We start from the raw sequence: 54,859 nt of genomic DNA, 5'->3' as shown, positions 1-54,859 counted from the left end.
AGTACGGCCTCAACGCCAGCGTCTTCGCGGGCAGCAGCGCCGAGGCCAACGCCATCGCCGACCAGCTGCGCGCCGGAACCGTCAACATCAACGAGGGCTACGCGGCGGCCTGGGCGTCGACCGCGGCGCCGATGGGCGGGATGGGCATCTCCGGTGTCGGGCGACGGCACGGCACCGAGGGACTGCTCAAGTACACCGAATCGCAGACCGTCGCCGAACAGCGGTTCCTGGGGATCGACCGGGCGCCGTTCGTGCCGCAGAACATCTATCGGGCGATCACCCCGACGGCTGTTCGGGCGCTCAAGTACCTGCCGGGACGGTAGTCGCCGGTCACGCCTACCGCCGCACAGTACGAAGACGGCCGGATCGGACAAGGCGTCCGATCCGGCCGTGTTGTTCCGGAAAGCCCGACACGCCTTAGGCGCGTACGCCCAGCCGGGCCAGGATGTCGGCGTCGATGGCGCCGAGTTCGGAGTCGATCGAGGCGTGAGCGGACCGGCGCTGGGCGGGGGGCATCGTTTCGGCGGCATCGACGGCGATCGCCAGATTGTCCAGGCGCGTGTTGATCGCGTCGACGAACGCACCGGTGTCGGCTGAGGCATCCTTGCCCGGAACCTGCTTGAGTGCCGCCCGGGCCGATTCGATGCGGGCGGCCAGCGGGGCGCCGTGGCCGGAGTACCGGGCCAGCAGCTCGGGGGCCACCCCCGCGCGGGTGGCCTTGAACTGGTTGAGCTGCTCACGGGCGGCGATCGCACCGCGGTAGGCCAACGGTGCCACCACCGGCGACACGAGCCGGGCGACGGTCAGGTAGCGCTTGATGTTGGCAGGTGTCACCTTGCGGGACTTCTCGGCGGCCTTCTGTTTGGCCGCGATCGTCTTCGACTCGGCCTTGGCGGCCTTGGTCTGTGCCTTCGCGGCGTGTTTGACGTTCTTGCGCTCGGCCTTCAGGTCCTTCTTGCGGAACTTGTGCTCGTCCTTGAGATGCTTCTTCTGCGCCTTACGTTGCTCGGAGTGCTGGGCCTTCGCCTCGAGTCTGGCCTTGCGCTTGAGTGCTTTGGCGTCCGCCCGCCGCTGCGCGCGGGTCTTTCCATCCGACGAGAACAATCCCATCACGGGCCTTTCAGCTGTCATGTCGCGGTGATCGGGGTCCGGGCGTGCCGGCGGACCGTGGAACCGGGAGACACGCCCCGGCCCCGCCTAGATACAAGCATTACATAGGGTCGACGTGAACCCATGGCACGCCGACAAATGGCGTGCACACCGGCGGACGAAGGGAGTGCTCGATGCGCACGGTGCTTCATGCGAGGGATCTCGCGGGCTGCGAGCATCGGCTGGCCCTCGATTCCGCGCACACCGAAGCCGCGGCGGACGTGGGTGGCCAGACGGCCGACACACCGTCGGTCGCCCGGCGCAAGGCGGCCGCCGCCGACCATCGTGGGCGGGTTCGCGACATGCTGCGTGACCTGCACGGGGGCGACCTGACCGGCGCGGAGACGTTCCGCGTCATCGACTCGGACGCCTCCCGCGTCGAACGTGTCGCCGCGACCCGCCGGGCCTGCGCCGACGAGGTGAGATGGATCTGGAACGCAACGCTGCCCACCGACCGCGAGCGGGGACGGCGCGGCGACAGCGAACTGCTCGTGCGGGTGCGATACCTCGACGGGGCGTGGGTGCAGGACGGGCCGCGCCCGGATCCCGACCGGCCCGGACACCCGGGCGAGGAGAACGCCGGGTACATCCCTGTCATCGTCGTCAACCACCGGGTCACCTACCCCGCGACGCGCAACAGGCCGCCCGGCGACGACCCGGCCGATTCGGTATCCGGGCTCGTCACGAGCCCACTGGGCAGATGGTCGCCCGGTCCCGACCGGACGCGATCCTCGCGCGGCAACCGACGTGACCAACTGCGGCTGGCGCAGCTGGTCACCATGCTGATGGATCTTGGGCTCGCGCCGACGCCGGTGATCGCACCTGTAAGCGTCGAGCGATCCGACGACCCCGACAGCACTGATCGCGGTACTGATTGCGGGGGCACCGATCAGGGCGGCGTCGACCCCGGCGGCCGTGGTTCCGGTGGCTCCCTGCCGGCCGGCGTGATCGGGCTGGACGCGGACTGCATCGTCGTGCACGACATGGCGCCGGTGCTCGCCGACTATGCCGAGGTGTTCGCGCGCCGACGGGCGGTCGCCGACGGACTCGTGCGCACCCGGGCACACCGTATCTCCGAATGCCGCGGCTGTATCTGGTGGCCGCACTGTGAGACCGAGCTGGTCGCCCGCCGCGACGTCAGCCTCGTCGTGCGTGGCGCGCAGGCCGCCGCGCTCGCCGTCGCCGGCATCGCCACCGTCGAACAACTGGCCGCGTACGTCGGTGAACCACCCGCAGACTGGGCCGGTGGCGACTTCGACGATGCGGTGGTCACCGCGGCCGCCTGGCTGGCCGACGTTCCGCTGATCCGCCGCGTCCGGACGCCGCGCATCCATCGCGCCGACGTCGAGGTGGACGTCGACATGGAGAGCTTCGGGGAAAGTGGCGCCTACCTGTGGGGCACCCTGTTGACCGATACCACCGACCCGGGCGTACCCGTGCTGTACCGGCCGTTCGTCACCTGGACGCCGCTGCCCACCGCAGATGAGGCCCGCTCGTTCGCCGAGTTCTGGATCTGGCTGTGTGAGCAGCGGCAACAGGCGCGCGCCGACGGCAAGACGTTCGCCGCGTACTGCTATTCGCAGCAGGCCGAGAATCGCTGGCTACTCGGATCGGCCGATCGCTTCGGCGGTATGCCGGGCATCCCCACCCGCGCGGAGGTCGAGGCGTTCATCGGCTCCCAGGAGTGGGTCGACGTGTTCGAGGCGGTCGGCGACAACTTCATCAGTCCCGGGGGCAAGGGCCTCAAGCGCGTCGCGCCGGTCGCCGGGCACCGCTGGCGTGATCCCGAGGCAGGTGGCGAGGCGTCGATGGACTGGTACGCCGAAGCGGTGGGCCTGGCCGGCGGCCGTCCCGATCCGGGTCAGCGCACCCGGCTGCTGGAGTACAACGAGGACGACGTCGTCGCCACCAAGGTACTGCGTGAGTGGATGACCGGACCCCAGGTCGCCGACATCCCCCACGTCGACGACCTGCGGCCGGCGGGGCCACCGCCCGATCGGCTACGTCCGGGCCAGTGATTTCAGCGAGTCGAGGAACGAGCCGCTGCCCGCCAACGCCACCGCCCCGAGCATCAGCAGCATGCCCGGGCCGATGCCGATGAGGATGCTGCGCAGATCGGATTCCGACGCGGTCTGAACCGTGGGAATCGCGGCGGGCGGGGTGTCGGGGGCCGACGCGGCCGGTCCCGATCCTGCGGACGGTCCGCCACCCGCCCCGTTGCCGCTGTTGCCGGCGGCAGGGTCGGCAGGTGCCCCGGCCGCGACAGCATCGCCACCGGAACCACCGGAACCACCGCCGTCACCCGGGCCGCCGCCCGAACCACCGCCGCCCGCGGACGCTGCGCCGTTGCCCGAGTCGGAATTCGCCTGTTGTGAATTCCGCGAGGGAGGAGCGGACGGTACGGGCTGGTCGGTGCCGGATGTCTCGGGACTGTCGGCGGACTCGTCGGTACCCGGGTCGCCGGAGTTGTCTGAACCGGATTCTCTGGTCGCGGGCCCGGCCGTGATCTGATTCCGGATCGGCGGCTCGACCATGCCCTGGGTGATCGTCTCCTGCTCGGACGTCTCCTGCTCGGACGTCTCCTGCTCGGACGTCTCCTGCTCGGACGTCTCCTGCTCGGACGTCGTCGTCTCGGTCGTCGTCGTCTCGGTCGTCGTCGGTTCGGTTTCGGTCTGGCCGGATGTCGTGGTTTCGGTGGTTTCGGTGGGCTCGGTGGGCTCGGTGGGCTCGGTGGGCTCGGTGGGCTCGGTCGGTTCGGTGGTCACCGTGGGCGTCGTGGTTCCGCCGTCGCAGTGGCGCGGCCGGTTATGGCAGTGACCGGGTCCACCCGGTCCGTTGCCGTTGCCGGGTCCTTGGCCGTTGCCGGGTCCTTGGCCGTTGCCGTTGCCGGGTCCGTTGCCGGGTCCTTGGCCGTTGCCGTTGCCGGGTCCGTTGCCGGGTCCTTGGCCGTTGCCGTTGCCGGGTCCGTTGCCGGGTCCTTGGCCGTTGCCGTTGCCGGGTCCGTTGCCGTTGTTGCCGCCCCCGTTGCCGTCAGAGGCGTGTGTCCCGCCGTTGCCGGACCCGCTGCCCCTGTTCTCGGACCTGCTGTCGCTGTTCTGGGACCGGCCGTCGTTCTGGGATCCGCTGCTGTGTCCGCTGCCGGATCTCGGCGAGTCGTCGCCCCGGCTGTCCGGGTCGGCCACGCTCAGGCCGGCGCCGAGAAGGAGCAGGCCGATGGAGATGAGACCGAGAAGTGCGGCGCCGATCCGGCGCAGGCGGCGTGGTCGTCGCGGCTGACTTACGCGGTGGGTCAAGATATTCTCCAGGTTGTGGCGGTCCTGACCAGGTTGGTGACACCGCCCATTGTCACATTGCGCACTGCGGCCGGGACTCCTTCGGCGTGTGAAACCAGTCGGCAATTGCCCGTAGGAGGAGTGACTGGGTGCGGTGCGTTACCGCATCTCAGTGTGAAACGCCTCACAATTTTGCTGAGGTGTGTCATCTGACCGGGGGACACTCGTGTAAACCTCTATTGGGTCACCCCAATGTTACGCAGCGTTGCAAAGGGGATGCGTGGGGGGCTTTAATGTTTACGACAGCAAGCTTTTTTCCGGGGAGATGAATTTGAGTTCACGAGGTACGGAAAAGCCAGAGGGTGCAGCAGCCCGTCGCTATGACGGGACCGCGGAGCCCGCACGGCCGCGTCAGGACGTAGTGGATCCGGGGTTGTTCGCGCGTCGGCTCGAGGAGTTGTTCCGCACGGTACCGGGGCCCAACGGCCGCGCCTACAGCGCCAAGGCCATCGCCGCCCGCTCCACCGAGCGCGGGTTCCGGCTGGGCGAATCCTATTTGAGTCAGCTGCGTTCGGGTAAGGCCAAGTCGCCGTCGTTCCGGACCGTCGAGGGTATCGCGGCGGCGTTCGGCGTCGACGTGCACTACTTCTTGGAGGACCGGGCCGCGCAGCGTACCCGCGACGAGATCGATCTGATGCGTCTGCAGGCCGACACCAACGTCCAGCTCGCCGCATTCCGGCTGGCCGGCCTGTCCAGCGACTCGGTCACCGTGGTCAACGAACTGATCAAGGTGCTCCGCGAGCAGCAGGGACTGCCCAAGGATCCGCCGGATCTGTTGTCGACGGGGGCTCAGGACCAGATCTCCGACGCGCAACGCCTGCGTGTCGTCGGCGGCCAGCAGAGCCAAGACTGACCGCGCCAAGATCGGTAGTGCGGCATATTTCCGGCTCGGCTCATGCGTCGTGACCGGAAATCGCCCGATGGTCATGGCCGACGCGATGAACGCGCCTTGCGCGCGTTATGTCGGCGTGCGTTGAAGGGTCTCGATCTCGATCTTCCCCTCAACGCAGCTCAGCTGTGCGAGCGCTACGGTACGCGCCGGGGCCGCGACATCAAGCTGATCGCCTATCCCTTGCCGACGGCCATGCCGAACGGTGTGTGGCTCGCGGCCGAGGACGCCGACTACTTCTTCTATCAGGCCAACACGTCGACGATGCATCAGAATCAGATCATCATTCATGAGTTCGGTCACCTGATCGCCGGTCATCAGCTGCTCGGCGATCAGTCGGCCCTCCTCACCGGCGGGCTGCCGGATGCGCAGGATTCGGATGCGGCGTTGCGGCGGACCTGCTACTCCGATGATCGAGAATGGGAAGCCGAGATGCTCGCGTCGATGATTGTGACCTGGGCGGCCGAGGCCGGCGACAGGGTCGGGGCCACCGAATCCGATAACGAACTGCGTGGACTGCAGCGGCTCCTGGGCGGCCACGGCGGCTGGCTGTAGGTTTGTGCGGTGGTTTCAGTCGGGATTTTCAACACCATCGCCCTTGTGGTTTTCTCCGTCGTATTTTGTTGGCGTCTGGATCAGATCAGAAAATACGGCGGTGGATTTCAGGCCATTGCGTTGACCGTGTCCATCGCGGCCCTGGTCATCGCCTTCGTCACGGCGAACGGCGACGTTGTCGAGGCGATCGATACGCTGACCTTCACCGGAGCCGCGCGCGTCGTCTTCTACGCGATGCTCTCGCTGGGTGTTGCGGCGCTGATCATGGTGTTCTTCTTCCCGACGCCGGGGGACACGCGCACACGCAGGATCGGTTTCGAGGCCGTGCCCCTGGTGCTGTCGCTGATCGGCCTGCAGGTCACGATGCTCATCACACCGCTGAATCTGCGGACCAAGGACCTCGCCCAATGGAACGCGCAGAATATCGCGTTCGGTCTGTTCTTTCTGATCGCCAGCTTCTATCTCGGATACGGTTTTATCTCGTGCATTCGGAGTATCCGGCAGTTTCTCCGGACGGCCGACGGCTATCTGAAGGTGTCGTTGACGATGCTGGTGTTCGGCCTGGCGTTGTTGGCGCTCAGCTCGGTGGCTCAGATCCTGTTCGTCGTGTTCGGGATGACCTCGTTGGCGCAGGTGCCGTGGCTGATGCGATTCAGCCAGGTCACCGCGGTCGTGGGCGTGGTGCTGTTCCTGATGGGGATCTGCTATCCGATGCTGTACGGCCGGTGGCAGGCGTATCGGTCCGAGCGCCGGCGCACCCGTGACGACGCCGAGTTGGTTCCGCTGTGGAAGCTGGTCACCGGTGCGGTGCCCGAGGTGGTGCTACCCGCACCCGGCAAGCAGTCGGCGACCGAGCGTTATCACCGGCGGATCGTCGAAACGCGCGATGCGCTCACCCAGCTGAGCCCCTACCTGTCGGAGGATTTCGAGATCGCCGACGACGACACCCGCGTCACGATGGTGTATGACGCCGTCGACTCCTACATCCACTACGGCCGGACGACCGGCGACGTCCGGGACATGCTGCCCGCCGAGGGCGAGGGAATCGATGCCGACGCGGTGCCGCTCGTGCGGCTGTCGCGGATCATCGCGATCGATCAGCAGGCATCTATCGATCAGCAGGCATCGATGGGGCCGACGGGCTGACCGGCGCCCGCAGGATGCGGAAGATGTAGGCCACGCCGATGCCGACGATCGCCACCGTAGCCGACAGCGTGGCGATGACGGTGACCGTGGACGCGCCGGTCAGTCCCTCGATGAGCAGCCATACGCCGAAGGCGAAGAACAGCACGGCGGCACCCGCCGCGATGGTGCGTTCGGGCAGATGTTTCCCGAGCAGCGCTCCCACGGCGATCGCGAGCGCGTCCGCGGCGACCATGCCGAGCGTGGAGCCGATCCAGATGCCCAGCCAGTCGTTGTCGGTGGCTAGGGTGATGGTGGCGAGCATCGTCTTGTCGCCGAGCTCGGCCAGGAAGAAGGACGACATCACGGCGAGGAACACCGAGGCGCCCACGCGCGTGGCCCGCTGGGATTCGTCGTCATCGAGGCTGTCGCCCCGGATGGTCCACAGCCCGAACACGATCATCGCCAGGCCGGCGAGGATCGACAGCAGGTCGGTGGGGATCGACATACCCAGAAAGTGGCCGAAGAACACCGACACCGCGTGTACGGCGGTGGTGGCGACGGTGATGGCCAGGAGCACCACCCACCAGCGGTAGCGCAGGGCGTAGGTCATCGCCATCAGCTGTGACTTGTCGCCGAGTTCGGCAACGAAGATCACGCCGAAGCTCAGGAGCAGGGCAGCAATCACGATGTCCAGGTTAGCCAGACCTAACCTGGCGGCGCAACAGATGGAATGGCCGAATCACCGCAGGTAGGAGGCATGAATCCTAAAGTTCGGGTGTCCTGACTTCCGAGTTACGGTAGGGCTTACGGTAATTGGCCGTCGTTGTACCTGGTCAGGCGGCCAACAGCATTGCCAGTACCGCCGTGTCCGGGTCCGAGCCGGGGTCGATGCCCACCTGATTGCGCAGCGTCACCACGGTGCCGTCGGCCTCGGCCTCCGCCCAGCCGGCTCGATGTTCCAGCCCCAGCTCGGGCAGCCCCGGCAGCAGCACGCACCCCGACGCCACATCCGAGCACTCCGGCAACGACGGCCGTGTGTGCGACGGCGGATGCAGCATCAGCAGTGCCGGTGGATTGTGCAGAAACCGGCCCGCCTCCAGGAACTTCTCGTCGATGACATTGCCCACCGCCAGCATCATCCCGACCGCATCCGGCTCGGCGTCGGCGGGACGGTCCTCCACCACACCGAAAATCGTGGTCGTGCTGAGAAGACCGGGCCGGCACGCGATGCGCACCGACGCCACCAGCGTTTGCGTCCACTCCAGCGTCGACGCGGGCCAGCGACCCGAGATCAGGATTCCGTTCAACTGCCCAGCCTCATGAAAAGGCGTGAGGCCTATGGGAATAGAAGACATCGCACAACTCCTTCCACACGAACCGTCACACCAGAATCGTCTTGTCCCAGTCCGGCCACAAGCCAAACACGCAGTGTTTACAGAATGGTGCCGTCGGCAGGTCGGGCCCGACCTGCCGACGGCACCATTCTGAGAAGGAAGGCACACTGGTCGGGTGCAGAAAAGCCAGCCCCTACGTCCGATGGAGATCGCCTCGGTGGCGATCTTCGGTGGCGTCACCGTCGCCGCGGTGGTGATCGCGGCCGTCATCCCGGTGGCCACCGCTGTCGGACTGCTCGCGCCAGTCCCACTCGCGGTGGTCGCCGCCCGGACCCGCCCGCGCGCGTTGATCGCGGCCGGTGTCGCCACCACCGGCGTCACATTCGCGATGGCCGGGACGGGCGCGGCGTCGGGTGTGTTCATCTCGGCGATCATCGCGGGCATCGTCGGCGACACCAAACGCCGCGGCCGCGGACTGCCGACGGTCGCGCTGCTCACGCTCATCGCCTCACCGCTGATCGCCGGCCTGACGGTGGTGCTGCTGTGGATTCTCACACCGCTGCGTGAGCTGATGCTCACGGCCATGCAGAACAGCCTCGACGGTCTGGGCAACTGGGTCGGCAGGATCCCCGGCCTGCAGGGAACCGAGGACTTCGTCAACGGCCTCACCCGCAACGCCGTCGACTACTGGTGGGCCTGGATCTGGATTTCGGGCACCCTGGGAACCGCGGTGTCCATTGTCGTCGCCTGGTGGGTGCTGGGTGCGGTCATCGACCGGCTCGCCGACGTCCCGGCCGAGGACACCCTGGACCAGGGGCCCGCGTCGGCGACGGGCGGGGATATCGCGCCGTTGCCGCTGGTGGTCTCCGGGATCGACTTCGCCTACCGCGAGAACGGCCCGCTCGTGCTGTCCGGCGTCGACCTGCGGTTGGACCCGGGGGAGTTCGTGGCCATCGTCGGCGCCAACGGATCCGGCAAATCGACGCTGGTCAAGATCATCGCCGGCCGGCCGCCCACAAGCGGTTCCGTGCACCGGCCCGGACTGCCGGGGCTGGGCCGCCACGGTGGGACGGCGATGGTGTTGCAGCGGCCCGAGTCGCAGATGCTCGGCTCCCGCGTCGCCGACGACCTCGTCTGGGGACTGCCCGCCGACACCGACGTCGACGTCGAGGGACTGCTCGCCGAGGTCGGGCTCGCCGGTTTCGGTCAGCGGGAGACATCGGATCTGTCGGGCGGCCAGCAGCAGCGCCTCGCGGTTGCCGCGGCGCTCGCACGGCGGCCGCGGCTGCTCATCGCCGACGAGGTCACCTCGATGGTCGATCCCGGCGGCCGCGACGACATTCTCGAACTGCTCGCCGGATTGCCCGACCGATACGGCATGACCGTCGTCCTCATCACCCATCGCGGTGCCGAGGCGGCGGCCGCCGACAGAGTGGTCCACCTGGATCAGGGCAGGGTCGTCGCGCCCCCCCCGGAGTGGATTCCGCGCGATGCCGCATCGCCCGGCCACGACCTCGGGCAGGCGTCGCACCCCGACACCGGACCGTACACCGGGTGGACGCGCCCGATGCTCGCGCTCGATCGGGTCAGCTACACCTATCTGCCCGGCTCGCCGTGGCAGGTGCACGCCCTGAACGAGGTGTCGTTGCGGGTCGATGCCGGTGACGGGCTGCTGATCGTCGGCGGCAACGGCTCCGGCAAGACGACCCTGGCCTGGCTGATGGCGGGCCTGCTCGAACCGGGGTCCGGCACCTGCGAACTCGACGGAGAACCCATCGGCAAACACGTGGGCGAGGTCGGACTCGGCTTCCAGCACGCCCGGCTGCAACTGCAGCGAGCCAACGTGGGCGACGAGATCATGGCGGCGGGCGGACTCGACGTCGGCACCACCGAGGTGGGCCGGGTGCTCGACCTCGTCGGGCTGCCGCGGGCGATGGCCGCCCGGCACACCGACTCGCTCAGCGGCGGCCAGATGCGCCGGGTGGTGCTGGCCGGTCTCATCGCCCGCAAACCGAAGGTGCTGATCCTCGACGAACCGCTCGCCGGTCTCGACCCGTACGCGCGGGAGGAGATCGTGTCGCTGCTCGAACATCTGCGCCGGGGCGGGCAGACGATCGTCATCATCTCGCACGACTATGACGGCCTGGCGCGGGTCTGCAACCGCCGGGTCGTGCTGGCCTCCGGCTCGCTGCAACCCGAACATGCCGGACCGGACACGAGAGGACTCCGACAGTGACCACAAGCCGAGAGCGGTCTTCGACCGGGAGTCGAGAGCGGTCTTCGACCGGGAGTCGAGAGCGGTCTTCGACCGGGAGCCAAAGGGGTTGTCGAGCATGACGATGCGGACCGTTCCGTTACGCCGGGTACCCGGCGACTCGATCGTGCACCGACTGTGGGCGGGCACCAAACTGATCGTCGTGCTGGCGCTGGGCATCCTCACCTGGGTGCTGCCGTCGTGGCCCGCCCTGGGGCTGGTGGCGGCCGTCGTGGTGATCACCGCACTGATCGCGAGCATCCCGCTCGGCGCGATCCCCCGGCCGCCGTGGTGGTTCTGGGGGCTGATCGCGATCGGCGCGGCGATGAACTCGACCGTTGCCGGATGGGCCGGCCTTATCGTGTTTCTGCGCGCGACCGCCCTCGGTCTGGTTCTGGTGGCCAGTTCGGTGCTGGTGATCTGGACGACGCCGATGGCCGAGATCGCGCCCGCGCTGGCCAAGCTGATGAGCCCGTTGCGCAGGCTGCGGATGCCGGTCGATGAGTGGGCGGTGGCGATCGCGCTGTGCCTGCGCGGCCTGCCGCTGCTCATCGAGGAGATGCGCATCCTGCGGGCGGTGCACCGGCTGCGGCCCAAGGCTCCGCCCGACGCAGATCATCCCTCCGCTCAGATGGGCATCCTCGACATGATCACCAGCGCGATGTCGTCGGCGTTGCGGCGCAGTTCGGAGATGGCCGAGGCGATCACCGCCCGCGGCGGCACCGGCCGACTCACCGCCTATGAGTCGAGGCCGGGCCGCCTGGATGCGGCGATCCTGGTGATCGTGTTCCTTGCGTGCGTCGGCGCCGTCGTCGCGACGATCCTGCTCTAATGTGGCGGGTTGAGTTTGTGAGCCCTTGACCCCCTGTCTTCCTCCCTCCTTCACGCGGGCTCGTTCCTCGCCCGGCTCAGTCGGTCGTCCAGACAGGGGACGGGCCCACAAACTCAACCCGCCTGGGCGACCAAACATGTGGTCGTCTTGGCATAGGTCGCTTGCGGCACCGATGCGGCGGGCCGTTCCGGCTACGAGTGGTCGGCGGCATCGGCCACGCAGAACTGGTTGCCGTTGGGGTCGGCGAGCGTCGTCCACGACAACCCGGGCATCTCCCGTTCGGCGATGAGCGTGGCCCCGGCGGCGATGAGCCGCCGCACCTCGGTCTCGCGGTCGGCGGTGGTGACATCGAGGTGGATTCGGTTCTTGCCCGGTGTCGGATCCTCCACCTGCTGGAAGGCGAGCATCGGTTGCCCGTCGCCGAGGGCCACGGTGACGAACCAGCCCTCGTTCTCGGCGACGATGCTGCCGCCGGTCTGTTCGGCCCACCAGCGGGCGAGGGGGAGGGCGTCGGCGGTGTCGATGGTGATCATGGCGAGTGACAGTGTCATGTCCAGAACCTAAGCCGAAACCAGGACACCCAGAGACCTATATCGAAAGAAACTGCCGGTCACCCAACGGTGACCGGCAGTTCCCAAGGCAAGCGGCTGCAAAGCACGAGGCTATTGCCACGACGACCACATGTTCGGTCGCCCAGGCGAGCCTCAACAGTTCAGGCCCGACGCATTAAACACTCACGATCAGACCGTTGCCCTGTGAGCGGGCACGGTCGAAGCGCTCGGCGGCGTCCGCCCAGTTGACGATGTTCCACCAGGCCTTGACGTAGTCGGGCTTGACGTTCTGGTAGTCGAGGTAGAAAGCGTGCTCCCACATGTCGAGCATGACGATCGGGATGATCGCGGCCGGGATGTTGCCGCTCTGGTCGGTGAGCTGCAGGACGACCAGGTTTCCACCGATCGTGTCGTAGCCGAGGATCGCCCAGCCGGAGCCCTGCAGGGTGGTGGCGGCGGCGGTGAAGTGGGCGTGGAACTTGTCGAAGCTGCCGAACTGGTCGTCGATGGCGGCGGCCAGTTCACCTTCGGGCTTGTCGCCACCGTTGGGCGAGAGGTTCTTCCAGAAGATGGAGTGGTTGGTGTGGCCGCCGAGGTGGAAGGCGAGGGTGGCCGACAGTCCGTAGGCCTTGCCGGCGATGGTGCCGTCTTCGCGGGCTTCGGCGAGCTTGGCGAGGGTGTCGTTGGCACCCTTCACGTAGGTGGCATGGTGCTTGCTGTGGTGCAGTTCCATGATACGACCGGAGATGTGGGGCTCCAGGGCGCCGTAGTCATAGTCCAGTTCCGGCAAGGTGTATTCAGCCACGATGGTCCTCTCTGACGGGGTTTGTTGAGCTGCTCCCACGCCGGGTCGGCGTAGTGGCCCAGCACGTAACCGTGCTTGCGGGTTACTTCACACTTACTCAGTGCGTGAGGTGTAAGCAATATTCCCAGGGCCAATCTACTCGTATGGGTGATGACATACGGCCCGGCGATCGGCGAAGAGCTGGATCACAGCAGAGCAGGATCACAGAAGAGCAAGGGCGACCACGACGGCGAGGAGCGCGATGATCGTCAGGCCGGTGACGCGACAGCGGTTGCCGATGCTGTCGATCACCACGGGAAGGTCGACGGTTCGTGGTGCGTGCGGGGATGCGGTCTCGTAGACACCGGACGCGGCCCGCGCGGGTCGGGTCCGGCGTGGCTGGGGGTGACGCGTCGTCGCGTGCGTGGCCATGGCCTCTCCGTCCCAAATCTCTGGCGTCGGCCTGCGTGCCGACCATGCTTGCTTGTGCGCCGCTCGTACTCGGCGGGGTGATCAGGTTCCGAATATAGGTTTCCGAACACCGGGGGCTGTGCAACGCGATCGCATCGTGACTGCAATCACAGTCGCGATTCAAACACGAGTGGCAATGGTCACACAAGTCCGGGTTCCGGACTCGCGCGTAGAGTTGTCCCCATGTCGTGGCTCGATCAGGTATTTCCCGGCACATCGTCGAAGCGGACGATGATCGACCGGTCCCAGGCGCTGCCCGGCCGCACCACCCCGGTCGCCGTGCCGGCCTCCCACGTGGTGCTCGGTCACCCGCTGCGCGGGGAGGACCCGGAGTCGTCGGCCGGTATCGGCAGGTTTCCCGGTTATCAGGCGGTGGTACTCGCCGGCGGCTGTTTCTGGGGCGTCGAGGAGATCTTCTGGCAGGTGCCGGGCGTGTACACCACCGCCGTCGGCTATGCCGGTGGCTACACCCCCAACCCGAGTTACGAGGAGGTGTGCACGGCCCGCACCGGGCACACCGAGTCGACTCTCGTGGTTTTCGATCCGGGTGTAGTCGACCTCGAGGGGATCCTGCGGGTGTTCTGGGAGTCGCACGACCCGACCCAGGAGATGCGACAGGGCAACGATGTCGGTACCCAGTACCGTTCGGCCGTCTTCACGGTGACGGACGCGGACGCGGACCTGGTGCGGCAGAGCGCCCGGCGGTTCGCCCAGGTTGTCGCCGACGCGGGTCTGGGTCCGATCACCACCGAGATCGCGCCGCTCGCCGAGGCCGGGGGCGAGCGGAGCGACGGGAAATGCCGGGACGGCCGGTTCTATTACGCCGAGGACTATCACCAGCAATACCTGGCGAAAAACCCGAACGGTTATCGCTGTCATGCGTCGACCGGCCTGAAGTATCCCGCGTGAGCGATCGGATCGGTCTGCGGCAGTGGAATCGGACACTGCTGCAGCGTCAGCATCTGCTGGCTCGCGTCGATGACGACGCCGTCGAGGTGCTGGACCGGGTCGTGGGGATGCAGTCGCAGGACCCCAGGGCCGCGTTCTTCGGCCTGCACGCCCGGCTGGAGAACTTCGTCCCGGCCGAACTCGACACTCTGATGACCGATCGCGAGACGGTGCGGATGGCGTTGCTGCGCAGCACGGTCTGCCTGCTCGACACCGAGGACGCGCGGTGGATCAGGCCGGTGGTGCAGCCCGCGCTCGACGCCGAACTCACCGGAACCCACGCCAGGCGGCTGGTCGCGGCCACCCCGCAGGCAATCGTCGAGGCGGCCGGCGAGATCTTGGCCGACGGCCCGATCCGTGGCGATGACCTGGGTAAACGCCTGGCGCAGCGGTTTCCGGAGGAGGCGCCGGTGATCCTCACCAGGGTGGTGCGGTGTGCTCTGCCGCTGGTGCAGGTGCCCCCGCGCGGGCTCTGGGCGGGGAGCGGTTCGCCCACCTACAGCCTGTTCGACGACTGGGCGGGTGCCGGTGCTCCCGCTCTCACCGGCGACGAGGCGCGCTGCGAGCTGGTGCGACTGTATCTGCGGGGGTTCGGTCCGGCGACGGTCGCGGCGATCCAGATGTGGTCGGGGATCAGCGGGCTCAAGCCGCTGGTGGAAAAGATGGAGGCGGACTGGGAGTTGGCGAAGCTGACCGGCCCGGACGGCGAAACGCTTTACGATCTGGACGGATTGGGCCTGGCCGCCGCCGACGAGCCCGCCCCGGTCCGGTTGCTGGCGCCCTATGACCATGTCGTCGCGGCCGCGGCGGACCGCCGGCGGGTGGCCGGGGAGGACGCGCTGAAGGCGATCGGGACCCCGAACGGCCAGATGCGCGGGTTGATCCTCATCGACGGCTGGTTGTCGGGCACGTGGACCGCGGCCGGTGGCCGGGAGCCGTCGGTGGAACTGTTCGGCGAGCCCACCCGGTCGCAGCGCGCCGGACTCGACATCGAGGTGCAGCGGCTGCGGGAGTTCATCCGGGGCCGGCCGGCGGACACCCTAGACTCGGCCGAATGGGCAGCGGACTGATGTCGCGGATGGCGACCGTGTTGGGGATCGGCAAGACCGACGTCGTGGCGGTGGTCCGGGTGGACGGGCCGATCGGTGACGAGTTCGGGCAGCGGGGCGTGTCGGCGGAGGGTATGGAATCGGTGCTGCGCCGGGCCTTCGACAGCGACAACCTCAGGGCCGTCGCCGTGGTGATCAATTCGCCCGGGGGTTCGCCGGCGCAGTCGGAGTACATCGCCGAACGCATCCGGCAGCTGTCGGCGGAGAAGGGCGTCAAGGTCTTCGCGTTCTGTGAGGACATGGCGGCTTCCGGCGGCTATTGGATCGCGTGCGCCGCCGACGAGATCTTCGCCGCCCGGACCTCCCTCGTAGGGTCGATCGGCGTGGTGTCCTCGGGCTTCGGGCTGCAGGATCTGATGTCGCGGCTCGGGATCGAGCGCAGGCTGTACACCGCGGGCAAGAACAAGGCGCGGATGGACATGTTCTCACCGGAGTCCGACGAGGACATCGCATGGGTGTCGGGGTTGCAGGGCAGGCTGCACGAGGAGTTCAAGGCGTGGGTATCCCAGCGCCGCGGCACACGGCTTCGCGGGTCCGGCGACGTGCTGTACAGCGGGGATATCTGGATCGGCACACAGGCGGTGGAATTGGGCATCGTCGACGGGATCGGGGTGGTGCGGTCGGTGATCGCCGAACGCTATCCCGATGCCGAGATCGTGCCGATCGACGCCCCCAAACCGCTGCTGGCCAGGCTCGCGGGCGGCCAGGTCTCGGTGGCGTCGTTGACGCGGAGTGTGGTCACCGGTGCCGTGCAAGCGGTCGAAACGCTACCCGCGACACGGTTCCGCTAACACCGTTCCCCAAGTTATCCACAGATCTGTCAACAACTGTGGATCGGCCATGCGTTCAATTTCGTGAACTTTCTGACGGCCCGTCGGCGATTATCGGTGATCTGCATCACATATTGGCACGATTGTGCAGTTGTTATCCACAATTCCACAGCGTTATCCACAGGTTGATAAGCGCTTTCTGCATAACAGCGCGTGCTGTGCATCCCGGGTCTGTGCATAAAATTATGATGCTTTGCATAGCGGTGTCGACCTGGCCTGACCAGCGAATCCCGGGTGTCGGCGGGAGCCGGGGCGCGGCCCATGGCGGAGGGATGGATCGGCACCGGTGCCGATCCATCCACAGGGTGGCCGACCGTGCGTACACAGCCCGCACAGATACCGCCCCGCCGGTACCCACGGCTATGACACCATGGACTTTGTGAGCATGTTCGACATCCCCGAGATCGCGGTCACGCAATTGCCGGACGACTTCACCGGTCAGTCCGATCGATTGATGCTGGACGTGCGCGAATACGATGAGTGGGACGCAGGCCACGTGTGCGGCGCGCTCCACATCCCGCTCACCGAGGTCGCCGCCCGCCTCGACGAGATCGACCCCGACGCCGAACTGTTCGTCATCTGCCATTCCGGCGGCAGGTCGCAGCGGGTGCTGGAGTACCTGGTCCGCAACGGCTACGAGGGCAGCGGGGTCGCCGGTGGCATGCTGTCGTGGGTGCAGAACGGGAAGCCTGTCGAGTCGGGCCGATGATCGATCTGTGCCCCAGGTGCCGCATCCAGGCGCCGCATAAACCAGGACGCCTCGTCTGCCCGCGGTGCGGTGGGCCGCTGCGCGTCGTCGACGCCCGGGGCGAGGCTTCCGGTGGCGCCCGCCCCGGTCCTGTGTCCCAGTCCGGTCCTGTGTCCCAGTCCGGCCCGGCCGTCCGGCCCGCCGCGTCCAGGCAGTCGAACGCGCCCCGCATGTATCGCAGCCCGCACGTGCGTTGGGTCGCCCGCCGCCCACCCGAGACATTTCCGCCGCCCCGGCCGGCGCCGCTGCCGGATGCGCGGCCGATTCCGCGGTATACCTATCTGCCGGCCTGGGGTCTGTACGACCGGCCGGCGGTGAACGAGGACAGCTCCGATCCGGCCCGCGGCCGCGGCGGCGCACTGGTGGCGACGCTGCGCGCCACAGCCATCGCGCTGGCCGTCACCGCCGGTGCGCACCTGGTGCGCTATGTGCTGCTCGCGATCAACCGGAGCACGCCCATCGCCTCCTGGCTCGACACCCTGTCGATCGTCCTGGTGTGGGCGGCCGGGGTGATCGCGCTCGGCTTCTTCGCCGCCGCCGCGGTGGCCGTGGTCGGCTGGCTGCGCCACGCACGGGCGCACGCCTACCGCCGGCATCACCGGCTCGACCCGCGCAAACCCTGGCAGATCGCGGTGTATGCGGCGGTCCCGCTGGTCAACCTCGTCGGTGCGCCCGTCCTGTTCCGTGAACTGATCACCCAGCGCGACGACATCGACCAGGCGCGCGCCGGGGAGGTCGCCCGGCGTACCGCGGCGGCGTGGGTCGTCGTCAACATCGCCGCCGTCGCCGCGCTGTGCACCCGGTTTGTGGCGAGCCGGTCCGAATCCCTGCAGACCGGCGCCGACGGTCTGTGGCTGACCATCATCAGCGCGTTGCTGTCCGCCGGTTTCGTGTGGTGGGCGCTGCCCCGGCTGATCGGCGCCCTCGACGGCGAGCGGCGTGAGACCGCGCCGGATCGCCGATGGGTGCAGGTGGGGCAACAATGATCACGGCGGGTTCGGGTCACACGGCGATCGGGTGTCGATGAGTAGCAGTGGTGTCGTCGGTCGCGTCTCCCGGTCGGGTAAGCCCGCGGTGGTCGCCCATCGCGGTTCATCGCGCGAAGCCCCCGAACACACCTTGGCGGCCTACGAACTCGCCCTCGCGCAGGGGGCCGACGGTCTCGAATGCGATGTCCGGATGACCAGCGACCATCAGCTGGTCTGCGTCCACGACCGCACCGTCGACCGCACCTCCGACGGCACCGGGGTCGTCAGCGAGATGTCACTGGCGCAGCTGCGCGAGTTCGACTTCGGCAGTTGGCATCCCGAGGGCAAACCGGCCCAGGTGCTCACGCTCCGCGAACTCCTCTCGCTCACCCTCGACTGGCGGCGGCCGGTGCGGCTGTTCATCGAGACCAAACATCCCGTCCGCTACGGCAGCCTTGTGGAGCAGACGATCCTGGAGACGTTGCAGGAGTTCGGTGTGGCCACCCCGCCGTCGGCGGACCACAGCCGCGCGGTCATCATCTCGTTCTCCTCGGCCGGGGTGTGGCGCATTCGTCGCAATGCCCCGATGCTGCCGACCATCCTGCTCGGCGAAACCTCCCGCGTCCTGCGCGGCAGTGCCGCCACCGCGGTCGGCGCGACCGGCATCGGGCCGTCCATCGACACGCTGCGCCTGCATCCCGAACTGGTCGACCGGGCGGCGGCTGCCGGGCGGGTCACCTACTGCTGGACCGTCGACGAGCTCGCCGACGTCGAGCTGTGCGCCGAACTCGGCGTCCGCTGGGTCGCCACCAACAGGCCGGCCCAGGTGCGCGACTGGCTGGTCGGCGTTTAGGGCGCCCTGGCTGCAAGCACCCTTTCCGCTGGTTGACGTGTGAGGAGCGTTGGCGACGGGCCTCGAAACCCCGTAGGCCGACAGCGGCGTCTCGCCACTGCCGCCCCCGACCCGGGGACCGGACACGCTCGGCGCGCGCACCGTCTGCCAAGGTAGAGCCATGGCGAAGAAGAGCAAGCGCGGAAGCGGACCACGTCCGGGGAGCAATCGGGCCGAGCGGGTGGCCGCCCGCAAGGCGCGGCAGGAGGCGGAGCCGGCACCGCCGGCCCGTCCGTTCGAGGGCCTGGCCGCCGAATGCGATCTGGTCGCGCTGCGGGCGTTCGTCGCCTCGGCGTCCGCGGCCCTGCAACTCGCGAGCACCCCGGCCGATGGCCGCAGTGTGCTGCTCGGCACCGTTCTGCCCGGCGCGGTTCCCGGTCTGGTGCGTGAAACCGATGGTGCGCCACAGGCTTTCGTCGCCACCCAGACCGATCCGGAGCCGGCCGATGTGGCGATCGCGCTGGCCTCGGCGCTCACCTGGGCGGCGACGGCCGAGGTCGGCGCCGACTATGCGCCGGTCGAGTCTCCCGCACCGCTGACCGAGCTGCTGGTGGCCGACGCCGTCCTCGACATCACGGTGCACAACGATTTCGGGTGGTGGCTCAACCCTGGCGCGGCGGTTCCGCCGGAGGTGGGGCAGATGCTCCAGCGCGCCAACGACACCATCCTGCCGACGGCGCGGCTGACCAATAGCAGTGGCATCGGCGCTCCATGGTGGGTCGACGCCGGTGACCGCGCGCATCTGCGTTGGGTGCGACCCGAACCGGAGGACGAGCTGATGAGCGCGCTGGCGCGGGTGCACGCGGCCGGGCATCTGACTCTGGGCGAGGGCTCGCGGTTCGCCGGCTCGTTCCGCACGCACGGACTGCTGGTGCCGGTCTTCGACCTCGACGCCGAACGTCACCCCGACGAGTGGACGGAGGGCCTCAACGCCTTCGACGCGCATCTGGTGCAGGCACTGGCCGAGACCGCCGAGCTGACCCCGGCGCAGCGACGTTCACGCGACGGTATCCGGGGTCGTCAGGTCACGTTGCGCTGACCGGGGCCGGCGGAGAACGACACAGACGGCGAACGAACGGACGACAGCGGGGCGACCACAGGTTGTGGTCGCCCCGCTGTGCGCGTGGTGAGGGTCGGGACGCGACGCCGCACGTGGGTGCGTGCTGAGCCGGCTGCGTCGAGCGTGCCCGGATCACCGATCGTTGGCGCGGGTCAGATCGCTCCGCCGGCGGCGGCAGGTGCGGTCGCATCGACGCTTTCGGCGGCTCCGAACTCGCGCTCGACGAAATTCTCCAGGTCGAACAGGTTGCCGTTGGCGCGTTCGGCGATGGTCTGCAGGGTGGTCATGGTGGCGACCTCCTCGACCTGCTCCTTGAGGAACCACTGCATGAACTGCTCGCCGAGGTAGTCGCCGTTGTCGCGGGCGGCGCGGGCCAGATCGACGATCTGCTGGGTGACCCGCTTCTCCTGGGCCAGGGCCAGGTCGATGGGTGCCTTGTAGTTGTCGAACTCAGAACGCGGCGCTTCGATGCCGGGGAGGTCGATGCTCATGTCGCGGTCGAGGAAGTACTGCAGGATCATCATCGCGTGATTGCGCTCTTCGACGGCCTGCCGGTAGAAGTGGCGGGCCAGTTGCGGCATGTCGATGTTGTCGTAGTAGACGGCGACCGCGATGTATTGCTGCGAGGCGGAGAATTCGTTGGCGATCTGCTCGTTCAGGAGGTCGTGGAACTTGGTGCGTACGGTGTTGTCGATCAGCTCAGTCATGGTGGCCATTTTAGGACCAAAGAATCTATTTACGCATCCAAAGTCAGCCTAACAATAGTGAGGCCAGCCTTTCCCCCGGCCGCATTTAATTAGGTTAGCCTCAGTTATCGTCTGACCAGCGATATGTACCTATTCGATTGCGCCACCGTTGTTTTCGATGAGCGAATCCGGAATCGGCTTTCCCGCACGCAGGTAGCCGAAGAACTCCTCTGTGTTCGAACCCACCATGAGTGAATCGCCGTCGCCGGTATATTGGGAGCCCGCGTTGGGGGTGGTCGTGGTAGTTGGATCGCCGCGCAGCGCGACGGCGAGCCCGACGAGATTCCAGATGTGATCGTTCTTGTCGACGGTCAGTGAATCGACGGCGCCGTTCACGAACGGCACGAGCCGGAACGGATTGAGCACCACCCCGGGACTGGTGGCTTTGGACATCAGTGCGGAGAGGAACTTTCGCTGATTGACCACACGTTCGAGGTCGGCGTTGGGGAACGCGCGGGTTCGCACCAGTCCGAGTGCCTGTGTGCCGTTGAGGTCGTGGCAGCCCTTCTTCAGCCGCAATCCGGCCTTGGGGTCGTTCAACGACTGATCGATGCAGATGTTGACGTCGCCGACGGCGTCGACGAGGTCGGCGAATCCGCCGAAGCCCACCTCGCCGTAGTGGTCCAGCCGCAGCCCGGTGAGCTGCTCGACCGTCCGCGCCAGCAGCTTGGGCCCGCCGAAGTTGAATGCGGCGTTGATCTTGTGCTGCCCGTTGCCGGGGATCTCCACGTACAGGTCGCGGGGGATCGAGATGATCATCGGTGAACCGCTCGGCGGCTTGTGCACCAGCATGATGGTGTCGGTGCGCGACCCGTCACCGTCGCCGGTGGCGAGGCGGTCCTTGTCGGCCTGGGACAGGTCGGCGCGGGAATCGGTGCCGACGATCAGCCACGTGGTGCCGGGAGTGGGTCCGGGCCGGCCGGCGTAGGACGCGAGGGCATCGACCCGGTGCAGCTTGTTGTCGAAGTAGAAGACGCCCCCGATCGTCCCGACGACCAGGGCGATCACCACGACGAGGGCGATGCGTCCGAGGCGGAGTTTGCGGCCGGGGGAACGCCGGAACGGGTTGGCGGGAAAACGTCGCCGGTCGGCGGCGTGGCGGGGGTCGGCGTGTGCGGGCGCACCGACTGGGGGCGCGAGGTGCTGAGGATGCTGCTGGGGTGGCATCCGGTGCGGTTGCGCGGGAATGACCCCCGGCCGCGCTCCGTGGCCGTCCCGGGGATCGGGGACGCCGGGCTGGTCGGGTATATGCGAATAGGCCAGCGGCCGATGATCGCCCTGGTTGCCGCCGGGGGACGGGACGTGCATCGTGGGTGACCGGTCGGGCGGGGGTTGCTGCGGGGTGTGCCGCGCGGGTGCCGGTTGCCGGTCCCGCGGGTTGAGATGGGGTACCGGTGCCGGGGTCGGCGGCGTGACGGGCCGGCGCTGCTGCAGGGGGCCGTCGGCGAATCCCGGCGCCTGTTGCCGGGGGTGCGCATCGGGTCGGGACGGTCGCGAGTCCTGCGCCGACGGTGCGGCGTGCCGGTTGCGGCCGTTGGGCCCGTGGGCCGGGGGCGACTGGGGCATGTGGTGTGGGTCGTACCCGTGCGGCGGTGCCGGGGGTTCGGTCCCTCGGCGACGTCTCCTCGGCGGTTCGTTCCCATCCATCCGACCAAATCTACGCATCACGATCGCGCAAGTGCCGTGATGGCACACATCCGACCGACGACAGTGCCCGTCAGCCGACCCACGATGACAGGTGGTCGTGCAGCAGGGCATAGCCGACGAACGCGACGATGTCCATCACCGAATGGGCGACGACCAGCGGCCACACCCGGTCGGTGAGTTGGAACCAGCGGCCGAAGACCAGGCCCATGATCGCGTTGCCGATCCCGGCGCCGAGGCCCTGGTACAGGTGGTATCCGCCGCGCAGCGCGGCGCTGCAGGCCAGTGACGAGTTGGCGGTGAGGCCGAGCTGCCGGAGGCGGGTGATGAAGTAGGCGACCACCACGATCTCCTCGGCGGCGCCGTTCCCGATGGCGATGAGAATCAGCAGCGGCCAGCGCCACCACAGGCCGTCGGTTTCGGCGGGCACCAGGCTCGCGTTGATGCCGAGCAGTCGCGCGACGGCGACGAGTGCCAGCCCCGGCAGGCCCACCACGGCGGCCAGGGCCAGGCCCGCGGGGATATCCGATGTCCGGGGCCCCCGGCCGAGGCCCACCTTGCGCAACAGGCCGCCACGCCACAGCAGGTAACCGCCGAGTGCGGCGATCGCGAACAGGCGGACCGCCCGCATGGTCTGCCGGAGGGCGTCGATGGCGGCGTGGTCGGAGGTGGCCGGGTTGAGTGCGACGGTGGTGTCGCTGATCCCACCGGTCAGTTGCGCCTCGAGCAGCGACAGCGCCGCCGACAGCGCGGAGAATCCGAACGTGAGGATCCCGACGATCACCAGCTCGATGACGATGCCCCGACGTGCGGTCCGGTCGGTGACCACATCGATGCCCGGCCGGTCCGGGGGGTGCAGGATCAGGTGAAGCCGCGCACGCATGAGCGCCACGTTACTGATCCGGTTGTGCGTGCCTGTCGGCCGCGAACCCTATTCGGGCAGGCTGTTGATGAAGGGACAGCCGGCCAGGCCGCGCAGTGCGTGCGACAACTCGTGGACGTCACTGACCGGGCGTGGGAAGGCGAGGCGGACGTCGTTGTCGCCGTCGGGCCCTTCGATGCGGAAGCGGATGCCGAAGCGGTCGAGGCCGAGGGGCCGGACACGGCCGGTGCGGAGGTGGCTCGGGAGCTTGCGGGCGAACTGGCCGACCATGTCGGCGTGGTCGGCGTCGAGGTGGGCGATCCAGTCGTTCTCGTATTCCCAGAACGGGTCGGGGGTGGCGGTGGCGAGCTCTGTCGCGGCCACGGAGGCGGCGCCGGACCCGGTGGCGATGACGGCGGAATTGATCTGCAGCCGGAGCAACGAGTGGCCGTGACCGACGTCGAGCAGGCCGTCGTCGGGATGCTCGACGGCGATCTCGATGGCCAGGTCGCGTTCGAGTTCGGCGGGCACGGGGAACAGGTTACCGTTGAGCCAGATCAGCGAGCGGACGCGTTCACGCAGGTCGATGGGGGCGCAGTCGGTGATTTCGAGCATTGCGGCCAGGCCGTCTGCCTCGTGGACGGCGTGCATGGCGTCGCCGTCGGTGGGGGCGAGGATAAAGGCCTGTGATTCGAACAGGTGCACCACGGAGAGGGGGGTCGGGTCGGTACCCTCGACGGCGAGCATGGCATCGGTGACCCGGCGACATGCGGTGACGATGAGCTCGGCGTGGGATGGCCGACTGGTGACCGTTTGCGTCATGAGTGCTCCTCGGACCGGGTGTGGTGCGGATCAATAAGGCAACCCTAACCTAAGCCGGAGCTGTAGGGCCAGTCAATGCCAATATTCGGTCACAAGGACTCCTGAGCCGCGCGGACCGCTCGCCGGTGGCCGGTAATCTTGGGTGGTGCCTGTTATCGCCTACTTCGGTCCCGCCGGTACCTTCACCGAGATGGCGTTGCAGCGGCTGCTGACCGACCGCCTCCCTCGCCAGGACGGCCCTGTGCTGACCGGCGACGTGACCACCGTAGCCGCGTCGAGTCCCGCCGCCACCATCGCCATGGTGCGCTCGGGCGAAGCCGACTACGGATGTGTGCCCATCGAGAGTTCGCTCGAGGGGTCGGTGCCCGCGACGATGGACGCGTTGATGCCCGTCGGCGGACGCCATGTCCAGGTGTTCGCGGAGGTGAGTCTGCCGATCGCGTTCACGGTGGCCGCCGCGTCGCCGATCGCACCCGAACGGGTGCGTCGCGTCGCCGCCTATCCGGTGGCCTCGGCCCAGGTGCGGATCAGCATCGAAAAGCTATATCCCAACGCCTCTTTCGTTGTCGCGTCGTCCAATTCCGGTGCGGCGATCGATGTTGTGGAGGGTCGGGCCGATGCCGCCGTCACCACCGGACTCGCCGCCGGACTCCACGGCCTGACGGTGCTCGCCGACGGCGTCGCCGACGCCCAGGACGCGGTCACGAGGTTTCTGCTGATCGGCCACCCGGCACCGCCGCCCGAACCGACCGGGGCCGACCGCACCGCGGTTATCCTCGATCTGCCCAACGAGCCGGGCAGCCTGATGCAGGCGATGAACGAATTCGCCACCCGCAAGCTGGATCTGACTCGGATCGAATCCCGGCCGAGGCGCGACCTGGCGGCCGGACGGACGTATGTCGGGCAGTACCGCTTCTATCTCGACGCCGTCGGCCACATCCGCGACGACGCCGTGGGCGAGGCCCTGCGCGCGCTGTATCGCACCGCTGAATCCGTTGTGTACCTGGGTTCCTGGCCCGCCGAGGTGCCGGTCGGGGCGCAGCCCCCGGACACCGCCGACAGTGTCGGGTGGTACGCCGGACTGATGCGAGGGGAGAGGTAGATGGCAACACTGCACCTGATCCGGCACGGTGAGACCACCGCCAATGTGATGCACCGGCTCGACACCGCGCTACCCGGCGATTCACTCACTGATTTCGGTGTGCGGCAGGGTGTTCGATTCGGGTTCGACAATCGGCCCGCCGGCGAGCCGGTACTGGTCAGCTCGGTGGCCCGCCGCGCGGTGGAGACCGCCGAGGCCATCGCGTCGGTGTGGGATATCGACCCCGTCGCCGTCGACGGTATTCACGAGGTGCAGGTCGGGGAGCTCGAGTCACGCCACGACGAGGAAGCGCACGGCGTGTTCACCGACGTCGTCAACCGTTGGTATGCCGGGGACGCGGATGCCCGGATACCGGGCGGGGAATCGCTGACGATGGTGCACGGCCGGTACCTTCCGGTCATCGATCACCTCGTCGCCACCCACCTCACCGGTTCCGACCAGCGTGACGTGTACGTCGTCAGCCACGGCGCCGCGATCCGGCTGATCGCCTCCCACCTCACCGGAATCGACCGGAAATTCGCCGCCGCAACACATCTGCGCAACACCGGCTCCATCGAGATCGAGTACACGGAGGCGGGCGTCTGGGTCTGTAAACGCTGGGGCGCCACCCCCGCCCCGTTCGGCCGCAATGACGAACCGCTGGTCGTCGAGCCGATGGGGTAGTCGGGGGCAGGGCCCGCACCGCAACCGGCGGAGGCCGCCGGAACGGCGCGCTACTACCGGGCGGCGTCCGCGGCCCGGGCGCGCATCGAGGCGACGACCCCGCCGTCGTTGAGAATGTCGGTACCGGTGAGGTATCCGGCTTTGTCACTGACGCAGTAGGTGAACAGATCGGCCATCTCCTGTGCGGTGCCCCAGCGCGGGATGTTGGCCCCCTCCACCAGCGCGCCGGCGCCGGATTCGGCTTCGAGCCTGCCCATCTCGGTGTCGACCGATCCCGGTGACACCGAGACGATCCGGATACCGGCGGCGGTGAAGCGTTCGGCCTGCGCCCATGAGTACCACTTCACGAAACCCTTGCTCACCGCGTACGCGAAACCCGAATGCGCTTCTGCGGGGAAAGGTGAGTACACCTCCAGCAGTGCGGTGATGAACCCTTCCGGGTCGGTCAGCGCGCCCGGGAACAGCTTCTCGGGGATGAGTTCGGCCGGCACCAGATGGGCGGCCATGGAGGCCACGTTCACGATGGCCGCACCGTCGGCGATCGCACCGGAGTCCAGTGCGAGCAGCGCCTCGGCGACGTTGACGGTGCCCAGCGCGTTGATCCGGGTGACGAACTCGGCGGCGCCCATGCTGGGGCTGACACCGGCGGTGTGTACCACCGACGCAATCGGACCGATCCCGGTGGCCGTCGCGAACAGGCCGTCGACCGCGGTGCGGTCGGTGACATCACCGAGCACGGCGGTGACCGTGCGGTCGCCCGATTCGGCGCCGCCGAGGTCCGCGACGGCTGCGTCCAGGCGCTCTTGCGAGTTGTCGAACAGGACGATGTGGTTGTCCGAACGGAGATTCCGGGCGGTGGGCACGCCCATGCCGCCGGCACCGGTGATCACTGAAACAGTAGTCATACCGACGACGTTACAGTTATATTCTCGGTAAGCGGTAGGCCGCTGTCATCCCCAGCCGTTCGCGTGCAGCCAGTGGTCGTCGATACCGAAATGGTGGGCGATCTCGTGCATCACCGTCACCACCACCTCATGCGCCACCTCCTGGCGGGTGTGACACATGCCGAGGATCGGATCGCGGTAGATGGTGATGGTGTCGGGCAGGAACCCGCCGTAGTCGTGGGTGCGTTCGGTGAGTGCGATCCCCGAATACAGCCCCAGGATGTGCGGATCCTCATCGTTCTCGGGTTCCACCAGGATCACCACGTTCGACATCTCGGCGGACAACTCGGCGGGCACCTGGTCGAGCGCGTCCGAGACCAGCCCGTCGAATTCATCGTCGGACATCACAACCGGCATCGCCTCACCCTCCCGGAGCGGGGACTTCGACGTCGTTGGCGTCGTAGCCGCCCGGCAGCGGCACCGGCGTGGGCAGCGCCCGGCCCGGCGGTGCCTGCGGTGGCGGGACCGGCAACTTGCCGTTGATCAGCAACGTTTCGCGGGCGTCGCCGACGAGCGTGGCGAAGCCTCCCCGATCGGGCAGACCGATGTAGCAGATGGCGGTGCGACTGCCGGCCAGCCAACTGGGTTCCAGGATCACCGACCACTGCGTGTTCAGCGTGGTGGCCTCCAGTTTCTCCTTGCCGCCCATGAACCGCTGCGCCTGCCCGGGACACACCGACGCCAGGAACGCGTTCTGCTCTTCCTTCGACGGCCAGGGCCGCCGCGACAGCCGGTCACCGAACTTGACCGCCATGTCGACCGTGCCGGTGGTCTGGAAGGCGTGCTTTTCGGTGCAGTCCACCTCGACGGTCGGCTTGCGCGCGGCGTCGATACCGATGCAGGTGCCCGGAGCCCACTTGAACGACTGGTCCTGGGCGTCCACACGCCCGGCGAACTGGGCGGGCTGACCGTCGGGGCCGGTCTGTTGCAGACCGCAGCGCAACTCACGCGCCCCCTTGTCCCACTGCACCTGCGACGGGAACATCATGCTGACCGAGAAACGGCCGTACGGGTCGCGCTTGCCGCTCAGGTAACGGTCAACGATCACCGCGCACTGTTCGTCGCGGATCTGCGCGAACCGCTGGGGGCCCGGCCATGTCGCGGACTCACCGAACTCCGAACCAGGCAGTAGCGCGGTGTCGAGCCGGTCGGCGACCTCGAAACGATGCCGCAGGTCGCAGTCGACCTTCGTGGGGTTTCCGGGATCGCCGGCCGCCCAGTCGAGGCAGTCGCCCGACACGGACTCGGTGAACGCGTTCTTGGCGAGCTTCTCCGTGCTGCCGATGCCGGTGTTGCCCACATCGCCGCTGTCCCCCACACCCACGGCGATCGCGATCGCACCGGCGATCAGCGCGCCGATCACCGCCGCGGCCAGGACCACCCGCAACGGATTCGCTGATGTTCCGCGCCGGGGTTCGTGCTCGGGTCGGCCGTCGTCTTGTCGGGCGTCATCTTGTCGGGCACCGGACCCGGGTTCGTCGTCACCCAGGACCCGGGCGTAGGCCAGCCTGTGGGATTCGTCGTCGACGGCGGGTATCACCATGGTCTCGTCGTCGGCGTCGACCCAGTTGTCGGTGTCCTGCTTGTCGGTGTCGTGCGTGTCGGTGTCGGTGTCGGGGTCGTGGTTGTCCGGGCCTGGGGTGGGGTCGTCCCCGGTGTCCGGGCTTCCGGCGTCGCTGGCGTCATCGACGTCATCGTCTGCGGTGGGAGCGCCCGCCGGGTCGCCGCCGGTCGTGTCGCCGCCGGTCGGGGCACCATCGGCCGCGGGGGCGTCCGGTGACGCGCCGTCGGGGTCGGTGTCGACCCGGTCGGTTCCGTCCGCACCGGTCGGGTCACGGTCTTCGTCTCGGTCGTTCATCACCGTCCATCATGCCTGTCCGGCGCGCTGCTACCCAGAAGTACGACGGACTGCGACCCCGAATACTCCGGAGCGGCGACCCGCACGATCGGAGCGCGAAGGCGCCCAGGTGCGCGGCCAGGACGTGTGCCGGTGAGGCGACACCCACCGGGAACCGGCAGGCCGGTAGTGTTTTCTTCCGTGATCGACCTCAAGATTCTTCGCGACAATCCCGACCTGGTCCGTGCCTCGCAGCGCAAACGCGGCGAGGACGAGGGACTGGTCGACGCGCTGCTCAGCGCCGACGTGACCCGTAGACAGGCGATCGTGGAGGCCGACACGCTTCGCGCCGAACAGAAGGCCCTCGGCAGGCAGGTCGGCAAGGCCGCCGGCGAGGAGAAGACCGCGCTGCTGGCCCGTGGCAAGGAACTCGCCGACCAGGTCAAAGCGGCCGTCGCCAGGCAGAACGAGGCCGGCGAGGCGTCGGAGGCCGCGCACCGGTCGATCTCCAACATCGTCGCCGACGAAGCCCCCGCCGGTGGCGAGGACGACTACATCGTCCTCGAGCACGTCGGCGAACCGCGGCGGATCGACGAGCCGAAGGATCACCTCGAGCTCGGCGAGTCGCTCGGCCTGATCGACATGAAGCGCGGTACCAAGGTGTCGGGCTCGCGCTTCTACTTCCTCACCGGTCAGGGTGCGTTGTTGCAGCTGGGTCTGCTCAACATGGCCGCCGCGAAGGCCGTCGCCAACGACTTCACGCTGATGGTGCCGCCGGTGCTGGTGCGGCCCGAGGTAATGGGCGGAACAGGCTTCCTCGGAGCCCATTCGGCCGAGATCTACCACCTGCCCGAGGATGACCTGTACCTCGTCGGCACTTCCGAGGTGCCGCTGGCGGGTTACCACATGGACGAGATCCTCGACCTGTCCGACGGCCCCAAACGGTACGCGGGCTGGTCGACCTGTTTCCGCCGCGAGGCAGGCAGCTACGGCAAGGACACCCGTGGCATCATCCGCGTCCACCAGTTCGACAAGGTCGAGGGCTTCATCTATTGCAAACCCGAGGACGCCGAGGCCGAACATAGTCGGTTGCTCGGGTGGGAGCGGGAAATGCTCGCCGCAATCGACGTACCGTACCGGGTGATCGATGTCGCCGGCGGCGATCTCGGATCGTCGGCGTCGCGCAAGTTCGACTGTGAGGCGTGGGTACCGACCCAGAACACCTACCGCGAGCTGACCTCGACCTCCAACTGCACCACCTTCCAGGCGCGACGGCTGTCCATCCGGTACCGCGATGACAACGGAAAACCGCAGGTTGCGGCCACTCTCAACGGCACCCTCGCCACCACCCGCTGGCTGGTGGCGATCCTGGAGAACCACCAGCAGCCCGACGGTTCGGTGGTGCTGCCGCCCGAACTGGCCAGGTTCGTCGGCACCGAGGTGCTTGAGCCGAAGTAGCGGTCGTGACCCGGGTGGCGGTCGTCACGGGCGGGCGCGCCGGGTGGGTGTCCTGACAACGGTTGCGGTGTCGCCAGACCGGGTGTCATCCGGTCGGACACGCTAGCTTCCATATTCATGGCGAAATATCAGGTACGTAAGTGGGTGGCGGGGGCACTGGTCGGTGCGGCCGCCATGTCGGGTATCGCGGTCGGCGGCGGATCGGCCGAGGCGAAGATCGAACAGGGCCGTTACCGGATGCACACCCTCGCGTACGGCGTGATCCCTTCTCCGGAGTCGAACGCCCGGATGGTGGGTTCGACGTTGTTCTGGGACTACTGGGGCGTCGGTCCGTGGAATCTGTACAGCTACAAGATCAAGCCGACGAGGTCCGGGGGTACGGCCTCGTACTTCACCACCGATCCGGCATCGCAGTGGTTCAGCCGCATCGAGCTCAAGAAGACCCGCTACGGCTACAGGGGGGTCGTGTACAACTACGGAGGTATCCCCGCCGGTGACATGATCCTGCGCAAGGTCCGCTGAGCGCGGCTTCATATCGACTATGACGACCGCTACACTTCCCGGTCATGACGAAGCAATGGGTGGGGAAGTCCGTGGCGGGCGTCGTAGTGGGGGCGGTGGTGTTCGGTGGTATCGCGGCAGGTGCCGGTCCGGCGGCGGCGAAGATCGAGTCCGGGTTCTACAAGCTGAGCACGGTGGTCACCGGCGGGCCGTCGTTCACGCCGACGTCGGCGGTACCGTCGAACGCACGGGTGATCGGTGATCGGCTGTACTACGACGAGAGTGGCGTCGGGCCGTGGAACGCCAACCAGTACGTGATCACCCCGACCCGCACCGGTGGGGTGGTCACCCCCGGAGGACTGGGCGATCTGATCTATCGGGCCGAGTTGCGCAAGACCCGCACCGGGTACAAAGGTCCTCTCTACCTGCTCGGATTTCCCTACGGGAAGTTGGTGTTGCGTAAAGTGGACCGGAGCACATGGGAGTCGGCCCGCGAGTCCAACGACTCGGAGGAGAACGGCTACGGCATATCGCCGGAGACGCCGGACGAGCAGTCCGCTCCCGCCCAGCCCGAGTCTCGGGACCAGCCCGAGTCCTAGTAGAGGTGTAGCGATGAACCGCGCCGCAGAACATACGCAGATGCGAATCCTGGGGCGCGGGACCGGACAATGATCGCCGGTTCGATTGTCGCCGCGATCGGCGCGTTCGCCTTTGCCGCGGCGGCGGTGTTGCAGGCACTGGGCGCGGCGCGGGTGTCGCGGAGCGCGACGACCATCGAGGAACGTCGTTACTCCGACAAGTCCCATCCGTCGCTGCGGTCGACGGGCGCGACCATGATCACCGGACCGTTCCTGATCGGGTTCGGCTTCGACGTCATCGGCTTTGTCGCCACCATCGCGTCGGCGCGGATGATTCCGCTGTTCCTGTCGCAGACCATCATCTCGGCCCGGCTGGTGGCGACGGCACTGCTGGCGATGGTGGTGATGAAGATCCATCTGACGTTGCGCGACTGGATCGCGGTACTGGTGGTGGTGGTGTCGTTGGTGGTGCTGGCGGTGTCGGCGGGCAAGGAGGGCGTCGACGACGAACGGTGGATGCACTGGGCGGTACTCGCGGCGGGTCCGTTGCTGTTGCTGCTCGGGATCATCGCGATGCGCCGGCTGCACCGCCATATCGCGTCGGCCACCGGCCTGATCGCCGGTGCGATCTTCGGGGTGATGGCGGTGGCCTCGCGCATCGTCGACGGCCTGGATCCGTTCGATGTGGGCGCCCTGTTCACCGATCCGGCGTTTTACGGGCTGCTGATCAGTGGCATGTGCGGCTTCTACCTGTTCACCATCGCGTTGCAGACCGGCTCGGTCAACGGTGCCGCTGCGGCGCTGGTGGTGGGGCAGACGGTGCTACCGGGTGCGGTCGGTATCGCCTTCCTCGGCGACATCACCCGGTCGGGGTGGGGGCCGGCGGCGATCGTCGCGTTCAGTGCGGCGGTCGTCGGTGGCGTGGTGCTGGCGTGGTCGGGTGCGGTGACCACCGTCGAGAAGGCGGAGAACGCGACGGTGCATGTCCCGGTTGGGCATGTCGTCTGATCATAGGACAAATTCATTTGTCCAGCTAACGATTATGGAAACCGGTGCCGCGGTCTGTATGCCTCCGCTGAATGTGCTGACCGGCGACCACTCCCGCGCAAGCAGTTCCTGTGCGCCAAGCAGATTCTCTGGGCGCGGATTTCTCTGGCCAGGAGACCGTTGAGCTGGAGCGAACTCGGGATTCAGAGCTTTTCGGCGCGGAGGTCGTGACCCTTGGTGGTCAGGCACCGGCCGGTGGGGAGGTTCCATTCCCAGCCGTGCAGGTTGCAGGTGAGTGTGTCGCCGTCGACCACCCCGAACTTGTCCAGGTCGGCCTTCAGGTGCGGGCAGCGCCGCTGAATCTCCCAGCCGTCCTTACGGATCGACGCGTCGTCGTCGTGTGCCTCGGAGAACCAGCCGTCGGCGTAGGCGATGCGCTCGTCGGTGAGGCACTTGAAGAACGTGTACAGGTACTCGTTGTAGCCGCCGATCCGCCAGGTGGTGAACCGGGTGGACAGGAAGATGGTGTTGACCCAGTCGGGTTCGTTGTCACGCAACACCGTTCGCACGATCTCGGTGGCGATGCGGAACCCGTACCGGTATTTGCCCTCACCCTCCTTCGGCTCGCGCACAATACGATTCGGGAAGTCCAGGACGACGATCTCGGTCTCGTCGGTGACTTCCTTGGCGGAGCTGTGCGGGGTCATCACCAGGCCGACCGGGTAGCCGATGCCGTCACAGATCAGATCGGACTGCGCCATGATCGGTTCGAACAGTTCCCGCAGCGCGGGCAGCAGTTCGTCGCCCTCGGCGGGCGCCCATGTCGCCTTCTCTGCGGCGATGATCGGCGCGAACTTGGCCTGCATCCGCTCCAGATACGCCTTCTTGTTGGGGCCGAACACATCCTCGGGTGGATACGGATGCTCGATGCTCTCCAGCGTCGACCCGGTGAAGTCGGCCGCCGATCCCGACACCATCATCAGGCCGCGATGCCTGACGCCGTCGTCGGTGCCGTGGATCCGCATCTGCTCCAGGAACGTCACCTGGTCGGGGAAGATCGACGTCACATCACCGGGAACCGGGTTGGTACCGGGCGCCACGTCCAGATCGCCGATCATGTCGTCGGCGATACCCGAACCGAGGTCGTTGACCGCGTACAGCTCCTCGTCGAGGAACATCGGCGGACCGGCGGACGGCACCACCCACGTAGCCCCCACCTGCTCGATGTAGGAGCGCGCCCGGTCCATGCCGCGCTGGCGTTTCTGCGCCGCGAAGTTGGCCTTCGACTTGCGGGGGATGTCGTAGACCATCGGATACCAGATGGCGCCCGAATACTGCAGCAGATGCACGTCGACGTGCCCGAACGCCTCGTCGATCACGTCGAGGTCGACGGGCCGCGCGTCGTTCATGTTGAAGCAGACCGTCTCGCCGTCGGACACGATGAGCCCGGAGTCGCCGATCGGGCCGTCGGCGGGGGCCCGCAACGCGATGATCATGATGTCGAGCGAACCCTTGTCACCGGTGACGGTGGTCTTCACCGAGTCGGTGGTCTCGACGAACTTGTGGAAACCGAGCCGTTCGAGCTCGCGTTTGAGATCGGGCACCGGGTAGTCGGGGAGCAGGACGGTGGTGTCCTTGTCGACGTTGTCGCGCAGGTTGACCTCGTCGAAGTGATCGCGGTGCAGGTGTGAGACGTACAGGTAGTCGCACCGGCCGAGGGCCTTCCAGTCCAGCTCGGAGTTGTCGGGGAACGGGATCCACGACGCGAAGTACGCGGGATTGACCCACGGGTCGCAGAGGATCGAACCGGCGGCGGTCTCGATGTGGAAACCGGCATGTCCGATGCTGGTGATCTTCACGATCTGGGCCTTTCAGGTGTCGCGCGCGGGCTGGCGCGCTCCGTATGTCAATTGTTCAGGGTATCGACTCGCGGCGACGGCGGGACTGGGCCATCGGTCACACCTGAGGTGAATGTGACGGGCGGTACATCCCTCGATTCGTCATCCCCGGTGGCGATGAAACGGCGATACCGTTCTGAACCGGCGACAATTCGGAGCCGGGGGTCCCGGACGCGGCCGTACGAGGTGGTGTGAGGTCGGCCGGACACAATGGTGCGCCGATCCGGGGCGGACCTGGCTAAGCTCGACGCCATGGAACCCGTCTACGGCACCGTGATCACCGCTGCCCGCCTGTTGTGGCTGGCCGAAGGACTCAAATTCACCGTTTCCGGTGTCGAGAACGTGCCCAGGACAGGCCCGGGCGTGGTGGCGGTCAACCACACCGGCTACATGGACTTCACCTATGCGGGTATCCCGGCTTTCCTGCAGGGACGCCGCAAGGTGCGATTCATGGCCAAGAAAGAGGTCTTCGACAACAAGATCGCCGGGCCGCTGATGCGGGGTATGAAGCACATACCGGTCGATCGTGGCGCGGGCGCCGAGAGCTACGCGATGGCGGTCGACTACCTCAAACGCGGAGAACTGGTCGGCGTGTTCCCGGAGGCGACGATCAGCCGAAGCTTCGAGATCAAGGAATTCAAGTCGGGTGCCGCACGTATGGCGCTCGACGCGAATGCCCCGATCATCCCGACCGTCATGTGGGGTTCGCAGCGCGTCTGGACCAAGGGCCATCCCAAACGGCTCGGCCGCTCCAACGTCAAGATCCTGATCGGCGTGTGCGAACCGATCGCGCCCGTTGGCGATGCGGACGCGATCACCGCGCAACTGCACAAGGTGATGAGTGAGAAGCTGCTCGAACTGCAGGAGGCGTACGGCAAACACCCGGCCGGGGAGTTCTGGGTGCCCGCCCGGCTCGGCGGTTCGGCGCCGACGCTGGCCGAGGCCAACCAGCTCGACGCCGCAAACCAGGCCAATCGCGATCAGGCCACACGTGCCGGCCGCACACCCGACGACCCGTCAGATCCGGCCGAGTGACGGGTCAACTGCCGGGTCCGCCGACGCTCATCGCCAGCGACGTCGACGGCACCCTCATCGACAGCCGGAACAGGGTGTCGCGGCGCACCATTGACGTCCTGGGCGCGGCCCGGGAGGCCGGCGCCGAGTTCGTCCTGGCCACCGGCCGCCCGCCGCGCTGGATACCCGAGATCACCGATCAGTTCGCCGGGACACGCGCCCGGGTGCGGTACGCGGTGTGCGCCAACGGCGCCATCGTCTACGATCTTGTCGCCGATCGGATACTGTACTCGGCCGAACTCACCCCCGATGTCCAGCGCCATCTCGGCGACATCGTCGCCCGGCTGTTGCCGTCGGCGGGCATCGCGTCCGAACGGGCGGGAAAGTCGGCGCATGACGCCGCCACGCCGCCGTTCGTCGCCACCCCCGGCTATCAGCACGCCTGGCTTAACCCCGACCATGTCGAGGTGTCCGACGACGAGATCTTTGCCGATCCCGCGGTGAAACTGCTGGTCCGGGCGCCGGAGATGCAGAGCGTCGACATGGTGGCGGCGCTCGCCGACGACGTGGGCGATCTCGCGCAGATCACCTATTCCACCGCCCACGGACTGGTCGAGCTGTCGGTGCCCGACACCCACAAGGCGTCCGGTCTGCGCACACTCATCGACCTCACCGGCCTCGGCCAGGTCACCTCGGTGGCGTTCGGCGACATGCCCAACGACATCGAGATGCTCACCTGGGCCGATCACGGTGTCGCCATGGGGCACGGTGATCCGGCGGCGCTGGCCGCCGCCGACGAGGTGACCGTCGGCAACGACGAGGATGGCGTGGCCGTGGTGCTGGAGCGCTGGTTCTGACAGCCGGGGGACACGGAATCCCCGCCGCGACGGGGTCAGCCGACGCTGCCCGAGCAGTGCGCGCTCGCGTACGCGCCCTTGGCGGTCTGGGTGTATTTGACCTGGCCGTCGACGATGATCTCGCAGGTCGATGTGGCACCGTCGTCGCTGCTGTTGGTGACGCTCAGTGACGCGGTTTTGCCGAAGCCGGAGATGGTGACCTGCTTTTCCCACGGCAGGGACGCGTCGGTTTCCTGTGCCATGTTGAAGTCCTTGTCGGTCCAGGTGATCGAGCCGCTTCCGGTGCCGGTGACCCGGTAGGTGACGGCGATCTCGCGGTTGATCTCCTTGTCGATCTCGTTGGCGGCTCCGCCGATGAGGGCCATGCAGCCGCCGAACATGGCGACGAACAGCAGGATGATGCCGCCGAGGATCCACGGCCACTTCTTGCGCTTCTTCGCGGGTGGCGTCTGCGGCGGGTACTGGCCCCCGTACGGCTGCCCGGGGTACGGCTGCTGGGGGTATCCGCTCTGGGGGTATCCGTCCTGGGGGTACGGCTGTTGGGGGTTCTGGGGAGGTTCGTTGGTGGTCATGATGCTCCTTCGGACGAGAGGGGTCGGGATGGTCAGCAGACGGCGAGGGCGTATCGGCCGGTGGCCGAATCAGCCGACACCTGAACGCCGTTGACGAAAACGCGGCATTCGGCGTAGTAGCCGTCGGTCTGGATGGCGGCGGCGGCGAGCTGGTAGGTCGAGCGTGAGGTGAACGACTTCGAACCCGAGTAGAGCTTGGTTCCGGAACCGCGCGTGTAGACGCCGTAGGACGGTAAATGTGTTGTGTTCAACGAGGATTGATCATTGTCGGCGTTGAACCAGTTGGACGAGCCGTTGTCGGCCACGTCGCTGATGAAGACGTAGCGGACGTGGTCGCCGGTGGTGGGGTCGCCGGTGCTCGCGACGGCGGTGCCCACGCCGACGGCGATGTTGGCGGTTGCGGCGGCGGTGATCGCGGCGGCCGCGATGATCTGCTTCTTGTTCATGGTGTTCTCCCGTGGTGGTGAATATCGGCGGTTCTCGACCGGTTGGTTCTCACGAGTTCGGATGATTGTCACGAGCGTCGTGGAGCTGTTGGTCGATGACGGGGATGAGTATTCATCAGGGGTACGACAAAGCGCCGCCGGCGGTCCGTGCCGAGTGTGCGACCTGTCGGTCGTTCGGCCGATGGTGCGGATACCGTTCGTGTGCAAGATGATCGGACGGCATCGGGGTACGGGCGGCGGGTCTCCGAATGGATGAGCGAACCGGCACATGAATGTCGTAGGCCGTCTCTATCTTGATTCGCGTGGGTTTGAATACCCCATGAACATCGCGGAAGTTCGGCGAATCGGGAGGAAAGCAATGCGAAAGACTATGATCGCGGGCGGCATCGTCCTGGGATTGCTGGTTGCCGGCACGGGCACCGCGGAGGCCGCCGGAACCTACACCCGCGGCGGAGATGTGCTGGTCACCGTCGCGGTGTCGGACGGTTCGTGTGCGACGGTGACCTGGCCGAAAGATACGACCCGGACCATCTGCGATTCGTACCAGGTGTATCAGCACAACATCCAGCCCGGCGACCGGTTCGGCGCGAAGATCGTGTCCTATACCGGCGGCGGTGTGGCGTGCACCGTGCGTGACGTCGAGTCGGGCGGGTTGATCGGTGAGGACTCCGCCGGTCCGGGGTACACCGCGAACTGCATGTACAACGCCAAAGGTCGAACGGGCGGTGGTGACGACACCTCCAGCAGCGGCAGCAGCTCCTGGGGCAGCAGCTAGGCGGCCAGGGTTTCGGGCGGCCTTTCAGTGAACCGCCCCGCCCGTGAGCCACAATAGCAACCATGAAATGGGACAGCTTCGTCGGCACATTCACCGGGATTCGGCGTGTCACGCCGAATATGATCCGTTCGACATTCGTCGTTGACGGTGATGGCGAGTCGGCGTATGTACCGATCGAGCCGGGCGACGAGTCGGTGGCGTTGTACTTTTCCGACAACGGCATCGCACTGCGGACGGCGGCCAGCGATGCGCCGGATGCCTTCGGCGGCTGGGAGATCGCCGACCCCGAACGTAGCGAGGGCAATCGCAACTACACGATTCGCAGCTACGACAGTGTGACCGGTGAGCTGACCATCGATGTCGCCGAACACGGCCGTGGGCTTGCCATCGACTGGTTCCGCAGGGCCGAGCCCGGCTGGCAGTTGCTGATGGCCGGGCCGCGATCGTGGTACGACCCGCCCGCCGACGCCGAGCATCACGTACTGGGCGCGGATCTGGCGGCGCTCCCGGCGCTGGCCCGGATACTGGAGAACACACCTGACCATATTGCGGTCACCGTAATCGTCGAAGTCCTTGACGCAGCGGACTTGTCGTACCTACCGACCCATGAGAACACCAGCGTCATCGAGCTGATCGGCTCCGGAAACGGTGCCACCCCAACGATGCTCGCCTCGGCACTGGCTGACCTGGCGACGAAACCCGATGCCTACGTGTGGTATTCGAGCGAATCAGCCGATATCAGGGCCGCGAAGAAGGTGCTGCGCGCGGCGGGATTTCCTCGGGACCGGTACGACATCGTCGGCTACTGGCGGCAGGATTCGGAAGCCTGGCTCAAGCGTTTCAACGAACGCGCCGACGAGTTCATGAAGGTGTACGACGAGGCGGTGGCCGCCGGTAGTTCCGCCGACGAAGCCCTCGACACCTACGAACAAGCCCTCGAGCAGGCCGGTCTGTAATTGGCACCACCGGCCGGGAATGAACAGTCGGTGGGCTCGGTGGATGTTGAGTCCAGCGGGGAGGACGCGGAGATCACCGCCTACGGCAAGCCGACAGGCGTCCGTCTGGTCGCGGACAGGGCTGCGCCGAAGAAGTGGGTGAGCGGGGCGACCGTAAACGCCCTGCCGGACGTCGACGCCGACGAAACGTTGGCGGCGGATATCGCCGCAGCGTTCGTGGATGAGGACTACATCGCCGACCCATGGGCGGATCGGGAGTGATTCTGCTCGACACCACTGTGATCATCGACCGCGCGAAGTGCCTCTTCGATCCAGGCGAGGACTACGCCGTCAGCATTCTGACGCGCGCTGAGTTCGAGTTGGGTATCCAGTCCGCTCGTGATGCCACGATCAGGGCGCGACGAGTCCGAAGATTGGCCTTTCTCGACAGGGAATTCGATTGGTTGGAGTTCGACATCGAGTCCACCCGCTCCTATGGTGTCCCGGCGGCGGGTGCGCTTCCGCCTGGCGGGTCGAAGGTCCGGAGTAAGGACGCGCTCATCGCGGCCCAAGCGCACCGTCACGGCGCCACACTCATGCCGGCGAATATCGATGATTTCGTATGCTTTTCCCACCTGGTGCCTATCACGATGCCAACCCTCCGGTAGCCGCGTCGGCGCAGTACTTACCGCTGCGTTCCTGGTCACGCGACGGCGCCGGTCCTGTACTCGCCGTCACGAGAACAGGACCGGCTTCCTATCAATCCACGCTGCCCGAGCAGTGCGCGCTCGCGTACGCGCCCTTGGCGGTCTGGGTGTATTTGACCTGGCCGTCGACGATGATCTCGCAGGTCGATGTGGCACCGTCGTCGCTGCTGTTGGTGACGCTCAGTGACGCGGTTTTGCCGAAGCCGGAGATGGTGACCTGCTTTTCCCACGGCAGGGACGCGTCGGTTTCCTGTGCCATGTTGAAGTCCTTGTCGGTCCAGGTGATCGAGCCGCTTCCGGTGCCGGTGACCCGGTAGGTGACGGCGATCTCGCGGTTGATCTCCTTGTCGATCTCGTTGGCGGCTCCGCCGATGAGGGCCATGCAGCCGCCGAACATGGCGACGAACAGCAGGATGATGCCGCCGAGGATCCACGGCCACTTCTTGCGCTTCTTCGCGGGTGGCGTCTGCGGCGGGTACTGGCCCCCGTACGGCTGCCCGGGGTACGGCTGCTGGGGGTATCCGCCCTGGGGGTATCCGTCCTGGGGGTACGGCTGTTGGGGGTTCTGGGGAGGTTCGTTGGTGGTCATGATTTCCTTTGGGGTGCGGGTGCGGGTGCGGGTGCGGTCAGTGGGCAGCTGTGGTCATAGATGGCGGTCGTCAGCACACGGCGACCGCGTAGCGGCCGGTCGCCGAATCAACCGACACCTGAACGCCGTTGACGAGGACGCGGCATTCGGCGTAGTAGCCGCTGGTCTGGATGGCGGCGCCGGTGACCTGGTAGGTCGAGCGTGAGGTGAATGACCTCGTGCCCGAGTAGAGCTTGGTTCCGGAGCTGCGGGTGTAGGTGCCGTATGTCGGCAAGTGCGTTGTGGTGAGCGATGATTGATCGTTGTCGGCGGTGAACCAGTTGGACGAGCCGTTGTCGGCCACGTCGCTGATGAAGACGTAGGTGACTCGGTCGCCGGTGGTGGGATTGTCGGTGCTCGCGACGGCGGTGCCCACGCCGATGGCGATGTTGGCGGTTGCGGCGGCCGTGATCGCGGCGGCCGCGACGACCTGCTTCTTGTTCATGGTGGTTCTCCTGGATATGGGGTGCTGACGTGCCACGCGGGGCCGGTCGGGGTGAGGAGCGCTCGCGACGAGAAGGTCCTCGAACCCCGTGCGCCGACGATGCCGGTGGTGGCGGCACCCGCCGGTGTGGGTTGTGGGGAACCGTTCCGGGCGCGGTGCGGTGGGATGGATCCGCGCCCGGAACGGGGACGGGGCGATACGTGTGTCTCGCCCCTGGACCGCCGGTGGATCGGCGACCTGCGAGCAACCATGACCCGCGCGCTACTAGATGGTTGATTCCTTGAAGGTGCCGTCGGCAACGAGGTAGGCGGAGGGCTTCAAGATCAATGTGTGACGAAAGAACTCGAAACCCTCCTGACTGAACTCTATGTCCTCATCGACGACCACGTCGTCGAACCCCGCTCGGGACGCGGCCGGCGCCCGCTGCTCTCCGATGCCGAACTGCTCACGCTCGCGGTAGCGCAGGTGTTGCTCGGGTTCGACAGTGAACGGCGTTGGATCCGGCACGTCCACGGCAACGAGCAACTGCGCGCACTGTTCCCGTATCTGCCGGGCCAGTCCGACTACAACAAGCGTGTCAGGGCTGCACGAGGGTTGCTGTGCAAGACAATTCAGGCGGTGGCGCGGCTCTCACCGTCGTGGTTCGACGACCTGTGGATCACCGACGCCACCCCGGTTCCGTGTGGCATGTCGGTCAAGTCCCGCGTAGTGGTGTAACTGGTTGTGGTCCTTCGTAGGTGGTCAGGCGGGTAGTTGGATCAGTGGGTCGGTGTTCACCTCCGGTGTGTGGTCGGTGTCGGTGACGGTCAGTCGGCAACGGCTGAGCACTTCGAGGCCGAGGTAGCGGCGGCCTTCGGCCCATTCGTCGGTCTGCTCGGCGAGCACTGCTCCGATGAGCCGGACGATGGCATCGCGGTTCGGGAAGATGCCTACGACGTCGGTGCGGCGCCGGATCTCGCGGTTGAGTCGTTCTGTGGGGTTGTTGGACCAGATCTGGCGCCACACGTCATCAGGAAACGCGGCGAATGCCAGCAGGTCTTCACGGGCGTCGCCGAGGTGTTCGGCGACGTCGGGTAGGCGGTCTTCGGTGTATTCGAGCAGCCGGTCGAACTGGGCGTTCACCGCACCAGCAGTGGGTTGGTCATAGACGCTGTGCAGCATGGCCTTGACTGCTGGCCACATCGACTTCGGACACACCGCCATCAGATTCGCCGCGTAATGGGTGCGGCAGCGTTGCCAGGCCGCTCCGGGCAGGTTCGCTGCGATCGCCTCGATGAGCCCGGCATGGGCATCGGAAGTCACCAGGCGAACTCCGCCCAGGCCGCGGGCCACGAGGTCGGCGAAGAAGGTGTTCCACGAGGCTGTGGTCTCACTGGTGGCGACCTGCATGCCAAGCACCTCACGGTGCCCGTCACCGTTGACGCCGGTAGCCAGCAGCACGACGGCTTTGACGACCTGCTTGTTCTCGCGGACCTTGATCGTCAACGCATCCGCGGTGACGAACGTGAACGGGCCGGCCTCGTCCAGTCGGCGGTGACGGAACGCTGCGACTTGTTCGTCGAGGTCTTCGGCCATGCGCGAGACCTGCGACTTCGACAACGAATCGATGCCCAAAGTCTTGACCAGCTTGTCCATCCGGCGGGTCGAGACCCCGGCCAGGTAGCAGTCGGCCACGACGGTGATCAGCGCCGACTCGGCGCGCTTGCGGCGTTCGAGCAACCACTCGGGAAAATAGGTGCCAGAGCGCAGCTTCGGCACGGCGACGTCGATCGTGCCCACACGGGTATCGAGAGGCCGGTGCCGGTATCCGTTCCGGTGATTGATGCGGTCTTCGGACCGGCGGCCCCACTCGGCGCCGCACACAGCGTCGGCATCGGCGGAGAGCAGTGCGTTGATCATCGTCTGCAGCAGCTCACGCATCAGATCGGGCGAGGCCTCAGCCAGGGCTTGGCCAAGCAAGCCAGCAGGGTCGACAATGTGGGGTGCGGTCATCGTGATGACTCCGTTCGAGGATTCTGTGGAAGGTTGACTCGAAGGATCACACGGTGACCGCTTCCCTGCCCGACAGCTACACGCTGCCGGCCACGGTCCTGGTCACCGAGTTACACCACTCTATGGGGCACTACTGATTGGAGAGTGATCACTGTGGAGGACTGGGCGTTGATTCGTCAGTTACACCGGTCGGAGGGGTTGTCTCAAGCCGCGATCGCCCGGCAGTTGGGGTTGTCCCGCAATACGGTGGCCAAGGCGGTGCGCTCTGATGCGCCGCTGCGCTACGAGCGTCCGCGTCCGCGGTCGTCGGGGTGGGCACAGATCGAGCCTGCTGTTCGCGAACTGTTGACTCGGTTTCCGACGATGCCGGCCACGGTGATCGCCGAACGGGTCGGCTGGTCCGGTGGCCGGTCGTGGTTCGCCGAGAATGTGGCACGTATCCGCCCCGAGTATGCGCCCGCGGATCCGTGTGACCGTCTGGTCCATCGTCCGGGTGAGCAGGTGCAATGCGATTTGTGGTTCCCGGGCCAGTTGGTGCCCGACCAGGCTGGAGTGTTGCGGTCATTTCCGGTGTTGGTGATGGTCGCCGCCTATTCACGGTTCATCGTCGCGGTGATGCTTCCGTCGCGGATCACTGGTGATCTGCTGGCCGGCATGTGGTGGGCACTCGGCGAACAGATCGGTGCTGTTCCTCGTACATTGTTGTGGGACAACGAATCAGGTATCGGCCAACGCCGCAAATTGGCAGCCGGTGTGGCCGGATTCTGTGGCACGCTAGGTACCAGGATGATCCAGGCCCGTCCGTATGATCCGGAAACCAAAGGGGTGGTCGAACGAGCGAACGGCTATCTCGAGACATCGTTCCTGCCGGGACGGTCCTTCGCCTCTGCCACGGATTTCAATACCCAGATCCATGAGTGGCTGGCCGGAGCGAACACCAGAATTCACCGCACGACGAAGAAGAAGCCGGTCGAGGAGTTGTTGATCGACCGCAAATCGATGGCGCCGCTGCCGCCTATTGCGCCGGGTACCGGAACATCGGTCACCACCCGGTTGGGTCGGGACTACTACGTGGCGGTCGCCGGGTCGACCTACTCAGTCAATCCAGAGGTGATCGGGCGGATGATCACTGTGACCGCTGACCTGGACCGGGTTGTGGCCCACTGCGGTCAGCGGAAGGTTGCCGAGCACCAAAGATATTGGGGACCAGACGGTTTGACCACCGATCCTGATCACGTGACAGTGGCCAAAGCTCAACGCGAGCACTACAACTCGCGGCCACCAACCTCTGGTGACGTGCAGGTTCAGGTCGCCGATCTCAGTGTCTACGATCGTGTTTTCGGGACTGGGGAGGTTGCCTGATGCCGACCACACGCCCGAGCGCACCCTCTGATGCTGACAAGTTGATCGCTCACCAGTCCCGGCTTCTCAAAGCGCCGAGGATCGCTCAGAACTATTCCCGGATCGCTGAGCAAGCTCGCGCCGCGGACTGGTCGTTGGAGGACTATCTGGCCGCAGTGCTGGCGGTGGAATCGAATGCTCGCGCCGAGTCCGGTGCCCGTTTGCGTATTCGAGGCGCCGGGTTCCCGTCGATCAAGACGATCACCGACTTCGACTTCACCGCCCAGCCCGCAGTCGACCGTGCACAGATAGCCCGGCTCGAAGCCGGTGGCTGGCTCGCCGAAGCCCACAACATCGTTCTGCTCGGACCGCCCGGTACCGGCAAAACCCATCTCGCGACGGCGCTGGCCGTCGCTGCCGCCCATACCGGCTATCGTGTCGGGTTTGCCTCGGCAACAGCGTGGATCACCCGGCTGGCCGAGGCCCACCGACTCGGGCGACTCGACACAGAACTCAAGAGGATCAGCCGGATCGGACTGATCGTGATCGACGAAGTCGGCTACATCCCTTTCGATGCCGAAGCTGCCAACCTGTTCTTCCAACTCGTCTCCAGCCGATACGAGAAGTCGTCGATCATTCTGACCTCCAACCTGCCGTTCTCCCGGTGGGGAGAAGTGTTCGGTGAAGCCACCATCGCCTCGGCCATGATCGATCGGATCGTTCACCACGCCGACGTCATCGCCCTCAAAGGCACCAGCTACCGCATCAAACACACCGCAATCGAGTCACTGCCTTCCGTCGACGCCGACCGTCAGGCAAACTCGAACCCGTAACCTGCTCACTTTTCGACCGGACACAGCAGCGCACTTTTCGACCGGAGCTGACAGTCTACTGCCACGCCGAGCGATTGATGTGTTGGTCCTGAGGCTGGGTCCCGAGCCAGTCGCAGGCTGCGGAGGTCGAAGTCCGATGTCCCGGAGGTCGCTGATAGCAGCGACGAAGGTCGTCCAGTACCTGCCGAGCCGGACGATCTGTACTGAATACGAGCACTGATCGTCCGAATAGCGGGTGTGGCGAGGTATCTGGTGCTCTTTAATAAGCGCTGGTGGCGGGTGTCGTGCCGGAATACTGTAACCAGATGGACCGGATCGAGGAGTTGGAGATCGAACTCGCCAACGATCGCCACACCGGACTTCGAGAGCAGTTGGCTGCCAACGATGATCGCCTGTTGGAGTCGCTCGTCGCGATCCGGAAGGCGAAGGGGTTGACGCGGGAGGAGGTGGCCAGGCGGATGAATCGTTCGGCCGCTGCGGTTGTCGATCTCGAGCGGCTCGGCGCTGATCCGCACCTGTCGACGATCCGGCGGTACGCGGCCGCCATCGGTGCGCGGATAGACACATCGGTGACTGACGCAGACTACCAGGCGATGGGAGGTCCTCCATGAACGATCCTGTGCGGCAACAGCGCATCGCAACTCCTCTGATGCGCCCTTGCGCCGAGCGTGGACTCGCCGACCAGCCCGCTATGGAAGACTGGCTCGCTGATGCTCAAGCATCGGCAAGTGCCAATCCTGCGGTCGGTGTCGCCGACATTCTCGGCGATCTGGAGGCCGACCGTCGGTGACGGCGCTGGTGATCGAAGCGTCGGTCCTGGTATCGCTGTGGCTGGATCTTGGCGATTCTCCCACGATCTCGCGACGGCTCGAAGGCACGACACTGCACGCAGCGGACCATCTGTTCGTCGAGGCCGTCAATGTTCTGCGGCGCCGCCGCAACACCGGACATCTCGATCGCGCCGCCGCCGAGACCGCCTTCGCCGGGGTAACGGCGGCTCCTATCAGGCGCTGGCCGTTCGCATTGGTCTCCGAGCGGATGCGGGAGCTGGGTCCGGATGTGAGCACCTGCGACCCGGCGTACGTCGCGCGGGCCGAGCGTCTGCGGGCCCCGCTGCTGACCCGCGATGTGAAGCTGTCCCGTGTGCCTGGTATGCGCTGCGACATCGAAATATGTTGACCGGTGTCGATGGGCCGACCATCGACCCGTTTCCGGTTCAGACATCCAGCGCCGTCTGCTCGCCGGGATAGCCAATCCAGCTCCGGCGTGACGATCGTTGCCGACCTGCCCGGTCGGAGTCGGTCACGAGTTCCACGATGACATCCGCTTCGACACCGGCGCGGAGTTCACCGTCCGCGATCAATTGTTGCGGTATATCGAGTACTTCGACCTTGCCGCGGTGCTTTGCGGACCGGATCGTGATGGCGCGCGCCTCGATATCGGCGGAGACGATCAGGCCGGTCACCCGCTCATTCTTGGTCTCGCGCAGCACTTTCGAGAACAGTTCGTGTGCTCGGCGTTGGCCGCGTTGTGACAACGTCGACGAATAGATCTTGCCCTGGCTACCGTGTGCGGTGACCTCAAGGGCGAGCGCTTGTTCACTGAGCGAGTCAGCCATCTGCCGTACCCGGTCGAGGAGTGCGCCGCGTTCGCCGCCGAACGCGGCGTCCGGCTCGTCGCCCTCCAGGCGGTCGTGCACGGCGAGAACATGCGCCACCGCGGCCTCGAAGTGATCGATGCCGGCGAGGTCCAGCTCGTCGTTCTCGGCGGCCGCGTGGGGTCTCGGCATCAGATGCAGCACCGCACTGCCTTCGCTGATCCCGCACCAATCCAGCTGAATGTCCCTGAGTTCGGATCCGACCAATGCTTCGCGGACTTCTTGCTGGAAGCGATTGGCGATCACCATCGCATCGGTGGGGAGCCTGCCGTTGCGGGTTGCCTCACCGACCAGTCGCAGATCCAGCTGGTAGGGGTATCCCGCTTGCGGTGACAACTCGTGGACGGCGTCGAGCAACGATCGCCGCGCGACCTCAACGAGGTCGGAGTCATCGTCTGCGGCGTCGGTGATCCAGGACGGCGTGGAGCGATCCCGAATGCGCGGGAACCGTTCGACGATGCTCACACTGTCACCTCCAAATAGCCTCGAGCCGGTTCAGCGTCCTCCTCGGTCATTGCGCCCTTCGTCGGCGCGCTCTGCCTGCGTTGCCAAAAGTCATCCATCATCCCGCGTACTGCAACGTACTCGTGTGCTCCCGAGTCGTGTTCCTGCAGCTTGAGGGTGGTGAATGGCCTCCATAGTACGACGAATGGTTCGACGCCGTACTCGTTTCGGACACGTGTTCGATGCGAGTACAGTGCCTTGATGCGGCCGCTACCAGCCTGTCCGCGAAGGTTGTCAAGGGCGCGGCTGTTCACGATCGGTGATACATCGACATCGTCGGTATCGAGCTTGTCGCTCGTGAACCCGCCACCGATCCATAGGGACATCAGGACTTTGGTGTCGACGAGGCGCTCGGCCTCCTCCCATTCGTGCAGGTATGCCAGTAGACCGTCGAAGAGTGCGGGACGTGACTGCGAATTGCGGAACGCAGGGGCCGTGACGAACGTGGATTCGATCTCCTCAAGACTGCAGGAGTACCTACCCACGGGGAGGTGGCCCGCGATCAGCGGTGGGATCATGGCGACTGAGCATACTTGAGAGTTTGTTCGTCCCGATTCCGGATCTCATTGATCTAGATGTAACTCCCAGGGAGGTTGTGAACGGCGAGGACATGCGCCACCGCGGCTTCGAAGTGGTCGATGCCGGCGAGTTACTCGATGATCTCTTCGATGGTCGCCGCGCCCTGGACCAGCCGAGCGCTCCATACCGCGATCTGTTCGGTTGTTGCGTGCTCGACCCGGCTTCGCAGGTCGGCATCGAGATCGCCGAACCTCACGGCCAGCATGTCAAGAAGCAAACCGGCCCGTCCCTCGGCTCGTCCTTCGGCTCGTCCTTCGGCGCGTCCTTGGGTCCGTCCTTTGTCGTGTCCTTGGGCGATGAGCTGATCTGCGGTGGTCATGGCGATCTCCTCAGCTTCCGGGCCCAGTTTCCCAGCGAACCGGACCAGGTTGTCGACCGGTGTGACGCTGACTCTTACAAGGTACTGGAAAACCCCTTCCAGCCGTCGGCGGTCGATGGCCGAGAGGTCATCGACCCACTCGGTCAGCCAGCGGGTGACGTCGGGGTCGTCGGGTGCATGGGCGAACATGACGAAGGTGATCCGGGCCGCCGGGCTGAGCGGCCGTTGCCGTAGCTGGGCATCATCGACGACGGTCAGGTCATCGAGCAGATAGCCGAACCTGGGCACAAGTCTTCCCGCAGCTGCCGCGACCTGCGTGTCGATGTCAATCAACTCGGCCACATCGGTTGCTGCCGACCAGCGCCGCCGGCCCTGATAGATGACCACCGGAACGATCAACGGCAACGGTCGCCCACCGGACTCGGGTTGACGCTCTGCCAGGTGGCGTTCCCAGATACGCACCTGATAGACCAGCATCCGAAACGCCATCAACGGATCGGGCCGACTCTGGTGTTCGATGAGCACATACAGGTAGGCATCACGGTCGCCGACGGTGGTCGCGAACAGCACATCGGTCTGCCGATGGCGCAACACCTCATCGACGAATGTGCCTTCTTGTAACACCAGCCCGTCCAGGTCGATTCGTGCGGCCAATTCCTGTGGCAGCACCGACCGCAACTCCGATCCCGCGTTCTCCGGGTCGGTGAACACCAACCGGAACAAGGCATCATGGGGCTGCCCGCCTGAGGAATCCCCCGCATTCGTCATGGCCACACCATAGAGGCCACAATGGCCCTTCAGTCGTCCGATGCGCCCATGCCCCCGGCTACCCCGATCGTTGGCGTGAGGACTTATCGGCTGTTCCGGGGGTCGACGATCTCGAGATCGTCCATACCGTTCAGGGCCGTACGGCCGCAGGACCGACCACCGCAACCCGGACCTTTCATTTTACCGTGACATGTGGCCACTCGGACAGATCAGACCGTACTCCCGGACCAAGCCACCGACGGGACGTCGATGGCTCAATTGCGTGCGGTACTTGCGAGCGGCGTGACCGTCTTGACAGACGCAGACGGGCGATCGGCCCCGGTGCCCGACCGCGTACGAGTGCTACTGGCCGGGGTGCTCGACGCACTGGCCGACGGTCAGGCGGTGTCCGTTCAGCGGCTACGCACAACGCTGTCGACCCAGGAGGCGGCCGACATTCTTGGTGTGAGTCGGCCGACCGTGGTGCGCCTCATCGACAAGGGTGAGATCGACTGTACGACAACCGGCACGCACCGCCGCGTGCAACTCGATGATGTCCTGGCCTATCAAGACAGGATTCGTCGCCGGCGGACCCAAGCACTGGACCAGACGGCGGCGGAGTCGGTACCGAAGAAACCGGGCGCTGGTGTCGGCTTCATCGAGACCCGGTGACACTGGAGGGGCGGTAGGGCGTCATAGTCCTCTGCCATAGTGAGATCAGTGTCGGAGCAGTGGCGTCGCGGATGGTCGGCGGCCGAGGACGGAGCGAGCGGATGAGCATCATTCCCGAATCGGAGTGGGAGCAGTTCACCGTCGAGCGGCTTGCCGAACACAACTGGCAGCCGCTCAAGGGGCAGGAGATCGCGCCCGGAACCGAGCGGGGACGGGTGTCGTGGGAGGATCTGGTGCTTCCCGAGCGGCTCCTGTCCGTGATGCGCGAACTCAATCGTGGGGTCCCGCACGAGTATCTGGTGCAGGCGCGGGCAGCGATCCTGGCGCCCCAGTCGCAGGACCCGATGGCCGAGAACTACCGGCTGCATCAGATCGTGACCCGCGGATATCGGGGCATCACCTATATCGACCACAACGGTATCGAACAAACCCCCACCATCCGGGTGGCCAGTACCCGGCCCGACGAGAACGAGCTACTCGCCGTCCGGCAGGTCACCATCCGCAGCCGCGAACACGAACGACGCTTTGATGTGGTGTTGTACCTCAACGGATTACCGGTGGCGATCTTCGAACTCAAACAGGCCGGGGCGGCCGGAGCGACGGTGTCCGCCGCCCACGCCCAGCTGCGGACCTATCTGCGTGAGTTCCCGATGGCATTCCGGTTCGCCGTCGTCACCGTGATCAGCGACGGCCTCACCGCACGTTACGGCACACCGTTCACCCCGCTCGAGCATTACGCGCCATGGAATGTCGACGACGACGGCAAGCCGGTGGAGACGGGAAAGCCGGTCGAAGACGACGATCTGGGTGTCGAACTCGAATCCCTCATCGACGGCGTCTTCAACACCGAACGGTTCGTGCAGCTGCAACACAACTTCGTCGCCTACGATGCCGGTGCCGACGGATATGTGAAACGAATCGCCAAGCCGCACCAGTATTTCGCGGTCACCAAAGCGGTCGGCAACACGGTGGTCGCGGCCGAAAGCACCGGCAAGGCCGGGGTGGTGTGGCACACTCAGGGATCGGGTAAGTCGATGGAGATGGAGTTGTATGCCCACCTCGTCGCCAAACAGCCCAAACTGAAGAACCCCACCATTATCGTCGTCACCGACCGCCGCGACCTCGACGGGCAACTGTTCGACACCTTCAACCGGTCACGGCTGCTCGGTGAGTCGCCGGTCAAGATCGGCACCCGCGACGAGCTGCGCCACGAACTCGCCGACCGGACCACCGGCGGCATCTACTTCACCACGCTGCAAAAGTTCGGTCGCACAAAAGAAGAACGCGAAGCCGGCGCCGACCACCCGCTGCTCACCGACCGCCGCAATGTGATCGTCATCGTCGACGAGGCGCACCGCAGCCACTACGACGACCTCGACGGCTACGCCCGTCACCTCGCCGACGCGGTACCGAACGCGACCCTCATCGCTTTCACCGGAACCCCGATCTCGTCGGCCGAACGCAACACCCGTGACGTATTCGGGCCCTACATCGACATCTACGACCTGACCCGTGCCGTCGACGACGGAGCCACCGTCCCCGTGTATTTCGAGCCGCGACTGATCAAAGTGTCGCTGGCCGAACAGATCACCGAAGACGACCTCGACCGTGCCGCCGACGAGGCCACCCGCGGACTCGATGACGTCGAACGCGCCCAGATCGAGAAGTCCGTCGCCGTCATCAACGCGGTATATGGTGCGCCGCAACGACTCAAGGCGCTCGCCGCCGACATCGTCGCGCACTGGGAAACCCGCATGGCAGCGATGGTGCCGTTCATCGAAACCTCGGGCAAAGCGCTCGTCGTCGGTGCCACCCGCGATATCTGTGCCCGTCTCTACGATGAGATCATCGCCCTGAAACCGGACTGGCACAACGACTCCGAATCCGAGGGAGTCATCAAGGTCATCTATTCGGGGTCGGCGAAAGACCAGGAGCCGATCAGCCGGCACGTGCGACGCGACGCACAGAACAAGGCCATCCAGAAACGTCTCAAAGATCCCGACGACCCGCTGCGGATAGTCATCGTCAAGGACATGCTGCTCACCGGATTCGACGCGCCGCCGCTGCACACCCTGTACCTGGACCGCCCGCTCAAGGGGGCGCTGCTCATGCAGACCCTGGCCAGGGTGAACCGCACGTTCCGCGGCAAACCCGCCGGTCTGCTCGTCGCCTACGCACCGCTCGCGGAGAACCTGAACGCGGCGCTGGCCGAGTACACCGACACCGATCAGCAGACCAGACCCGTCGGCAAACGCATCGATGAGGCCGCCGGACTGGCCCGCGAGACGCTCGCCCAGATCGACACGCTGTGCGCCGGATACGACTGGCGCGCAGTGGTCGGCAGTGGTCGCAACAACCCGTGGATGCGGGCCACCCAGGGTTTGGCGAATCACCTGCTGGCTCCCGACACGCCGGGCGTCGAGGTCGACGGGCAGCCGAAGCCGGCGGCGCTGCGCTTCCGCGAGTTGGCCGCGACTCTTGCTCGCGCCTGGGCACTTGCCGGTGGCGACCATACGCTCGCCGAACTGCGTCCGGACATCAAATTCTATGCGGAGGTGCGGGTGTGGATGGGCAAGATCGAGGCCAACCGGCGCCAGGCCGAGGGCAAGCCCATCCCGGACGACATCAGACGGCTGCTGTCACGGCTGGTCGCCGACTCCACCGCGTCCGGTGAGGTTGTCGACATCTACGCGGCCGCGGGTCTGCCCACACCGTCGCTGAACGATCTCACTCCCGAGTTCGAGGCCACAGCGCGGGCGGCCGCCAACCCACACCTGGCGATCGAGGCGCTGCGCGCCACCCTCACCGGGGAATCACGCCGAGCCACTCGCAATAGTCTCGTGCGGCAACGAGCATTCTCCGACCGGATCACCGAGCTGATGCGCCGCTACACCAACCAGCAGGTCACCTCCGCCGAGGTGATCGCCGAACTCATCGCCATGGCGCACGATATCGCGGCCGAAGGCTCTCGGGGGCAGAACTTCAACCCGCCGCTCTCCGATGACGAACTGGCGTTTTTCGACGCCGTCGCCGCCAACAAGTCGGCCGTCGAACTGCAAGGCAACGACGTGCTCGCCGACATCGCGCGTGAACTGGTACACATCATGCAGCGAGATACCAAGTACGACTGGACCGTCCGTGACGACGTGCGTGCCAAACTCCGCTCATCGGTGAAGCGGGTGCTCGTCAAGTTCAAGTACCCGCCCGACAAGCAGCCCGAGGCCATCAAGATTGTGATCGAGCAGATGGAGGCGCTGGCCCCCGGCTACGCCGAGAGACACGCGGCCCTCTCGTCATAAGCCCCGCCGATAGCGCCCGCCGAATGGTGATGCCGGGCGCTATTCGCGGGTCTGGAACATGCTCAGGAGGCCCACTCGACGAGGCCGATCGACACGTGCCGGGTGGAGGCGACGATGGTGGCGCCGTCGTCGCGGCTGTAGCAGCGCAGGCTGACGGTGTGGCTGCCGGGCGGCAGCGATCCGGTGGCCAGGGTGATCGACTGCCTGCTGGTGGCCTTGTCGCCGAGTTGCTTGATGGGCTCGTAGCTGCCGATGTACTGCGAGGCCACCTGCACGGTGAGACCGCACAGCTTGGGGCCTTCGGGCAGGTTGATGGCGCTCATGAAGATCCGGCCGTGTGACGCCCAGGCGCGCACGATCGGCTTGGACTTCTTCTTGGCTGCCGGCTGGGTCGTGGTCTTCTTGGGGGCGGCCGACGCATCGGGGGCGGTCACGGCGCCGCCCAGCATCCCGCCGAGACCTGCGGTGACGGCGACGGCGGCGGCGATGCGGCGGGCCGAACGGCCACGGGTACGGACGGCGGACGGCGAGGTGTTGTTCACGCGCATAAGGCGCATTCTGCCGTAGATCGCACGAGAACGCTCGTACCGGGGATGCTCGGGGACGGTCCGCTCGTCTGCGGATGGTTGCTTCTCGGGTCGGCGGCCGGGTGCCGGAGGTACCTGCATCGTCATGTCGTCTCCGATGCCGGCCTGGTGGTTGCGGCGGTACGGCGACCTGCGAGAACGGCCTGGGTTTCGTCGACGACGGGGGAGGGCACGGCCTCCGCGGGTGAATCGGAGGGCCGCAATTCCACGTAGATCGTTAGCGGAAAGAAAGAAATTATCGGATGACACCGGAAATGGTGACAGCAGCCTTTCGGCGATTCTTTCCCGCGGTCCGGCACCGTGCTTTTTCTATGGGGATGGTGACTTCGGGCATGTAGGCGAGTGTTACGCACTCCGGCCGGGGAGAACTACCCATTCCGGAGGATTGACCGTCCGAAGATCACCCGTCATTCTTTGAAATGTCAATCGACAACAACCGTCAACAATTCTTCAGGAGGACATCATGAATGCACGTCGTATCGTAGCCGCGGCCATTGCCACAGCCGCGTCGGGGATGGTCCTGCTGGGTGCTGCCGGCACTGCCTCGGCCGCCACCCCGACGACTCATCTGGACGTGAAGAGCCACGGCAGAGTCATTGTCGCGGTGAAGAACTCAAACTCCTACCCCATCGAATGCGAGACCTGGGTGGTCGAACCCCACGCGATCGGTGCGCGGTTCACGATTCCGCCGAACAGTCTTCGGGTGCGAACCCTGCGCGGCACCCCCGGCTATCACGATGTGTGGATGCACTGTGGCAAGAACACCCTTGCCGGCCCCGATGAACTGCGCAGCCCGATCGGTCTGGTGAAGCTCAAGAAGAACTGACCGACAACGATCATCCTGCGATGCGTCGCCGCGCATCGGTCCCGCCCGGCGGGCGAGGCCCGGCGACGCTCCCGCATACCCGTCCCGCGAAGCCGGCGGCCTGCATCGACGCGTGGTGGGCTCGTGGATTCGAGTAGTCGACTACTCGTTGCAACCAGATGCCCATGGCGCATCCTTCGAATTGTTCCCGCACAGCATGGAAAGGAATTTCTCATGACACGAAAAATCGTCACCGGACTTGTGTCCCTGCTACTGACACTCGGCCTCGCCGGGGTCATGTCGGGGCAGGTCGGCGCGGCTCCGCCCCCGACGACAATGAAGCCGACCCCGAAGCTCTGTCGGGCGTGTGTGGTATCGAACTCGGTGACCATCACTCTGATTCTCCAGAATGAATGGGCCAAGAAGAACTACGGCAAGATCGTGACGCCCGGCCTGGTCACAGTGGTCAAGCAGAACCCCGCGAATGGCACCTTCGGGGACAACACGACGCCTGTGGGCAGCACGGCCAAGGTTGTGAACGGTTCCTTCGTGCCCCGTGATGAGAAGACTTATCAGGTCAAGTACACGGTTCAACAGCTCCCGGCGAACCAGCAACTCGAAGTCCGGGTGGCCGTCCCGTATGAATGGTCGTTTTACGGGAACAACAAGTTCACCATCACGCCGATCAAGGCCGGTGGCCGGACTCTGCCCGGGCACGCGTCGGTGACGCTGACCCAGCAGCACCGGCGGCTCAACTGACCTCCGTCACCCGGTGAGACGAGCATTCTCGTCTCACCGGGTTTCGAGGTTCGTCGCTTGCGCTCAGCACACTTCAACCGGCGTGGCGAGTGAGTCAGCCGGTGGGAACCGGAGACGGGGCGGGAGCGGGCCCAAGCGCCGGGGTAGTGGGTTCGGCGGTGGCCATGGGGGTGCCACCGGCGGCGACGGCCCGGATGGTGTCCAGCGCCGCGTAACCGAACCGGCCTGGGCATTCGGTGTGGTTGAGGTCGCGGTGGGCGGAGATCGTCGGCACGTCGGCGACGCTGCCGGCCGAGAATTTGCTGTCGGAGAAGTATTGGGCGTCGAGCTGGGTCTTTCCGACGGGCGACAGACCTGCCTTGCCCAAGCGCCAGCGCAGGAATCGGCCCGCCGCCGAGATCATCTGCGCCGACGGTCCGGTCTGGTCGAGGTCACCCATCAGCGACACCCCGACCGTGGACTGGTTGAAGCCGCCGGTGTGGGTGGCCTCGACGTTGCGGTCGAGCCCGCCGA

The 54,859-nt window shown here is 66.4% G+C and carries 60 protein-coding genes and 1 pseudogene (2 of these 61 cut by a window edge); 36 read left to right on the top strand and 25 right to left on the bottom strand.

All coding sequences use genetic code 11. The features are described from left to right. Window positions 1-323 carry the final stretch of a succinic semialdehyde dehydrogenase gene (locus GII31_RS22170; RefSeq protein ID WP_260840526.1) on the top strand. Its footprint begins 1,234 nt before the window's first position, so the window shows 323 of its 1,557 coding nt (coding positions 1,235-1,557); its start codon lies beyond the left edge, outside the window; the stop codon is at window positions 321-323. 94 nt (window positions 324-417) lie between these two features. Here the strand turns inward: GII31_RS22170 and GII31_RS22165 are convergent, their stop codons facing one another. After that, a complete protein-coding gene (locus GII31_RS22165) occupies window positions 418-1,110 on the bottom strand; it encodes a DUF6474 family protein (protein ID WP_213250892.1) in 693 nt (230 codons plus the stop codon). Window positions 1,111-1,283: 173 nt separating this feature from the next. Here GII31_RS22165 and GII31_RS22160 point away from each other — a divergent pair, with 173 nt between their 5' ends. Next, window positions 1,284-3,167 (top strand): TM0106 family RecB-like putative nuclease, encoded by a 1,884-nt coding sequence (locus GII31_RS22160; protein ID WP_213245560.1) that lies wholly within the window; start codon window positions 1,284-1,286, stop codon window positions 3,165-3,167. On the opposite strand, the gene GII31_RS22155 is transcribed toward GII31_RS22160, so the two are convergent. Further along, the gene (locus GII31_RS22155; RefSeq protein ID WP_260840201.1) at window positions 3,150-4,442 is read right to left on the bottom strand and encodes a hypothetical protein; all 1,293 of its coding nucleotides are present in this window, start codon (window positions 4,440-4,442) and stop codon (window positions 3,150-3,152) included. The two genes, GII31_RS22160 and GII31_RS22155, sit on opposite strands and share 18 nt — an antisense overlap. 310 nt (window positions 4,443-4,752) lie before the next feature. On the opposite strand from GII31_RS22155, the gene GII31_RS22150 reads away from it, so the two are divergent. From GII31_RS22150 to GII31_RS22140, 3 genes are read left to right on the top strand one after another with little or no spacing between them, the layout of a single operon-like run. Then, window positions 4,753-5,334: an XRE family transcriptional regulator gene (locus GII31_RS22150; protein ID WP_246222008.1), complete on the top strand. Its 582-nt coding sequence runs from the start codon at window positions 4,753-4,755 to the stop codon at window positions 5,332-5,334. 42 nt (window positions 5,335-5,376) lie between these two features. Continuing rightward, the gene (locus tag GII31_RS22145) at window positions 5,377-5,925 is read left to right on the top strand and encodes a hypothetical protein (protein WP_213245554.1); all 549 of its coding nucleotides are present in this window, start codon (window positions 5,377-5,379) and stop codon (window positions 5,923-5,925) included. Between the two features lie 9 nt (window positions 5,926-5,934). Then, window positions 5,935-7,071, top strand: coding sequence for an MAB_1171c family putative transporter (locus tag GII31_RS22140; protein ID WP_213245552.1), 1,137 nt, complete (start codon window positions 5,935-5,937; stop codon window positions 7,069-7,071). Here the strand turns inward: GII31_RS22140 and GII31_RS22135 are convergent. After that, entirely contained in the window at window positions 7,034-7,735 is a 702-nt protein-coding gene (locus tag GII31_RS22135; protein WP_213245550.1) for a TMEM165/GDT1 family protein, read from the bottom strand. The genes GII31_RS22140 and GII31_RS22135 overlap by 38 nt on opposite strands. A gap of 148 nt (window positions 7,736-7,883) precedes the next feature. Then, a complete protein-coding gene (locus GII31_RS22130; protein ID WP_213245549.1) occupies window positions 7,884-8,405 on the bottom strand; it encodes a peptidase in 522 nt (173 codons plus the stop codon). A 181-nt stretch (window positions 8,406-8,586) separates the two neighbouring features. Between GII31_RS22130 and GII31_RS22125 the strand changes: the two genes are divergently transcribed. Beyond that, a complete protein-coding gene (locus GII31_RS22125; protein WP_213250889.1) occupies window positions 8,587-10,620 on the top strand; it encodes an ABC transporter ATP-binding protein in 2,034 nt (677 codons plus the stop codon). A 97-nt stretch (window positions 10,621-10,717) separates the two neighbouring features. Further along, window positions 10,718-11,470, top strand: a complete 753-nt coding sequence (locus GII31_RS22120; RefSeq protein ID WP_260840200.1) for an energy-coupling factor transporter transmembrane component T family protein — start codon at window positions 10,718-10,720, stop codon at window positions 11,468-11,470. 191 nt (window positions 11,471-11,661) lie between these two features. Here GII31_RS22120 and GII31_RS22115 read toward each other — a convergent pair whose 3' ends face one another. The 3 genes from GII31_RS22115 to GII31_RS22105 form a co-directional block, all read right to left on the bottom strand. Beyond that, window positions 11,662-12,021: a VOC family protein gene (locus GII31_RS22115; RefSeq protein WP_260840199.1), complete on the bottom strand. Its 360-nt coding sequence runs from the start codon at window positions 12,019-12,021 to the stop codon at window positions 11,662-11,664. A 175-nt stretch (window positions 12,022-12,196) separates the two neighbouring features. Continuing rightward, window positions 12,197-12,826: a superoxide dismutase gene (locus tag GII31_RS22110; RefSeq protein WP_213245543.1), complete on the bottom strand. Its 630-nt coding sequence runs from the start codon at window positions 12,824-12,826 to the stop codon at window positions 12,197-12,199. Window positions 12,827-13,027: 201 nt separating this feature from the next. Beyond that, a complete protein-coding gene (locus GII31_RS22105; RefSeq protein WP_213245541.1) occupies window positions 13,028-13,237 on the bottom strand; it encodes a hypothetical protein in 210 nt (69 codons plus the stop codon). 222 nt (window positions 13,238-13,459) lie between these two features. Between GII31_RS22105 and msrA the strand changes: the two genes are divergently transcribed. From msrA to GII31_RS22070, 7 genes are all read left to right on the top strand, one after another. Beyond that, on the top strand, window positions 13,460-14,185 hold the full coding sequence (gene msrA / locus GII31_RS22100; protein WP_213245539.1) for a peptide-methionine (S)-S-oxide reductase MsrA: 726 nt from the start codon (window positions 13,460-13,462) through the stop codon (window positions 14,183-14,185). Next, the gene (locus GII31_RS22095) at window positions 14,182-15,294 is read left to right on the top strand and encodes a winged helix DNA-binding domain-containing protein (protein WP_213245537.1); all 1,113 of its coding nucleotides are present in this window, start codon (window positions 14,182-14,184) and stop codon (window positions 15,292-15,294) included. Before msrA ends, GII31_RS22095 begins: the two co-directional genes overlap by 4 nt. Next, window positions 15,279-16,124, top strand: a complete 846-nt coding sequence (locus GII31_RS22090) for a S49 family peptidase (protein WP_246222006.1) — start codon at window positions 15,279-15,281, stop codon at window positions 16,122-16,124. Before GII31_RS22095 ends, GII31_RS22090 begins: the two co-directional genes overlap by 16 nt. Window positions 16,125-16,548: 424 nt before the next feature. After that, window positions 16,549-16,872 (top strand): rhodanese-like domain-containing protein, encoded by a 324-nt coding sequence (locus tag GII31_RS22085; protein WP_213250885.1) that lies wholly within the window; start codon window positions 16,549-16,551, stop codon window positions 16,870-16,872. Then, window positions 16,869-17,897, top strand: coding sequence for a DUF4328 domain-containing protein (locus GII31_RS22080; protein WP_213245535.1), 1,029 nt, complete (start codon window positions 16,869-16,871; stop codon window positions 17,895-17,897). The genes GII31_RS22085 and GII31_RS22080 overlap by 4 nt, the downstream gene beginning before the upstream one ends. A 37-nt stretch (window positions 17,898-17,934) precedes the next feature. After that, the gene (locus tag GII31_RS22075; protein WP_213245533.1) at window positions 17,935-18,732 is read left to right on the top strand and encodes a glycerophosphodiester phosphodiesterase; all 798 of its coding nucleotides are present in this window, start codon (window positions 17,935-17,937) and stop codon (window positions 18,730-18,732) included. Between the two features lie 160 nt (window positions 18,733-18,892). Further along, on the top strand, window positions 18,893-19,810 hold the full coding sequence (locus tag GII31_RS22070) for a DUF5926 family protein (protein WP_213245531.1): 918 nt from the start codon (window positions 18,893-18,895) through the stop codon (window positions 19,808-19,810). A 173-nt stretch (window positions 19,811-19,983) separates the two neighbouring features. Here the strand turns inward: GII31_RS22070 and GII31_RS22065 are convergent, their stop codons facing one another. The 4 genes from GII31_RS22065 to GII31_RS22050 form a co-directional block, all read right to left on the bottom strand. Then, window positions 19,984-20,547 carry a ferritin gene (locus GII31_RS22065; protein ID WP_213245529.1) on the bottom strand — a complete coding sequence of 188 codons (564 nt, stop codon included), beginning with the start codon at window positions 20,545-20,547 and terminating at the stop codon, window positions 19,984-19,986. A gap of 120 nt (window positions 20,548-20,667) precedes the next feature. Beyond that, on the bottom strand, window positions 20,668-22,143 hold the full coding sequence (locus GII31_RS22060; protein WP_246222004.1) for an LCP family protein: 1,476 nt from the start codon (window positions 22,141-22,143) through the stop codon (window positions 20,668-20,670). A gap of 151 nt (window positions 22,144-22,294) precedes the next feature. Next, entirely contained in the window at window positions 22,295-23,104 is an 810-nt protein-coding gene (locus GII31_RS22055; protein ID WP_213245527.1) for a CPBP family intramembrane glutamic endopeptidase, read from the bottom strand. A 48-nt stretch (window positions 23,105-23,152) separates the two neighbouring features. Then, complete coding sequence (locus GII31_RS22050; RefSeq protein ID WP_213245525.1) at window positions 23,153-23,905, bottom strand: DUF2470 domain-containing protein; 753 nt, start codon at window positions 23,903-23,905, stop codon at window positions 23,153-23,155. Between the two features lie 145 nt (window positions 23,906-24,050). Between GII31_RS22050 and pheA the strand changes: the two genes are divergently transcribed. Together pheA and GII31_RS22040 are read left to right on the top strand one after the other, a co-directional pair. Next, the gene (gene pheA, locus GII31_RS22045; RefSeq protein WP_260840198.1) at window positions 24,051-25,007 is read left to right on the top strand and encodes a prephenate dehydratase; all 957 of its coding nucleotides are present in this window, start codon (window positions 24,051-24,053) and stop codon (window positions 25,005-25,007) included. Beyond that, window positions 25,008-25,670: a histidine phosphatase family protein gene (locus GII31_RS22040; RefSeq protein ID WP_260840197.1), complete on the top strand. Its 663-nt coding sequence runs from the start codon at window positions 25,008-25,010 to the stop codon at window positions 25,668-25,670. A 53-nt stretch (window positions 25,671-25,723) separates the two neighbouring features. Here GII31_RS22040 and GII31_RS22035 read toward each other — a convergent pair whose 3' ends face one another. The 3 genes from GII31_RS22035 to GII31_RS22025 are packed head-to-tail and all read right to left on the bottom strand — an operon-like array spanning window position 25,724 to window position 28,157. After that, window positions 25,724-26,575 (bottom strand): SDR family oxidoreductase, encoded by an 852-nt coding sequence (locus GII31_RS22035; protein WP_213245521.1) that lies wholly within the window; start codon window positions 26,573-26,575, stop codon window positions 25,724-25,726. A gap of 45 nt (window positions 26,576-26,620) precedes the next feature. Next, the gene (locus GII31_RS22030) at window positions 26,621-26,971 is read right to left on the bottom strand and encodes a metallopeptidase family protein (RefSeq protein ID WP_213245519.1); all 351 of its coding nucleotides are present in this window, start codon (window positions 26,969-26,971) and stop codon (window positions 26,621-26,623) included. A 4-nt stretch (window positions 26,972-26,975) separates the two neighbouring features. Next, window positions 26,976-28,157, bottom strand: a complete 1,182-nt coding sequence (locus GII31_RS22025) for a septum formation family protein (RefSeq protein WP_213250881.1) — start codon at window positions 28,155-28,157, stop codon at window positions 26,976-26,978. A 495-nt stretch (window positions 28,158-28,652) separates the two neighbouring features. On the opposite strand from GII31_RS22025, the gene serS reads away from it, so the two are divergent. The 4 genes from serS to GII31_RS22005 all read left to right on the top strand — a co-directional run bounded on the left by serS (window position 28,653) and on the right by GII31_RS22005 (window position 31,996). Continuing rightward, window positions 28,653-29,909 carry a serine--tRNA ligase gene (gene serS / locus GII31_RS22020; RefSeq protein ID WP_213245517.1) on the top strand — a complete coding sequence of 419 codons (1,257 nt, stop codon included), beginning with the start codon at window positions 28,653-28,655 and terminating at the stop codon, window positions 29,907-29,909. 117 nt (window positions 29,910-30,026) lie between these two features. Then, complete coding sequence (locus tag GII31_RS22015; RefSeq protein ID WP_213245515.1) at window positions 30,027-30,431, top strand: hypothetical protein; 405 nt, start codon at window positions 30,027-30,029, stop codon at window positions 30,429-30,431. A gap of 44 nt (window positions 30,432-30,475) precedes the next feature. Beyond that, window positions 30,476-31,009, top strand: coding sequence for a hypothetical protein (locus GII31_RS22010; protein ID WP_213245513.1), 534 nt, complete (start codon window positions 30,476-30,478; stop codon window positions 31,007-31,009). Window positions 31,010-31,078: 69 nt separating this feature from the next. Next, window positions 31,079-31,996 (top strand): EamA/RhaT family transporter, encoded by a 918-nt coding sequence (locus GII31_RS22005; protein ID WP_213245510.1) that lies wholly within the window; start codon window positions 31,079-31,081, stop codon window positions 31,994-31,996. Window positions 31,997-32,178: 182 nt separating this feature from the next. Here GII31_RS22005 and GII31_RS22000 read toward each other — a convergent pair whose 3' ends face one another. Beyond that, on the bottom strand, window positions 32,179-33,834 hold the full coding sequence (locus GII31_RS22000; RefSeq protein WP_213245508.1) for an MBL fold metallo-hydrolase: 1,656 nt from the start codon (window positions 33,832-33,834) through the stop codon (window positions 32,179-32,181). 291 nt (window positions 33,835-34,125) lie between these two features. Here GII31_RS22000 and GII31_RS21995 point away from each other — a divergent pair, with 291 nt between their 5' ends. Together GII31_RS21995 and GII31_RS21990 are read left to right on the top strand one after the other, a co-directional pair. Beyond that, a complete protein-coding gene (locus GII31_RS21995) occupies window positions 34,126-34,908 on the top strand; it encodes a lysophospholipid acyltransferase family protein (protein WP_213245506.1) in 783 nt (260 codons plus the stop codon). After that, window positions 34,905-35,744: an HAD family hydrolase gene (locus tag GII31_RS21990; RefSeq protein WP_213245504.1), complete on the top strand. Its 840-nt coding sequence runs from the start codon at window positions 34,905-34,907 to the stop codon at window positions 35,742-35,744. Before GII31_RS21995 ends, GII31_RS21990 begins: the two co-directional genes overlap by 4 nt. Window positions 35,745-35,779: 35 nt before the next feature. Here GII31_RS21990 and GII31_RS21985 read toward each other — a convergent pair whose 3' ends face one another. Then, entirely contained in the window at window positions 35,780-36,316 is a 537-nt protein-coding gene (locus GII31_RS21985) for an MmpS family transport accessory protein (RefSeq protein ID WP_260840196.1), read from the bottom strand. 32 nt (window positions 36,317-36,348) lie between these two features. Next, window positions 36,349-36,762, bottom strand: a complete 414-nt coding sequence (locus tag GII31_RS21980; RefSeq protein ID WP_260840195.1) for a hypothetical protein — start codon at window positions 36,760-36,762, stop codon at window positions 36,349-36,351. A gap of 358 nt (window positions 36,763-37,120) precedes the next feature. Between GII31_RS21980 and GII31_RS21975 the strand changes: the two genes are divergently transcribed. The 4 genes from GII31_RS21975 (at window position 37,121) to GII31_RS21960 (ending at window position 39,140) form a co-directional block, all read left to right on the top strand. Next, window positions 37,121-37,537 carry a hypothetical protein gene (locus GII31_RS21975; RefSeq protein ID WP_260840194.1) on the top strand — a complete coding sequence of 139 codons (417 nt, stop codon included), beginning with the start codon at window positions 37,121-37,123 and terminating at the stop codon, window positions 37,535-37,537. Between the two features lie 62 nt (window positions 37,538-37,599). Further along, window positions 37,600-38,493 (top strand): siderophore-interacting protein, encoded by an 894-nt coding sequence (locus GII31_RS21970; RefSeq protein WP_260840193.1) that lies wholly within the window; start codon window positions 37,600-37,602, stop codon window positions 38,491-38,493. A gap of 39 nt (window positions 38,494-38,532) precedes the next feature. Beyond that, window positions 38,533-38,754: a hypothetical protein gene (locus GII31_RS21965; RefSeq protein ID WP_260840192.1), complete on the top strand. Its 222-nt coding sequence runs from the start codon at window positions 38,533-38,535 to the stop codon at window positions 38,752-38,754. Next, window positions 38,751-39,140, top strand: a complete 390-nt coding sequence (locus GII31_RS21960) for a PIN domain-containing protein (RefSeq protein WP_260840191.1) — start codon at window positions 38,751-38,753, stop codon at window positions 39,138-39,140. The genes GII31_RS21965 and GII31_RS21960 overlap by 4 nt, the downstream gene beginning before the upstream one ends. A gap of 91 nt (window positions 39,141-39,231) precedes the next feature. Here the strand turns inward: GII31_RS21960 and GII31_RS21955 are convergent, their stop codons facing one another. Both GII31_RS21955 and GII31_RS21950 read right to left on the bottom strand, forming a co-directional pair. Then, window positions 39,232-39,768 (bottom strand): MmpS family transport accessory protein, encoded by a 537-nt coding sequence (locus tag GII31_RS21955; protein ID WP_260840190.1) that lies wholly within the window; start codon window positions 39,766-39,768, stop codon window positions 39,232-39,234. A 70-nt stretch (window positions 39,769-39,838) separates the two neighbouring features. Then, on the bottom strand, window positions 39,839-40,252 hold the full coding sequence (locus GII31_RS21950) for a hypothetical protein (protein ID WP_213245500.1): 414 nt from the start codon (window positions 40,250-40,252) through the stop codon (window positions 39,839-39,841). 330 nt (window positions 40,253-40,582) lie between these two features. Between GII31_RS21950 and GII31_RS21945 the strand changes: the two are divergent. Beyond that, window positions 40,583-40,945, top strand: a pseudogene (locus GII31_RS21945) (IS982 family transposase); the annotation flags it as partial. 48 nt (window positions 40,946-40,993) lie between these two features. On the opposite strand, the gene GII31_RS21940 reads toward GII31_RS21945, so the two are convergent. Beyond that, complete coding sequence (locus GII31_RS21940; RefSeq protein ID WP_260840189.1) at window positions 40,994-42,244, bottom strand: IS256 family transposase; 1,251 nt, start codon at window positions 42,242-42,244, stop codon at window positions 40,994-40,996. Between the two features lie 153 nt (window positions 42,245-42,397). Between GII31_RS21940 and istA the strand changes: the two genes are divergently transcribed. The 5 genes from istA (at window position 42,398) to GII31_RS21915 (ending at window position 45,597) form a co-directional block, all read left to right on the top strand. Further along, window positions 42,398-43,606 carry an IS21 family transposase gene (gene istA, locus GII31_RS21935; RefSeq protein ID WP_213250880.1) on the top strand — a complete coding sequence of 403 codons (1,209 nt, stop codon included), beginning with the start codon at window positions 42,398-42,400 and terminating at the stop codon, window positions 43,604-43,606. Beyond that, window positions 43,606-44,418, top strand: coding sequence for an IS21-like element helper ATPase IstB (gene istB, locus GII31_RS21930; protein ID WP_213245282.1), 813 nt, complete (start codon window positions 43,606-43,608; stop codon window positions 44,416-44,418). The genes istA and istB overlap by 1 nt, the downstream gene beginning before the upstream one ends. Before the next feature lie 305 nt (window positions 44,419-44,723). Beyond that, window positions 44,724-45,029, top strand: coding sequence for a helix-turn-helix domain-containing protein (locus GII31_RS21925; protein WP_213245493.1), 306 nt, complete (start codon window positions 44,724-44,726; stop codon window positions 45,027-45,029). After that, entirely contained in the window at window positions 45,026-45,208 is a 183-nt protein-coding gene (locus GII31_RS21920; RefSeq protein ID WP_213245491.1) for a hypothetical protein, read from the top strand. Before GII31_RS21925 ends, GII31_RS21920 begins: the two co-directional genes overlap by 4 nt. Then, entirely contained in the window at window positions 45,205-45,597 is a 393-nt protein-coding gene (locus tag GII31_RS21915; protein WP_213245489.1) for a type II toxin-antitoxin system VapC family toxin, read from the top strand. Before GII31_RS21920 ends, GII31_RS21915 begins: the two co-directional genes overlap by 4 nt. A 37-nt stretch (window positions 45,598-45,634) precedes the next feature. Here the strand turns inward: GII31_RS21915 and GII31_RS21910 are convergent, their stop codons facing one another. The 3 genes from GII31_RS21910 to GII31_RS21900 all read right to left on the bottom strand — a co-directional run bounded on the left by GII31_RS21910 (window position 45,635) and on the right by GII31_RS21900 (window position 48,245). Continuing rightward, complete coding sequence (locus tag GII31_RS21910) at window positions 45,635-46,540, bottom strand: hypothetical protein (RefSeq protein ID WP_213245487.1); 906 nt, start codon at window positions 46,538-46,540, stop codon at window positions 45,635-45,637. Next, window positions 46,537-47,097 carry a DUF6932 family protein gene (locus GII31_RS21905; RefSeq protein WP_213245485.1) on the bottom strand — a complete coding sequence of 187 codons (561 nt, stop codon included), beginning with the start codon at window positions 47,095-47,097 and terminating at the stop codon, window positions 46,537-46,539. The genes GII31_RS21910 and GII31_RS21905 overlap by 4 nt, the downstream gene beginning before the upstream one ends. 131 nt (window positions 47,098-47,228) lie before the next feature. Further along, window positions 47,229-48,245 carry an Rpn family recombination-promoting nuclease/putative transposase gene (locus GII31_RS21900; protein ID WP_213245483.1) on the bottom strand — a complete coding sequence of 339 codons (1,017 nt, stop codon included), beginning with the start codon at window positions 48,243-48,245 and terminating at the stop codon, window positions 47,229-47,231. 354 nt (window positions 48,246-48,599) lie between these two features. On the opposite strand from GII31_RS21900, the gene GII31_RS21895 reads away from it, so the two are divergent. Next, window positions 48,600-48,896: a helix-turn-helix domain-containing protein gene (locus GII31_RS21895; protein ID WP_213245481.1), complete on the top strand. Its 297-nt coding sequence runs from the start codon at window positions 48,600-48,602 to the stop codon at window positions 48,894-48,896. A 101-nt stretch (window positions 48,897-48,997) separates the two neighbouring features. Beyond that, window positions 48,998-52,195 (top strand): type I restriction endonuclease subunit R, encoded by a 3,198-nt coding sequence (locus tag GII31_RS21890; protein WP_213245479.1) that lies wholly within the window; start codon window positions 48,998-49,000, stop codon window positions 52,193-52,195. A 62-nt stretch (window positions 52,196-52,257) separates the two neighbouring features. Here the strand turns inward: GII31_RS21890 and GII31_RS21885 are convergent, their stop codons facing one another. Continuing rightward, window positions 52,258-52,743, bottom strand: coding sequence for a hypothetical protein (locus GII31_RS21885; RefSeq protein ID WP_260840188.1), 486 nt, complete (start codon window positions 52,741-52,743; stop codon window positions 52,258-52,260). A gap of 502 nt (window positions 52,744-53,245) precedes the next feature. Between GII31_RS21885 and GII31_RS21880 the strand changes: the two genes are divergently transcribed. Then, entirely contained in the window at window positions 53,246-53,608 is a 363-nt protein-coding gene (locus tag GII31_RS21880; RefSeq protein ID WP_213245475.1) for a hypothetical protein, read from the top strand. 213 nt (window positions 53,609-53,821) lie between these two features. Beyond that, window positions 53,822-54,346 (top strand): hypothetical protein, encoded by a 525-nt coding sequence (locus GII31_RS21875; RefSeq protein ID WP_213245473.1) that lies wholly within the window; start codon window positions 53,822-53,824, stop codon window positions 54,344-54,346. Between the two features lie 94 nt (window positions 54,347-54,440). On the opposite strand, the gene GII31_RS21870 is transcribed toward GII31_RS21875, so the two are convergent. After that, on the bottom strand, window positions 54,441-54,859 hold the end of the coding sequence (locus GII31_RS21870; protein ID WP_213245471.1) for a peptidoglycan recognition protein family protein. The gene runs 1,198 nt beyond the window's last position; 419 of the gene's 1,617 nt are visible here — the last part of the coding sequence; its start codon lies beyond the right edge, outside the window; its stop codon occupies window positions 54,441-54,443.

It is taken from the genome of Gordonia pseudamarae, from assembly GCF_025273675.1.
Lineage (GTDB): Bacteria > Actinomycetota > Actinomycetes > Mycobacteriales > Mycobacteriaceae > Gordonia > Gordonia pseudamarae.
The sequence above is the reverse complement of the archived record's forward strand: the minus strand, read 5'-3'. Positions and strand labels throughout refer to the sequence as shown.

Bases quoted from the DNA above. Each gene is read 5' to 3' on its own strand.
- GII31_RS22165 (WP_213250892.1), bottom strand. From the start codon at position 1,110: ATGGGATTGTTCTCGTCGGATGGAAAGACCCGCGCGCAGCGGCGGGCG.
- GII31_RS22160 (WP_213245560.1), top strand. From the start codon at position 1,284: ATGCGCACGGTGCTTCATGCGAGGGATCTCGCGGGCTGCGAGCATCGG.
- GII31_RS22145 (WP_213245554.1), top strand. From the start codon at position 5,377: ATGCGTCGTGACCGGAAATCGCCCGATGGTCATGGCCGACGCGATGAA.
- GII31_RS22130 (WP_213245549.1), bottom strand. From the start codon at position 8,405: ATGTCTTCTATTCCCATAGGCCTCACGCCTTTTCATGAGGCTGGGCAG.
- GII31_RS22125 (WP_213250889.1), top strand. From the start codon at position 8,587: ATGGAGATCGCCTCGGTGGCGATCTTCGGTGGCGTCACCGTCGCCGCG.
- GII31_RS22120 (WP_260840200.1), top strand. From the start codon at position 10,718: ATGACGATGCGGACCGTTCCGTTACGCCGGGTACCCGGCGACTCGATC.
- GII31_RS22115 (WP_260840199.1), bottom strand. From the start codon at position 12,021: ATGACACTGTCACTCGCCATGATCACCATCGACACCGCCGACGCCCTC.
- GII31_RS22105 (WP_213245541.1), bottom strand. From the start codon at position 13,237: ATGGCCACGCACGCGACGACGCGTCACCCCCAGCCACGCCGGACCCGA.
- msrA (WP_213245539.1), top strand. From the start codon at position 13,460: ATGTCGTGGCTCGATCAGGTATTTCCCGGCACATCGTCGAAGCGGACG.
- GII31_RS22090 (WP_246222006.1), top strand. From the start codon at position 15,279: ATGGGCAGCGGACTGATGTCGCGGATGGCGACCGTGTTGGGGATCGGC.
- GII31_RS22085 (WP_213250885.1), top strand. From the start codon at position 16,549: ATGTTCGACATCCCCGAGATCGCGGTCACGCAATTGCCGGACGACTTC.
- GII31_RS22080 (WP_213245535.1), top strand. From the start codon at position 16,869: ATGATCGATCTGTGCCCCAGGTGCCGCATCCAGGCGCCGCATAAACCA.
- GII31_RS22075 (WP_213245533.1), top strand. From the start codon at position 17,935: ATGAGTAGCAGTGGTGTCGTCGGTCGCGTCTCCCGGTCGGGTAAGCCC.
- GII31_RS22070 (WP_213245531.1), top strand. From the start codon at position 18,893: ATGGCGAAGAAGAGCAAGCGCGGAAGCGGACCACGTCCGGGGAGCAAT.
- GII31_RS22065 (WP_213245529.1), bottom strand. From the start codon at position 20,547: ATGGCCACCATGACTGAGCTGATCGACAACACCGTACGCACCAAGTTC.
- GII31_RS22060 (WP_246222004.1), bottom strand. From the start codon at position 22,143: ATGCCCCAGTCGCCCCCGGCCCACGGGCCCAACGGCCGCAACCGGCAC.
- GII31_RS22055 (WP_213245527.1), bottom strand. From the start codon at position 23,104: ATGCGTGCGCGGCTTCACCTGATCCTGCACCCCCCGGACCGGCCGGGC.
- GII31_RS22050 (WP_213245525.1), bottom strand. From the start codon at position 23,905: ATGACGCAAACGGTCACCAGTCGGCCATCCCACGCCGAGCTCATCGTC.
- GII31_RS22040 (WP_260840197.1), top strand. From the start codon at position 25,008: ATGGCAACACTGCACCTGATCCGGCACGGTGAGACCACCGCCAATGTG.
- GII31_RS22035 (WP_213245521.1), bottom strand. From the start codon at position 26,575: ATGACTACTGTTTCAGTGATCACCGGTGCCGGCGGCATGGGCGTGCCC.
- GII31_RS22030 (WP_213245519.1), bottom strand. From the start codon at position 26,971: ATGCCGGTTGTGATGTCCGACGATGAATTCGACGGGCTGGTCTCGGAC.
- GII31_RS22025 (WP_213250881.1), bottom strand. From the start codon at position 28,157: ATGGTGATACCCGCCGTCGACGACGAATCCCACAGGCTGGCCTACGCC.
- GII31_RS22015 (WP_213245515.1), top strand. From the start codon at position 30,027: ATGGCGAAATATCAGGTACGTAAGTGGGTGGCGGGGGCACTGGTCGGT.
- GII31_RS22010 (WP_213245513.1), top strand. From the start codon at position 30,476: ATGACGAAGCAATGGGTGGGGAAGTCCGTGGCGGGCGTCGTAGTGGGG.
- GII31_RS22005 (WP_213245510.1), top strand. From the start codon at position 31,079: ATGATCGCCGGTTCGATTGTCGCCGCGATCGGCGCGTTCGCCTTTGCC.
- GII31_RS21995 (WP_213245506.1), top strand. From the start codon at position 34,126: ATGGAACCCGTCTACGGCACCGTGATCACCGCTGCCCGCCTGTTGTGG.
- GII31_RS21985 (WP_260840196.1), bottom strand. From the start codon at position 36,316: ATGACCACCAACGAACCTCCCCAGAACCCCCAACAGCCGTACCCCCAG.
- GII31_RS21980 (WP_260840195.1), bottom strand. From the start codon at position 36,762: ATGAACAAGAAGCAGATCATCGCGGCCGCCGCGATCACCGCCGCCGCA.
- GII31_RS21975 (WP_260840194.1), top strand. From the start codon at position 37,121: ATGCGAAAGACTATGATCGCGGGCGGCATCGTCCTGGGATTGCTGGTT.
- GII31_RS21970 (WP_260840193.1), top strand. From the start codon at position 37,600: ATGAAATGGGACAGCTTCGTCGGCACATTCACCGGGATTCGGCGTGTC.
- GII31_RS21955 (WP_260840190.1), bottom strand. From the start codon at position 39,768: ATGACCACCAACGAACCTCCCCAGAACCCCCAACAGCCGTACCCCCAG.
- GII31_RS21950 (WP_213245500.1), bottom strand. From the start codon at position 40,252: ATGAACAAGAAGCAGGTCGTCGCGGCCGCCGCGATCACGGCCGCCGCA.
- GII31_RS21940 (WP_260840189.1), bottom strand. From the start codon at position 42,244: ATGACCGCACCCCACATTGTCGACCCTGCTGGCTTGCTTGGCCAAGCC.
- istB (WP_213245282.1), top strand. From the start codon at position 43,606: ATGCCGACCACACGCCCGAGCGCACCCTCTGATGCTGACAAGTTGATC.
- GII31_RS21925 (WP_213245493.1), top strand. From the start codon at position 44,724: ATGGACCGGATCGAGGAGTTGGAGATCGAACTCGCCAACGATCGCCAC.
- GII31_RS21920 (WP_213245491.1), top strand. From the start codon at position 45,026: ATGAACGATCCTGTGCGGCAACAGCGCATCGCAACTCCTCTGATGCGC.
- GII31_RS21905 (WP_213245485.1), bottom strand. From the start codon at position 47,097: ATGATCCCACCGCTGATCGCGGGCCACCTCCCCGTGGGTAGGTACTCC.
- GII31_RS21900 (WP_213245483.1), bottom strand. From the start codon at position 48,245: ATGACGAATGCGGGGGATTCCTCAGGCGGGCAGCCCCATGATGCCTTG.
- GII31_RS21890 (WP_213245479.1), top strand. From the start codon at position 48,998: ATGAGCATCATTCCCGAATCGGAGTGGGAGCAGTTCACCGTCGAGCGG.
- GII31_RS21885 (WP_260840188.1), bottom strand. From the start codon at position 52,743: ATGCGCGTGAACAACACCTCGCCGTCCGCCGTCCGTACCCGTGGCCGT.
- GII31_RS21880 (WP_213245475.1), top strand. From the start codon at position 53,246: ATGAATGCACGTCGTATCGTAGCCGCGGCCATTGCCACAGCCGCGTCG.
- GII31_RS21875 (WP_213245473.1), top strand. From the start codon at position 53,822: ATGACACGAAAAATCGTCACCGGACTTGTGTCCCTGCTACTGACACTC.